This is a genomic window from Streptomyces sp. NPDC051963 (assembly GCF_044593495.1).
Lineage (GTDB): Bacteria > Actinomycetota > Actinomycetes > Streptomycetales > Streptomycetaceae > Streptomyces.
This window is the reverse complement of record NZ_JBIUCC010000004.1, coordinates 113,220-170,890: the sequence shown is the minus strand read 5'-3', so window position 1 is coordinate 170,890 and position 57,671 is coordinate 113,220. Positions and strand designations below refer to the sequence as shown.

Genomic DNA, 57,671 nt, shown 5'->3' with positions numbered 1-57,671 from the left:
CCGTTTCCCCGACCCCGACCGGCTCGCCGGACGCTGGGCGGAGGACTGTCTGCGGCGGTACGGCGCCGGGCCCCGCGTGCTCGACATGGGCTGCGGCACCGGCCGCGACGCCGCCCGTCTGCACGAGGCCGGCCGGACGGTCACGGGCGCCGACCTCTCCGAGGCGATGCTCGCGCACGCCCGTGCCCGGCATCCGGGGCCCACCTATGTACAGGCCGACCTGCACGGCTTCGACGTGGGCGTGTTCGACGCGGTCGTCTGCCTGGACAGCTCGCTGCTGTACTGCCACACCAACGACCAGCTCGACGGCTTCCTGGCCTCCTGCCGCCGGGCCCTCACCCCGGGCGGGCTGCTCGTCGCGGAGATGCGCAACGGCGCCTACTTCCTGGGCCGCACCGACCTCCTCGACACCCCCAGGGTGAACGCCTTCACCTGGCAGGGCACCGGCTACCGGTCCACCACCACCCTGTCCGTCGACCGCACCGCCCAACTCCTGCGCCGTATCCGGGTATGGACGTCGGACGACGGCGCCCCGCCCGTCGAGCAGCGCTCCGCCTGGCGGCTGCTGCTCCCGCTGGAGCTGCGCCACTTCCTGGCCGCCCACGGGTTCGACCTCCTCGACCTGCACGACGGCCCCGGACCGCGCACCGAACCGCCCTGGTGCGAGGGCGAGTTGCCCGGTTCGAGCACCGACGCCGACCGGCTGCACGTCGTAGCGCGTCTGAACCCGCCCACCCACCACACCATCTGAAGGACGATCACATGCTCGACGAACGCTTCCCAGGTCTGCGCCGCCGCGGCTTCCTCGCCGCCACCGGCGCCGCCTCGCTCGGTGCGCTCGCGCTCACCGGCTGCGGGTCCTCCGACGACGGCTCCGGCACAGGTGCGGGTGACGGCAGACCCAAGCAGGGCGGGCGACTGCGCGCCGCGTTCGCGGGAGGGGGCGCCGGCGAGACGCTGGACCCCCATCTGGGCAATCTGTTCGCTGATGCCGCCCGTGCAAAGGCCCTCTTCGACAAGCTCGCCGACTACGGCGCCGACCTGTCCGCGCAGCCCCGGCTCGCCGAGACATGGGAGCCCAACAAGACCCTCGACCGCTGGCAGATCACCCTGCGCAAGGCCACCTTCCACGACGGCAAGCCGGTCACCGCGCATGACGTGCTCTACAGCTACCGCCGTATCGCCGACCCCGAGCAGGCGTTCCGCGCCAGGGCGTCCCTGGAGCCCATCGACCTCGACGCCAGCCGCGCCACGAGCGAGACGGGCATCGAGTTCGTGCTGAAGCGGCCGACGGCCGAACTCCCCAACATCCTGGCCGCGTTCGGCGCGTACATCGTCCCGGACGGTGCCACCGAGTTCGACGAGAAGCCCATCGGCTCCGGCCCCTTCCGCCTCGTCTCCTTCGCACCCGGCCGCTCGGCCGTCTTCCGCCGCCACGACGACTACTGGGAGGGCGCCCCGCACCTCGACGAACTCGAGATCGTCGTCGCCAACGAGGAGTCCGCGCGCGTCAACGCCCTGCTCGGCGGCCAGGTCGAGTACGCCCACGAACTCAACCCCACCACCGGCCGCGCCCACGAGGGCAAGGGGCAGATCGAGATCGTGCGGCTCCGGGGCAGCGCCATGCAGGGCTTCGCGATGAAGACCGACCGGGCGCCCTTCGACGACAAGCGGGTGCGGCAGGCCTTCTTCCTCATCGCCGACCGGCAGGAACTCGTCGACGGGGCCCTGTCCGGCGCGGGCGAGATCGGCAACGACCTGTTCGGGAAGGGCTACGAGTACTACGCCGACGGCCTTCCGCAGCGCGAGCAGGACCTCGACAAGGCCCGTGCCCTGCTGAAGCAGGCCGGCGCCGAGAAGCTGAAGGTCGGCCTCGACACCTCCGCCGTCGCCGCCGGGTTCACCGAGGCCGCCGGCATTTTCCGCGACCAGGCGGCCAAGGCCGGCGTCACGATCGACGTCAGGATGGGCAGCAAGGACACCTACTGGGCCGACATCCTCGACTCCGGCGTCCTGTGCTGCTACCGCTCCGGTGCCATGCCCATCGAGGCCCACATCTCGCAGCGGCTGCTCAGCGACTCCAGCACCAACGCGACCAAGTGGCAGCACAAGGACTTCGACGCCCTCTACCAGCAGGCGCAGTCCACGCGGGACGAGACCGAGCGGGCCGCCGTGTACGAGCGCATGCAGCGCCGGCTGTACTCCGAGGGCGGCTTCCTGATCTGGGGGTTCGGTGACTGGATCCTCGGAACGGCCAAGAGTGTCAAGGGGGTTGAGAAGAACGCGCCTGCCAACTCGCTGGACTGGGCCCGCTTCGACAGGGTCTGGCTGGCGTGAGCGCGAAACGGTTCGGCAGCGCCCCGAAGGGGCGCGGGGCTGTATCGATATGCGGCTCCGCCGCGGGGCGCGACAAGCCACGACGACGCCGCAGTCGACACACGGCAAACCGCGGCACATCCCTGGTCGCCCGGCGCCTCATCCTCGGCGGAGTCCAAATCGTGGCCGTCGTGCTGCTGGTCTTCGCGCTCACCGAGGCGCTGCCGGGTGACGCCGCGGTCGCCCTCGCCGGCGACCAGCCCGACCCGGCACGCATCGCCGCGATCCGTGCGGCGCTGGACCTGGACCGGCCGGCGCACGAGCGGCTGCTCGACTGGGTGTCCGGGCTGCCGCACGGCGACTTCGGCACCTCCCTCACCTCCGGGCGGCCGGTCGGACAGTACATCGCGGACGGCTTCGGGCCCACCCTGCTGCTGGCCGCCCTCACCCTCGCGCTGCTGATCCCGATCGGCTTCGGGCTCGGTGTGCTGGCCGCCCGGCACGCGGGGCGGCTCGTCGACCGGCTGGTCAGCTCGGTGACGCTCGCGGTGTACGCCGTCCCCGAATTCGCCCTCGGGGTACTCCTGGTAACCGTTTTCGCGCTCCAGCTGCGCTGGCTGCCGCCGACCGCCGTCGGCTACGGCACCGACCTGCTCGCGCACCCGGCCGCACTCGTACTGCCCGTCCTCGTCCTGCTCTCCCGACCGGTCTGCTCCATCGCCCGCCTGGTGCGCGCGGGCATGATCGACGCGCTGGCCTCCCCGTACGCGGCCCACGCACGCCGCTACGGCATCCCGGGCGCCCGCATCCGCTATCTGCACGCCCTGCCCAACGCCCTCGCCCCGGCCACGCAGCAACTCGCCCGCACCGTCGACTGGTTGCTGTGCGGCGTCATCGTCGTCGAGGCCCTGTACGTGATCCCCGGACTCGGCACCGTCCTGCTCAACGCCGTCGCCGAACGCGACGTGCCCGTGGTGCAGGGGCTCGCCGTGGTCTTCGGCGTCCTGACCGTCGTACTGAACCTGGGCGCTGACCTGGTGGCCCATCGGCTCACACCCCGGACGGGGGTGGCCGCGTGAAGGCCCGCCGCTGCACACTCGGCATCGCGGTCATCGCCGTACCCCTCGTCCTCGCCCTCCTGGGACCGCTGTTCGCGGACGAACCGGGAACGCGCGCCGCGTCCTTCACGCTCGGCGACGGGCACTGGCTCGGCACGGACTTCGTGGGCCGGGACGTATGGCAGCAGGTGCTGCACGGCGGACGCCCCGTCGTCCTGACCGCGCTGGCCGCCACCGCCCTCGCGTATCTGGTCGCACTGCCGGTCGGGCTCGTCGGCGCGCTCACCCACCGCCGCTGGCTGGAGGAGACACTGATGCGGCCGCTGGACGTGTTCCTCGCGGTGCCGTCGCTGCTGCTGATCCTGCTGGTGGCGTCCGTGTTCACACCGGGCGCGGCCGGGCTCGCGCTGCTGGTCGCGCTGGTCAACGTGCCCGACGCGGCCAGGATCGTGCGGGCCGCCGCCGGGGAGGCCGCCGCGCGTCCCGCGGTGGAGGCGCTGCGGATGCAGGGGGAGACATGGTGGCGTACGGCAGTCGGATACGTCGGCCGGTCGATGCTGCCCACCCTCGCCGCCGACGCGGGCATCCGGCTCACCGGCGTGCTGTACCTGGTCGCCACGGCCGCGTTCCTCGGTGTCGGTGTGGCGCCGGACGCGGCGGACTGGGCGGTCATGGTGGACCGCAACCGCACCGGACTGTTCGTGCAGCCCTGGGCCGTGGTGGTGCCCGCGCTGCTGATCGTCGCGCTGACGACGGGCAGCAACCTGCTCTTCGACGCGGCGCTGGAGAAGCGGGGCAAGGTATGACGGCCGAGTACGAGACCGGCGCCCCCGTCGCCGAAATCCGCGACCTGCGTGTGGAGACCGACGGCCGGGCGATCGTGGCCGGGGTGAACCTGCGGGTCCTGCCCGGACAGGTGACCGCGCTGGTGGGCGCCTCCGGCAGCGGCAAGACCACGACCGGGCTCGCGCTGCTCGGGGAGTACCCGCCCGCGGCCCGCGTCACCGGCGACGTACGCGTATCAGGGACCGTCGGCCACATCCCGCAGCACCCGGCCGCCGTCCTCAACCCGGCCCGCCGCATCTCGGCGCTCCTCACCGACATCGCCCGCACCCAGGTGCGCGACCTCCCCCGCGGGCAGCGCAGGACCGCCGCCCGCGAACGGGTCCTGCGGGCCCTGTCCGACGCCCAACTCCCGGACCCGGAAGCGATGTTGCGGCGCTACCCGCACCAGCTCTCCGGCGGTCAGCAGCAACGCGTCGTCATCGCGCAGGCCCTTCTGCTCGGCGCCCGTGTGATCGTCGCGGACGAACCCACCACCGGGCAGGACGCGTTGACCAAGAGCCGGATCGTCGACGAACTGGCGGCGGTCGCGGCACGCGGCATCGCGGTCGTGCTGCTCAGCCACGACCTGGACGTGGTGCGCGCGCTCGCCGACGAGGTGCTGGTCATGAAGGCGGGCCGGGTCGTGGAGTCGGGCCCGGCCGAACGGCTGTGGCTCGCCCCCCGGCACGAGTGGACCCGCCGACTCCTCGACACCCGGCCGCCGTCCCCGCGGGAGCGTCCCGCCGAGGACACGACGGAGCCCGTCCTCCGGATCCGCGACCTCACCGCCCGCCACGGCGGGAGCGTCGTCGTGCGGGCACCCCGGCTCACCCTGCACCCCGCTGAGTGCCTGGCCGTCGTGGGCCGCTCCGGCAGCGGCAAGACGACCCTCGCCCGCTGTCTCGCCGGGCTCCACCGCGACCACGAAGGCGTCGTCGCCCTCGACGGCACCCCGCTGCCGCGCAGCCTCCGGCATCGCGACCGGGCCGAGCTCAGGGCGGTGCAGTACGTCTTCCAGGACGCACGGGCCGCCTTCGACGAGTACCGGCCGGTCCTGGACCAGGTCGCCCGGACGGCCGTACGCCTGCGCGGCATCGACCGGCAGACGGCCGAGGAGCAGGCCCTGACCACGCTCACCGGACTCGGCCTCGCACCCGACCAGGCCCGGCGTCGCCCGCCGCGGCTGTCCGGCGGCGAACTCCAGCGTGCGGCTCTGGCCCGTGCGCTGCTCGCCCACCCTCGGGTCCTGATCTGCGACGAGATCACCTCCGGCCTGGACACGGTCACGCGACGCGGCATCCTCGACGTCCTGGAACGGCTCCTGCGCGAGCGCGACGATCTGTCCCTGGTCCTCATCACCCACGACCTGGACACCGCACGTCTGGCCCACCGCATCGCGGTCCTGGACGCGGGGGAACTGGTCGAGCAGGGCCCGGCGGAGCGCGTCCTGACCGCGCCGGAGCACCCGTTCACCGTGTCGCTGATGGAGACGACGGCACGGTTGGAGGCGGAAACGGGCGCTTGAGCCCGATTTGCGGCCCCCGTGCGGCGCGGCCAGCATGTGGAGCCATGGGCCATCGATCCGTACAGCGGCGCCGCGTCGCGACCAGCCTCACCGCGCTGGTCGCCGCCGCGGCCTGCGCCGCCACGCTCGCCTCGTGCAGCGACGACAACGACGACGCCGGCAGCGATACGACGGTCAGCGCACGTCCCTCGGCACCCGACACCGCCTCGTTCTCGGGCACCCTCCCCAGCTCGGTCGAATCCCTGGCCGAGTCCGCCCGGGCCGCGGCGTCGGCCGTCGCCTCCTCCGCCTCCGCACGTGCGTCGGAATTCGAGGCCTCGGTCTCGGCGGAGGTCCAGCGCGCCAACCAGGCCGCCGAACGGGAGCTGAAGGACGTACAGGGACGGGGAAACGCGACGGCCGACGTCTCCCTCACCGGAAAGCCGCGGTCCGAGACGGGCGGTCTGCTCGCCGTCGTCGTCAACATCCGCAACAGCACCGACAGCGCCGCGTCCTACGCCGTCCAGGTCGACTTCCGCAACCCCGACGGAAAGGTCGTCGAAACCCGTTTCGTCGGCGCCGAGGACCTCGAGGCAGGAGGGCGGGCACAGCCGCTCGCCATCAGCCGCAAGCCCCCGGAGCCGGTGCTGACCGCGGAGATCGCCAAGGCGCAGCGCTACTGAAGGCGGCCCTGCCCGTCAACTCCGCCGTCGCCGCGAGCGGCTGATGGCCGATCAGGACCCAACAAAGTCCGACAGGATTGTTGCTTCTGGTGTGTTCGGAACCTAGTGATATGGAACAGGATCCGACGCACGCACCCACTGGGTGCAGCGCACTGTCGTTCTGAGGAAGGTCTCGGTCATGCCGCACCCGCACGCGCACCAGCACTCCTCTCCCGCCGAACGGCCGGTCTTCAGCCGCCGCCGTCTCCTCGAGTCCTCGGCCGCCGTCCTCGGTGCCCTCGCCCTGCCCTCGCCGGCGCAGGCCTCGTCGAGACGCGCGGCGCCGACCGCCACCCCGGAGTGGAACGGCAACATCGCCCTCTTCCGCGTGGGCACCGAGCCGCCGCACACCACCCTCATGCCGTACGCGGACGTGAGACAGGCCCTGGCCGCCGACCGCACCCGCTCGCCGTACCGGCAGAGCCTCGACGGCACGTGGAAGTTCGCCTACGCCGACCGCCCCGACGACCGGGACCCCGACTTCTACCGCACGGACGTCGACGACAAGGACTGGGGCACCCTTCCCGTCCCGTCGGTCTGGCAGATGCACGGCCACGACCGCCCGATCTTCGTCAACATCACCTACCCCTGGTGGGGGCCCAACGGCCTCGGCGAGGAGACGCAGCCGCCCGCGTCGCCGACCCGCTTCAACCCCGTCGGCCAGTACCGGCGTACCTTCACGGTCCCCGGGGGCTGGGCGGGGCGGCGGACCTTCCTGCACTTCGAGGGCGTCAAATCCGCCCACTACGTGTGGATCAACGGCGAGCTCGTGGGCTACCACGAGGACTCCTACACGCCCGCCGAGTACGACATCACCGACCGTCTCAAGCCCGGCACCAACCAGATCGCCGTCGAGGTCTACCGCTTCTCCGACGGCGACTGGCTGGAGGACCAGGACATGATCCGGCTGAGCGGCATCTTCCGCTCGGTCTACCTGTACTCCACCCCGGCCGTGCACCTGCGCGACTTCAAGCTGGACACCCCGCTGAGCGACGACCACACGGCCGCCGAGCTGTCGGTGACGGCGAGCGTGCGGGCGTACGGCATCGTGGGGGAGGGGCGGTACACCGTCGAGACGCAGCTGTACGACGACCGCGGCCATGCCGTCTGGTCGCGGCCCCTGAAACAGACCGTCGATGCCGGAGCGCCCGGCGAGGACGTGACCGTACAGGCCCAAAAGGCCGTACCGGCACCGAAGTTGTGGTCTGCGGAGCACCCGAACCTCTACACCGCCGTCCTGCGGCTGCGGGACCCTGCCGGAACGGTGATCGAAACCCTTTCCCACCGCGTCGGCCTCCGCGAGTTCGCGCTCAAGGACGGGCTGATGCGCATCAACGGCAAGCCCGTCTCCCTCCGCGGCACCAACCGGCACGAGATGCACCCCGACGGCGGCACGGCCGTCACCCGGGCGCACCTGGTCGAGGACATCACGATCATCAAGCGACTCAACATGAACACGGTCCGCACCTCGCACTACCCCAACAACCCGCTGTGGTACGAACTCGCCGACGAATACGGCCTGTACCTCGTCGACGAGACCAACCTCGAGACCCACGGCATCCGCGGCGAGTACCCGGGCAACCACGCCGACTGGAGCGAGGCCTGCGTCGCCCGCGCCCAGAACATGGTCCACCGCGACAAGAACCACGCCTCGGTCGTCATCTGGTCGCTCGGCAACGAGGCGGGCACCGGCAGCACGTTCGTCGCCATGCACGACTGGATCAAGTCGTACGACACCACGCGCGTCGTCCAGTACGAGGGCGACGACCGGCCGACGATCAGCGACATCCGGTCCGAGATGTACGACAGCCCCGCACGCGTCGAGCAGCGGGCCAAGGACACCTCCGACACCCGGCCGTACGTCATGATCGAGTACGCCCACTCGATGGGGAACTCGGTCGGCAACTTCAAGCAGTACTGGGACATCGTCCGCCGGTACGACGTCCTCCAGGGCGGCTGGATCTGGGACTTCGTCGACCAGTCCCTGACCTGGCCCACGCCCGAGCGCACGCTGTTCACCGAGTCCGGGCCCGGCGGGATCAGCGGCGAGATCCTCCCCGCTTCCGGCGCCTTCGACCGGGAGAAGGGAGTCACCGGAGGCACCGTCTTCGCCCGCGACACCGGCCTCGACCTCACCGGCTCGCTGACCCTGGAGGCGTGGGTCACCCCGCACTACACCGGTTACCACCAGCCGATCATCGCCAAGGGCGACACGCAGTACTCCCTCAAGCAGTCGGACCGGACGCTGGAGTTCTTCATCTACGGCGGCGGCCAGTGGATCACCGCGAGCTGGGCCCTGCCGGACGACTGGACCGGCACCGAGCACCACCTCGCCGGCGTCTTCGACGCGGACGCGGGCACGCTGACCCTCCACGTCGACGGTGCGGTGCGGGCCACGCGGACCACCACCCGCCGACCGGGCGGCAACACCGCGCCCCTCGCGCTCGCCACCGACATCGACAACCCGACCCGGGAGTTCAGCGGAACCATCCGGCGGGCCCGGGTGTACGCCCGTGCCCTGAGCGCCGCCGAACTGGCCGACGCGGGCCGCGGTCCCGGTGACGACGGCGTGCGGTTCTGGTTCGACGCCGCCACCGTCGAGGTCACCCGGAAGCGGCCCGAGGAGCGGACGTTCTTCCCCTACGGCGGCGACTGGGGCGACAACCCCAACGACGGGAACTCGACCTCGGACGGCCTCCTCACCGCCGACCGCACCCACACCGGCAAGGCGGCCGAGGTCAGGCAGATCTACCAGGCGGTCAACGCCGCATCGAGCGGCGGCCCGGGAGCGGTCACCCTCACCAACGAGTACCTGTTCACCAACGTCCGTGATTTCGACGGCAGTTGGTCACTCCTCGCCGACGGCAAGGCCGTCCAGCGCGGAAAGCTGACCCGCGCGCAGCTGGACGTACCGCCGCTGTCGGAGAAGGAGATCACCGTGCCGGTACGGCTGCCGGCGGACCCGGCGCCGGGCACGGAGTACTTCCTCCAGCTGTCCTTCACCACCAAGGAAGCCACGAAGTGGGCCAAGGCCGGCTTCGAGGTGGCCAAGCAGCAGCTCCCCGTCGACGCGGGCAGCCCGGCGGTGACCGCGGTGCCGCTGGAACGGGTGCCCGCACTGACCCACGAGGACCGCTCCGACTCGGTGAAGGTGACCGGCGACGGCTTCTCCGTCACCGTCGACAAGGGCAGCGGCCTCATCACGTCGTACGAGGCCGCAGGCGCCCGGCTCATCACCTCCGGGCCCGCGCCGAACTTCTGGCGGGCGCCGACCGACAACGACAGGGGCAACGGCCAGCACACCCGCAACCAGACCTGGCGCGACGCGGGCACCGGCCGCAAGGTCACGGACGTCGGCGTGCGTCAACTCCAGGACAGGGCCGTCGAGATCAAGGTCAGCGGCTCCCTGCCGACGACGGTCGAATCGACGTACACCACCACCTACACCGTTTTCGGAAACGGCGAGATCAAGGTCGACAGCAGTCTGCACCCGGGCGCGTCGAGCCTGCCGTACATCCCGGAGGTCGGCACCCTGCTGTTCCTGCCGGGACGGCTGGACCGGCTGCACTACTACGGGCGCGGCCCCGAGGAGAACCACTGGGACCGCAACGACGGCACCGACGTGGGCCTGTACTCCGGGACCGTCGACGGGCAGCGGACCCGTTACATCCGCCCGCAGGAGAACGGCAACAAGACCGACGTCCGCTGGGTCGCCCTGACGGATGGACGCGGTAGCGGACTCCTCGTCAGCGGCGAACCCCTCGTCGAGTTCAACGCCTCGCACCTCACTCCCGAGGACCTCTCGGTCGGGGCGCGCCACGACTACCAGCTCACCCCGCGCGAGGAGGTCGTCCTGCGCGTGAACCACCGGCAGATGGGCCTGGGCGGCGACACCAGCTGGGGCGCGCACACCCACGACGAGTACAAGCTGTTCGCCGACCGGGACTACGCGTACACCTACCGGCTGCGGCCGATCACCGACGTGGCCGGGGCGACGGCGGCCTCACGGCGTCCGACGGCGACCGAGTAGTCCTCACAGCCGGACACGGGCGGCGACCGGCACATGGTCGCTGCCCGTGTCCGGCAGCGTCCAGATGCGGGTGACCACCGCGTCCCGGGCCAGGATCTGGTCGATCCTGGCCAGCGGGAAGGACGCGGGCCAGCTGAAGGCCAGTCCCTCACGTGGCGCGCTCACCTGGGCGCGCACCGGGTCCAGCCCGCGGTCGTCGACCGTGCCGTTGAGGTCGCCGAGCAGGATCACGTCCGGAAGCGGTTCCGCGTCCAGCGCACGGCCGAGCAGGACCGCGCTCTCGTCCCGGCGTGCCGTGCCGAACCCCGGGCCGAGGCGGACGGAGGGGAGATGCGCGACGAACACCGCGACGGCGCCCGACGGGGTCGCGGCGGTGGCCCGCAGACCGCGGTTCCAGTCCGCCCCGAGGTCGGCCGGCCTGATGTCGACGGCCCGTACGTCGGTGAGCGGATACCGGGACCACAGGCCGACCGTGCCCACGACGGCATGGTGCGGATAGTCGAGGGCCGCCGTGAACTCCCTTGCGTGGGACGGCGTCACCTCTTCGAGGGCGATCAGGTCGGCGTCGGCGCTCAGCAGCGTACGGGCGGTTCCGGCCGGGTCCGGGTTCACGTCGCTGACGTTGTGCTGCACCGCCGTGAGGTCGTACGCCCCGTCCGACCGGGGGAGCAGCAGCCCGCCGAAGAGGGCCAGCCAGGCCGCCAGGGGCGGCAATACGGCGGTCAGCGCGACGGGCGAACGCCGCACCAGTGCCACGCCCGCCAGGACCGGGACGGCCAGACCGAGCCAGGGCAGAAAGGTCTCCAGCAGACTGCCCAGCCTGCCGAACCGATTGGGCACGACGGCGTGAAACGTCAGCACACAGGCGATGAGAACGCTTGCGAACCATGCGCCGCGGGGGCGGAACCAGGTGCTCGTCGTGGGTCTGGTGGGGCTCATAGGTTGCGTACGACGCACAGTCCGACGATCTCGGTTCCCGAGCCCTTCTGCAGCCCTTCCCGTGTCCACTCCAGCGGCCGGTGATCCGCCCGGCCCCAGGGCACGCGAGGTCCATGTCGGATTCTCGCCAGCCACGGGCCGGGCGGTGACCCATGCTGGACGTATGCAGAACGCGATGCAGAACGCGATGCACACCGACTGGGAGCGGTGCGTACGCGCCGTCCAGTCCAAGGACGCGCGCTTCGACGGCTGGTTCTTCACGGCCGTGGTCACCACCCGCATCTACTGCCGGCCCAGCTGCCCCGTCGTGCCGCCCAAGCCGGAGAACATGACCTTCTACCCGAGCGCGGCCGCCTGCCAGCAGGCCGGCTTCCGGGCCTGCAAGCGCTGCCGCCCCGACACCAGCCCCGGCTCGCCGGAGTGGAACCAGCGCGCCGACCTCGTCGCCCGCGCGATGCGGCTGATCGCCGACGGCATCGTGGACCGCGAGGGCGTTCCCGGCCTCGCCACCCGCCTCGGCTACAGCACCCGCCAGGTCGAACGCCAGCTCCTCGCCGAACTGGGCGCGGGCCCCCTCGCGCTCGCCCGCGCCCAACGCGCCCAAACGGCAAGGCTGTTGATCGAGACGACCCCGCTGCCGATGGCGGAGATCGCCTTCGCGGCGGGCTTCTCCTCCATCCGCACCTTCAACGACACCGTGCGTGAGGTCTTCGCCCTGTCCCCGAGCGAGCTGCGTACCCGTGTGCCCGCGTCGCGCGGCGCCCAGGGCACGCCGGGCGTGCTGGCCCTCCGCCTGCCCTTCCGTGCCCCCCTCAACCCGGACAACCTCTTCGGCCACCTCGCGGCCACCGCCGTACCCGGGATGGAGGAGTGGCGGGACGGCGCGTACCGCCGGACGCTCAGGCTGCCGTACGGCCACGGCATCGTCTCGCTGACGCCCGAGCCGGACCACATCGCCTGCCGCCTCACCCTCAGCGATCTGCGTGACCTGCCCGTCGCGATCAGCCGCTGCCGACGCATGCTGGACCTGGACGCCGATCCGGTGGCGGTCGACGAGCAACTCCGCACCGATCCGGTCCTCGCGCCCCTCGTCGACAAGGCCCCCGGCCGCCGCGTCCCGCGCACGGTGGACGAGGCCGAGTTCGCGATCCGCGCGGTCCTCGGCCAACAGGTCTCCACAGCGGCGGCCCGCACCCACGCGGCCCGCCTGGTCACCGCGCACGGCGAGCAGATCGACGACGCGGAGGGCGGCCTGACCCATCTGTTCCCGTCACCGGAGGCGCTGGCGGCGCTGGACCCGCAGTCGCTGGCGATGCCGCGCACGCGTCGTACGACCTTCACCACGCTGGTGACCCAACTGGCCGACGGCACACTGCACTTGGGCGTGGAGAGCGACTGGACGGAAACCCGTGCCCGTCTGCTGTCCCTCCCGGGCTTCGGCCCCTGGACGGTCGACGTCATCGCGATGCGCGCCCTCGGCGACCCCGACGCGTTCCTCCCCACGGACCTCGGAATCCGCCGCGCCGCCCAGGAGTTGGGCCTGCCCTCGACTCCCGCGGCCCTCACGGCACGGGCGTCCGGGTGGGCGCCCTGGCGGGCGTACGCGGTCCAGTACCTGTGGGCGACCGACAGCCACCCGATCAACTTCCTCCCTGTATAAGGACCTTGCAGTGAATCGCAAACAGCACACCGTCATCGACAGCCCGTACGGCCCGCTGACCCTCGTAGCCGAAGACGGCACCCTCTGCGGCCTCTACATGACCGACCAGCGCCACCGCCCACCGCAGGAGTCCTTCGGCTTCGGCCCGCACGACGACGCGGTGTTCGCCGAGACGGAAGAACAACTCGACGCGTATTTCGCGGGCGAGCTGAAGGAGTTCACCCTCGAACTCCGGCTGCACGGCACCCCGTTCCAGCGCACCGTCTGGGACCAACTCCGCAAGATCCCCTACGGCGAGACCCGCTCCTACGGCGACCTCGCCGACGCCCTCGGCAACCCCGGCGCCTCCCGCGCCGTAGGCGTCGCCAACGGCAAGAACCCCATCGGCATCATCGTCCCCTGCCACCGAGTCGTCGGCGCCGACGGCAGCCTCACCGGCTACGGCGGCGGCCTGCAACGCAAGCAGCGGTTGCTGGACTTCGAGGGCGGGGCGGCGCTGTTCTAGGCCCGGCTTGCGGTCGGGCGCTCAAGGCGGACACTGAACAGTAGGGGCTGCTCCCGAGTGAACTCCTGGATCCTGTAAACGGGGAGGTCGGTGGAGGGCCGAGCGATGGTGGAGACCCCTGCCTGGAGCATTCCCGACGAAGACGGAGACGTCGCAGGGACAAGAAAGTCCTCATGGCATCAACGCGCCTCCGCCTACGTCGCCGAGCTCCAGGGCGAGCTGCACACGCTCGAAGCGCGCGGCGAACTGTCGGACGAGGGAAGGCTCTTGGTCAAGAAGGCCAAAGTCCAGCTCGGGGCTGCCCGGCAGGCGCTCAACAGCAGGGATACGCCACTGTCCCTGCTCTCCGGCTCCGCAATGGACCGGGCCTGGGCCAATATCCACCGGGCAGAAGTGAGCATCCTGAAGCTGGCCGGTGAAGCGGACCTCGTGTGGTGGGGGACCGAAGTACTTGCACGCGCCAAGCAGCACCTGGGTGACGAAGATCCGCTGAGGAACGAGCTGGAGGCACAGGTCCAGTCGAACGGGCAGCACGTCGGCCCCCAGTTCAGAGAACTCGCCGTACGGGCGTTGCGTGCGGCCAATGACGCACAGGACCTGGAGAGGGCGAGGGCACGAAGCTTCCGCAACATACTGCTGACTTCCGTGCTGCTCACCGGCATGATTGCCGGACTGCTCGTGCTCTGGGGATACGTCGAGCCGGCCGCAATAGCGGAAAAACTCTGCTTCGATTCGCAGGACGACGGCCGTTTCTGCCCGATCGGCAAGGAAGCGGCAGGCGGCGATGTCCTCATCGTGGAGTTCTTCGGATTGTGCGGAGCGGCCTTGGCGGGAGCCGTTTCCTTGCGCCATATGCAGGGCACGGCAACGCCCTACATGGTGCCCATCTGCCTGTTGCTGCTGCGATTGCCGATCGGTGCCTTGGCCGCCGTGTTCGGCCTGCTGGTCATCCAGGGCGGATTCGTGCCGGGACTTTCGGATCTGGACAGCGGTGCACAAGTCCTTGCGTGGGCGCTCATGTTCGGCATTGCGCAGGAAACCGTGACACGCCTCGTCGACCAACAGGGCAAGAAGGTGCTGGGAAACGTCAGGGGACCGTCACGCGGCTTCGAGGACGAGGACGATCCCGAGAACGGATAGGACGGCAACGGAGATCGACCCCGAGGACCTACGCATCGCCTTGACTGTTCAGCAGGTTCAGCAATGCCGGCAGCGAGGTGCCGATCGGCTCCCGGATCACCTCGTCGGCGAGTTCGTCGTACGGCGTCGGCTCCGCGTTGACGATGAGGAGCCGTGCGCCGTGGTCGGCGGCGACGCCGGCGAGCCCGGCGGCGGGCTGCACCTGAAGGCTCGTTCCGACGGCGATGAACACCTGACTGGCCTTGCTGATCGCGAGGGCCTCGCCGAGGACGACGGGGTCCAGCCGTTCGCCGAACATGACGGTCGCCGACTTGAGGATCCCGCCGCACTCCAGACACGGCGGATCCTCCTCCCCGGCCTCGACCCGGGCGAGGGCATCTTCCATGGGGCCGCGGGCATCGCATCCGGTGCACACGACACTCCGCGCGCTGCCGTGCAGTTCCAGCACCTTGCGGGCGGGCATCCCGGCGAGCTGGTGCAGCCCGTCGACGTTCTGTGTGATGACCCGCACCGGCACACCCGACTTCTCCAGCCCGGCAACGGCCCGGTGCGCCGCGTTGGGCTCGGCCTTGAGCGTCCGGTTCTTCCGCCGCATCTGCCACGACCGTCGCCGGATCTCCGGATCACCCATGTAGTACTCGTACGTCACCAGCTTCTCGGCCTCCGGATCCCGCCGCCACAGCCCGTTCGGGCCGCGGTAGTCGGGGATCCCCGAGTCGGTGGAGATACCGGCGCCACTGAGGATCGCTACGAGAGGCCTGTCCATGGGGCGAGGGTAGGTCGCCCGCACTGCTCGGGGCGAGCAGATTTTCAGGGCTGCGGAGATCAACCTTCGACGCCGTGAGGATCGAGATCGCCGTGAGGACCTAGGGGGCTGTGACGGGCCGGAGACGGGGGCGAGTGAGGACGCGGCGGCCGCCGCCTTGGCCGCTGTCTGCGCTTCGGGCGTGGGCAGCCGATACGGCTGGCCGGGTCTTGGACGCATCGAGCGAGTCTTGGAGAAGCCTTGGCTGGCCGGTGACCTGCACGGACGGTTGATTCCAGTTGGCGTTGGCAGGCTGATGTCCAGGACGACGATTACTGGATAAAGTCGTTTTATCACGACTGGTTGCGGGGGTAATCAGAGTTCGGTCGGCGCTGCCGACGTCCTGGGGAGGGCCTGAGCGCATGAGTCGTCGCTCTGCTGGTTTTGTCAGTAATTGGGCCGAGGTGCAGCGTCAGCATCAGCGTCAGATCGAGGCCGAGCAAAGGCACCGTCGGGAAGAGGCTCTGCAGGCGCGGGCACGCCAACAACTTGCAGTTCGGGGGTACAAGGAGTACCGGCAGGCGGAAGCCAGGCTGAGGTCGGAGGGCCTGGACGCGCAGGTCGCGATCTTGCGAGGGCTTTTGACAGCAGGTTGTCAAGTCCCGGCCTTCAGGGCGTCGTCACTGATGCGAGTGGCGGAAGTTTCCCCGTTCGACCCAGGGCAGCTCGCCTGGCCCGTACGCATGCCGGATCCGAGCCAGTACCAGGCCCTGGGCGGCTGGACGGCCAGCCGGCGTGCACAAGCGCAGGCTGAGGCGCGGTCTCGCTTTGAGCGCGACTTGCACGCGGCACAGGCTGCCGAAGCGCAGCGACAGCAACAGTTGGCCACCTTGCAGCAGGACTACGAACAGAGGGCTGAGGCTCAGCGAGCCGAGGTCCGCCAGCACAATGCCGGCATCACCGAGGCGACCGACGGAGTCAGACGGGGCGACCCTGAATCCGTGGTCGAGTACTTTTCGGCTGCCCTCTATTCGTCGACTGCCTGGCCCGAAGGCTTCCCACGGCAGGTGGCGGCGGCCTTCGACTCGGCGGCCCGGCAGTTGGTCCTGGACTGGGAGCTGCCCGGGTACGACGTTGCCCCGGGAGCGAAGTCAGTGAGGTACGTGCCAGCCCAGGACCAGGACAAGGAAACGGCGCGTCCGGTAACTCAGCGCCGGGCGTTGTACCGAGAGGTGTTGGCGCAGAGCGTGCTGCTGGTCCTGCATCAGCTTTTCACTGCGGACGAGTACGGCATCCTCGACTCGGTGGCTCTGAACGGTTTCGTGGACGCCCACGATCCTGCGACAGGCAGGCAAGCCCACATCTTTCTGGCGACCGTCATGGCTCGGCGAGCGGCTTTCACCGGTTTGCATCTGGAACAGGTGGACGCGACCAGTTGCCTGACAGAGGCGTTGAGAGGACAGCTAGCCACTCGGCCCGATCAACTCACTTCCTTACGGCCGAGCCGACAGCTCTCGGACGTCGGAAATCGTGTCATAACTCATGGCAGCGACGAGGAGCCGGACCTGTACGAGATGGACCCCATCGCCTTCGAGTCCCTCGTTGCCGACCTGTTCCGCGCCATGGGGATGCAGGCCGTCACGACGCAGCGCTCGAACGATGGGGGTGTGGATGTCGACGCGCTGGACCCGACGCCCATTCGAGGCGGCAAGATCGTCGTTCAGGTAAAGCGCTACCGCAACACCGTCCCGCCCACCGCAGTGCGCGACCTGTTCGGCACGGTCCAGGACGTCGGCGCCAACAAGGGTGTTCTGGTGACCACGTCGGGCTTCGGCCCCGGCTCGCACACGTTCGCCCGTGGCAAGCCCCTGGAGTTGATCTCAGGTAGCGAACTCGTCGATCTCCTGCACCGCCACGGGCTCCGTGGACGGCTGGGGGAGGGAGGGCGGCCGGCCTCTGCGCAGCCAACGCCGCCCGCTCCCGCGGCTCTGCCCGATGACTACAACACGCTGGGTATGACATGGTTCGGCAATGTCGCGTTGGACGTCTGCGCCCTGGTCTGCCGCGGCAACCGGGTCCTCAGCGAAGACCACTTCGTCTTCTTCAACAACCCGCAGACCCCGGACGGCTCGGTACGCGCAGTGCCGGCTGTGGCGCCGGACAAGGCAGCTATCCGTGTCTCCTTCGACGCGTTGCCCGAGGGCGCTGATCGGTTCGTACTGGTGGCTGCCGTCGACCCGGAGGCGAACCCGGATGCTGATCTCTCTGGGTTCACTGATGCCCGTATCCGCTTGCTGGACCCGGCGATGACCGAACTCGGCTGCCTGGAGGTCTCCGACGGCCGCTCTGGCGAGACGGCGCTGGTGCTCGGCTCCTTCAGGCACAGGCCCAGTGGCGACTGGGACTTCGTGCTGGGTGGGATGGGATACACGGGAGGCCTGGAGCAACTTGTTCAGGACTACGGCATCGAAGTCGATTGACGGCGGCACTCGCGCCATGAGTATTGCCGGGCATGCCGACAGATGGATGCTTGGGCGCAGCTGAATGGTGTAGAGGAGATGTCGCTGCCGCTGGCGGTCATGAAATCTGCGACCAGCAGACGCGCTCATCGACGCGGGCGTGGCATCACGGCGCATCGTGCAGATCCAGGGGATCGGTGGTGAGGTGGAGACCGCCGTCCTGCGGGTGCTCGGTGCTGGGCGTGGACGGCAGGGCCTCGTGCCGCGATTCACCAAGAACGCCCCTGCCGCAAGCTGAGGCTCCTCGGTTGTCCTTTCCGAGGTGGAGCGCTCGACCTTGGCGGTCCTGGCGAAGGCCGAGACATCGGCTACGGAGGAGGCCGGACATGCTCGGTGTCAACAATCCCGCTCCGGCGGTCGGTAAGCGATCGGTGCTTCCTCCGCTGTGATCTCCCCGGCGTCTCCGGAAACGCACATGTGATTTCGGCGCCGCCAGTGGCGTTGACGGACGTACGGCTCACCCCTTCTGCGCGCGGCGCATTGTGGTGGGGAATGTCGGATGCTGTGCAGGTCGCGCTATGGCTGTCGCGGCTAGAATGAATTTTCCGTCTAGTCCCAACGGGGGTGGGATCATGGCGAGTTATCCAAATAGTTCAGGTCCCCAGCTCACATTCATCCGCCCGGCGCACCTGAATGGTCCTCCTCTACGCCTCACTGGCATCCGGTCAGTTCTGGGCCGGGATCCGGGCTGCGACATACGGATCGATGATCCGTATGTGAGCGGCAGACACGCCATGCTGAGCCGCTCGGGACGGGACGTGGTGTTGGAGGATCTCGGTTCCGCCAACGGCACTTTGGTGAACGACCGCCCTCTTCAGGTTCCCTGGACGCTGTGCCACGGTGACGTGCTCACCTTTGGAAATGTGAGCGTCAAGTACGAGTGCCACGACGATGCCCCGCACAGACGCGAGACCGTGCAGGGCACCGCTCTGATGCCGGCAGTGAGTCGTGCTCCTCGATTCGACGTGGGTCAGCAGCACGGCGCGAACATCAACAACGTTGGTGGGCACCAATATGTCGATCAACGGCAGGAGAGCTTCCTGCGTCAGATCGCCGCAGCCCGCACCAGGGCCCGAAGGCTCATTCTGCTCGGCCTGTTGCTTTTCTTGGGCGGCTTTGCTGTCTTCGCGTGGGGAGTCCTGCGGTTCATGGGTCGTATAGGTGATCCCATACCCGAAGATCCCAACCAGTGGCCGCAGCCGGGAGATATGTTCGGCAGCGAGATCAACGGCATACCGGTGTTCCTTCTCGGCTGGGCCGCTGCACTCGCCGGTGTCTTCCTGATGGCAATCGGGCTGGTGATGCACATCATCGCTGCGGCCCGTCACCGCTCCTTCGATGCGGTCTCGCGCCGCTACTGACGCACGGGAAAGGACCTCCAGTGACCTTCAACATCGGCAGCCAACAAGGCAACATCAACAATGTCGCCGGTAACCAGACCATCCATGGGGGCCAGCACGGGGACTTCACTGCTGTGACGGATCCGCAGGCCTTGCTCGGACCATTGCGCGCGGAGCTCGACCGCCTTGGCCTCCCGCTTCATGTGGCCAGTCAGGTGAACGGTGAGGTTGCTTCACTCGGTGCCGAACTTGGCTCTCCGTCTCCAGATCGCCCCACCGTTGCCCAACGGTTGGTTCAGATCGTCAGGTTGGTGACCACCGCAGGCGCTGTGGTGACCGCCGGTGGGGCACTCGCAGGGGTACTGTCCTCGTTTGCGGCCTGGTTGGGCCCGATCGGTGAGCCTGTTCTCCGCGCCATCGCGCAGTAGCGCTCCGCAGCTCTCCCGGCTGATCGTGTCGAGTCTTGTCGAATCTTCAGTTGCCATTCGGCCCTGTCGATTGCTTGCTGTCGTAAGCGAGTCGCCTGTCGGGCCGCCTACTGGCCTGGTTCAGCCCACCCGATGACCGTTCTCCAACTCCGCCGTGCCCGACCCGTCCGCGAGGACCTCCAGGGCGGTCAGGACGCGGCGGCCCAGGGCGCCCGGGAGGTACTCGGGGAGCTCGTCATGCGGTACCAGGCGCCAGGAGAGGAGTTCTTCCTCCTGGAGGCGGATCGACTTGAGGTCGTTCTCGGTGAGGACGTCGCCGTCGTACAGATACGAGACGAGCGGTGGGCGGCCCGCCCCGTGTACCCAGTCCACCGCGAGCAGGCGGCCGAGTTCGATGTCGAGGCCGATCTCCTCGGCCGTCTCGCGGCGGGCGCCCTGGCGTGGGGTCTCGCCGTCGTCGGACTCGATCGTGCCGCCCGGAAGTGCCCAGCCCTCACGGTAGTTGGGCTCGACGAGCAGCACCCGGCCCTCGGTGTCGCGGAAGAGGGCGGCGGCTCCGGCGAGGACGCGGGGCAGGCCCGCGATGTACGTGGCGAAGTCTGGAGTGGTCACCCGGGAAGGGTATCCAGCTGCCGCAGCCGCCCCCTGATCCTCACTCGCTGTCGGCCAGCCGCACCGTCCGCTCCGCCAGTTCGCTGATCCGCACCCCGTCGAAGCCGAACACCGCACTGCGGACGGTGTCCTCCAGCGGGTCCTTCCACTGGTCCGGGATCGCCTCCGCGCCGGTCAGCACGCCGGCCACCGAGCCCGCGGTCGCGCCGTTGGAGTCGGTGTCCAGGCCGCCGCGGACGGTGAGGGTGATGGTGCGGGTGAAGTCGCCGTCGCCGTACAGGAGCCCGGCCGTGAGGACGGCGGCGTTCGGGACGGTGTGGATCCAGCCCAGCCCCGCGGTCTCCTCGGACACGGTCGTCAGCGTGTCCTCCCAGGTCATCCGGGTGTCGTGCAGCGAGACGACCCGGCGTACGGTACGCGCCAGCCGGCAGCTGCCGGGGATCATGGCCAGCGCCTCGTCCACGGCGTGCCGCACCGTGGACGCCGTGAACGCCGCCGAGATCAGCGCGGCCGCCCACATCGCGCCGTACACGCCGTTGCCGGTATGGGACAGCACCGCGTCCCGGCGGGCGAGGGAGGAGGCCCGGCGGGGGACACCGGGGCAGGTCCAGCCGTAGATGTCGGCACGGATGAGGGCGCCGATCCACTCCTGGTACGGGTTGTCGTAGGTGGCGGTCAACGGAGGCTTGAGGCCGTTGGCGAGGTTCCGGTACGCCGCCCGCTCGGCGGTGAAGGTCTGAAGGTACGGCAGCCGCAGCAGCCACAGGTCGCCGACCTGCTCGGTGCTGAAGCCGAAGCCGTGGGTCTCCAGGAGGTCGAGGCCGAGGATCGCGTAGTCGACGTCGTCGTCGCGGCAGCTGCCGTGGATGCGGCCGCGGACGCACTGGCGCCATTCGGGGCGCAGCTCGAAGCCGTCGCTCTCGTCGACGGGCGCGGGCAGATAGTCGGTCAGGGGCAGGGCGGCGGCCTGCCGCAGATAGCGATCGATACGGTCCCGCGTCCACAGGTCGCCCTGCTCGACCGGTTTGCCGAGCATGTTGCCCGCGATCCGGCCCAGCCAGCCCCCGAGGATGCGGTCGCCGAGCTCTTGCTCAGTGCCCACAGGGGTCATAGCACCGGTCTACCCAATTCCGGCGGCGGCCGCGCGGGGTTCGGCCGACTCGCACAGCGGGTTGCCGGTGGCGTCCCAGGCTCCGGTCGGGGCATGACGGCGGGGGCTTCCTCCGGTTAAGGTCACAGCGGCGCGACTGGTCTTGACATGTGCGAGGCCCGTAGAGCAAGGGGAAGCAAAAGTGGCGAACGCTCCAGGCAAGGGGACCCAGCGGGTCCTCATCGCCGCGGACAAGTTCAAGGGGTCGCTGACGGCCGTGCAGGTCGCCGAGCGGGTGACGGCCGGGCTGCGCCGGGTCGCGCCGAACGCCGAGGTCGAGGCGCTGCCGGTCGCCGACGGCGGCGACGGGACGGTCGACGCGGCGGTCGCCGCCGGGTTCGAGCGGCATGAGGTACGGGTCGCGGGCCCCCTCGGAAACGAGGTGACGGCCGCGTTCGCGCTGCGCGGTGACACCGCGGTCGTGGAGATGGCGGAGGCCAGCGGGTTGCAGCGGCTGCCGGCGGGCGTCTTCGCCCCGCTGACGGCATCGACGTACGGCTCCGGCGAACTACTGAGGGCCGCGCTGGACGCGGGCGCCCGCACGATCGTGTTCGGCGTCGGCGGCAGCGCGACCACCGACGGCGGCGCGGGGATGCTGTCCGCGCTGGGCGCGCGCTTCCTGGACGTGGACGGGGAGCCCGTGTCCCCGGGCGGCGGCGGACTGACCGACCTGGCCTCGGCCGACCTCTCGGACCTGGACCCGCGCCTCGCCCAGGTCGAGCTGGTGCTCGCCAGCGACGTCGACAATCCGCTGACCGGCCCGAAGGGCGCACCGGCGGTGTACGGCCCGCAGAAGGGCGCCGCCCCGGACGACGTCGAGGCGCTGGACGAGGCCCTCGCGCACTACGCCGTGACCCTGGAGGCGGCGATCGGCCCGAAGGCGGCCGAGTACGCCGCCTCGCCCGGCGCGGGCGCGGCCGGCGGCATCGGCTACGGCGCACTGCTCGTCGGAGCCCGCTTCCGCCCCGGCATCGAGGTCATGCTCGACGTCCTCGGCTTCGCCCCCGCCCTGGACCGCGCCGACCTGGTGATCACCGGCGAGGGCTCCCTCGACGAGCAGACCCTGCACGGCAAGGCCCCGGCCGGGGTCGCCGCTGCGGCACGCGCCGAGGGCAAGGAAGTCGTCGCCGTGTGCGGCCGCCTCGCCCTCCAGCCGGAGGCCCTCGGCCGAGCCGGTATCCGCCGCGCCTACCCGCTGACCGACGTCGAGCCGGACGTGGCCAAGTGCATCGCCGACGCCGGACCGATCCTGGAACGGGTCGCGGAGAACATCGCCCGGGACTTCTTGAGCTGAGGCCCATACGGCGGATCACGTCGGAGGACCTCGGTGGCGCCCTTTGCGTGCAGGTGAGGTGCCGGCGCCCCGTCCGCGGCATGATCCGCCCGACCGGTCCTACGCCGGTCTGTCCGTGGTCGGCACCGCCGTCGCGCCCGACAGCCGGTACGCGTCCAGTGCCAGGGTCATCTCGATCAGGTCCCGGGGACGGGCCAGCGACCGGGAGGTCAGCTGTTCCAGTCGGCGCAGGCGGTTGAAGACCGTGTTGCGGTGGCAGTACAGCCGGCCGGCGGCGCGGCCCGCGGAACCCTCGCAGGCCAGCCAGACGTCCAGGGTTTCCAGCAGCACCGCGCGGTCGGGCGGCTCCAGGCCGATGAGCGCGCCGAAGACGTCCGAGACCAGCCGGCCCGCGAGTTCCGGCTGGCTCACGACCAGGGCGGTGGGCATGCGCTGGTCGAGGCGTACGACCTCGTGCGCGTCGGGCGGACAGGTGCGCAGCGCCAGCTCGGCGAGCCGTCGTGCGCGGCCAAGCTCGGCCAGACCGGGTACGACGGGACTGATACCGCCAGGCCCCGAGCACCGCCCGCTCAGCAGCCGGGCCACCGTGTCCAGGTCCTGGCCGGGGCCCAGCAGCACCACGCCCACCTCGCGGTCGGCGCGCATCCGCCAGACGAAGCGGTACCCGGCGGCCGGCAGCGGCCGGTGGAAGGCTTCCCGCGCGTCCCGGCGCTCGGTCCGCAGCACCACCACGGCGTACGCGCCGCGCTCCGGCAGATCGAGCCCCGCCGCGGCCCTGGCGGCGAGGCCCGGCGTCTCCTGTCCCGCGGGCTCTTCCAGGAGGGCGTCCAGGAGCGCGTGCAGCTGTTCGTCGGTTCGACGGCGCAGTTCCATCTCGGTCGCCCGGTAGGCGTCCGAGGCCACCGCCGCCTGGGCGTCGATCGCCGCCCACACGAGCGTCGCCGAGCGCATCAGCACGCCGAGCCGCTCCGGCTCCTGACTCCCGGCGCCCTCCAGCAGGGAGTCCCACACCAGATAGCCTGCGCTGCGGTACGCGTGCACCAGCAGCTCCAGCGGCAACCCCTGCTGGGCGCGGCGCTGACCCGCCTCCTCCGCGTACTGCAGATCACGGCGCGGTGCCTCGCGGGGTGCGGAGATGGTCTCGATGCCGATGCGCATCGCGTCCTCCGCCTCCCGCCACTGCTGGTCGTACGGCAGGACCTGGTCGTAGACGGGGGAGTGCTCCGCAAGTCGGCGCAGATGCTCGTCGACCAGTTCCGGCAGCCGCTCCAGGAGCGCCGTGCAGGACTCCGCGAGAACTTTCCAGTCATGACCGGTACGCCTTCTGCGCGCTCCCATGGCCGGAGGATGCCACCGGTGGCCCGGCTTGGGCAGGCCCCTGACACGCAGTCTTGTGCGCGTGCACAACGGGCGGCCGTATCCGCTGGTCACCGGCAGCGATTCGGCCGCGACCCGTGGACGGACGTCCCACCCGGTGCTGGGGTGAGCGCCACACAAGGCGGAGGAAGGGGGCGGTGCCATGGGGGGCTCCGATCTGGTCGTGCAGGACCTGTCGGTGGGGTACGGCCCGGTGCGCGCCCTGCGCCGGGTGTCGCTGGAGGTGCCGGAGGCGGCGGTGGTGACGGTCCTGGGCGGCAACGGCGCCGGCAAGTCGACGCTGCTGCGGGCGGTCAGCCGTACCCTCTCCTTCCACGGCGGGGCGACGACCGGCGGCACCGTGACGCTCGGCGGACGCCGTATCGACGGGATCGGACCCGACCGGGTGGTGGCCGCGGGGGTGTCCCAAGTGCCGGAGGGGCGGCGGGTGTTCGCCCGGATGACCGTCGCGGACAATCTGCGGGCCGGGGCGCTCGGCGCCGCCGGCGGACGGGCGGACCGGGCCGCCGCCCTGCGCCGGGTCCACGAGCTGTTCCCCGTCCTCGCCGAACGGGCCCAGCAGCGGGCCGGACTGCTGTCGGGCGGTGAGCAGCAGATGCTCGCCGTCGCCCGCGCCCTGATGGCCGTACCGAAAGTGCTGCTGCTCGACGAGCCGTCGCTGGGGCTGGCCCCGCTGATGGCCGCGCGGATCGCCGACACCGTGCGCGAGATCAACGAACAGGGCACCTCCGTCCTGCTGGTCGAGCAGAACGCCGCGCTCGCCCTGCGCCTCGCCACCCACGCCCACGTCCTGGAGGTCGGCGAAGTCACGCTCTCCGGCCCGGCCGCCGAACTCGCCGCCTCCGACGAGGTGCGGCGCCGCTACCTGGGTGTGGTCGACGAGGACGCGGCCGCCGACGCGGCGGGCGCCACCCGATCCCACCCGGCGCTGCCCAGATGGGAGGGGTGACATGGACACCAGTGGCATGGACACCCCCGAGCCGAACACCCCCGACACGGACACCACGGACACGAACACCCCCGACACGGACACCCATGACAAGGAGACCCTGCACGTCGACCACCTCACCGTCCGCTTCGCCGGCCTCCTCGCCCTGGACGACGTCACCTTCACCGTGCGCCCCGGCACCGTCCACGCCCTGATCGGCCCCAACGGGGCGGGCAAGTCGACCTGCTTCAACGTCCTGTCCGGGGTCGTCCGGGCCGCTTCCGGCAGCGTCCGCTTCGGCGGCCACGAGCTGACCGGCATGCCCGCGCACCGCATCGCCGCACTCGGCGTCGCCCGTATCTTCCAGAACCTCGCCCTGCCGCCCCACACCACCGTCGAGGACAGCCTGCTGTTGGGCAGACACCGGCTGACCAGGACCGGGTTCGTCGCCGCCGGACTGCGGCTGCCGTCGGCGGCGAGCGAGGAGCGCCGGCACCGTGAACGCGCCCGGGAGATCGCCGCGTTCGTGGGACTCGAGGAGTACCTGGACAGGCCCGCGGGCTCCCTGCCGTACGGGCAGCAGAAGCTCGCGGAGCTGGCCCGCGCGCTGTGCATGGAACCCCGGCTGCTGCTCCTGGACGAACCGGTGGCCGGGATGACGGCCGAGGAGCGGCGCGGCGTCGCGGCCGTCATCGCCGGGGTCCGCGACAGCCTCGGCATCTCCATCGTCCTGGTGGAGCACGACATGGGAGTGGTGATGAGGCTCGCGGACACGGTGACCGTGCTCGACTTCGGGCGGCTGATCGCGGGCGGCACACCGGCCGACGTACAGAACGACCCGGCCGTCGTGCGTGCCTACCTCGGCGAGGAGGCCGCGTCGTGAGCACCTTCGCCGAACTCCTCCTCAACGGCGTCTCGCTCGGCTCCGTCTACGCCCTCATCGCCCTCGGGTTCGTGGTGATCTTCCGGGCCACGGAGGTCGTCAACTTCGCGCACGCCTCGCTGCTGCTGGCAGGCGGCTACATCACCGCGATCCTCCACGACGACATCGGGTTCTGGCCCGCGCTGCTGGCCGGCATCGCGGGCGCCGCGCTGGTCGGAGCGGCCGTCGAGTTCCTGGTGATGCGCCGCTACCGGGGCAGCGACCAGAGCGTGCTGGCCATCGTGACCATCGGCGTCGACATCCTGCTCACCACCGAACTCACCCGGCGCATCGGCACGGACGTCCTGACGCTGGGCGACCCGTGGGGCGACGCCGTCCTCACCGTCGGGTCGATCTCGATCGCCCACACCCGGATCGCCGCTTTCGTCGCCGCCGCCCTGCTCATCACGGCGTTTCTCCTCGCCTTCCGCTACACCACCTGGGGCGTGGCGATGCGCGCGGCGGCCGAGAGCCCGGAGACCGCCGCCCTCATGGGGGTCAGGCTCGGCCGGGTCTCGCTCGGGGCGTGGGCCGTCGCGGGCGGCCTCGCGGCGGTGGCCGCCCTCTTCCTCACCGTCTTCCCGACCCCCGGCCTGGAACGGGCCACCTCCCTCGCCGCCCTCAAGGCCTTCCCGGCGGCGATCCTCGGCGGCCTCGACTCGACGACGGGCGCCCTGGTCGGCGGACTGCTCATCGGCGTGACCGAGTCCCTCGCCACCGGCTACCAGAGCGACCTGACCTTCCTGGGCCGGGGCCTCGGCGACCTGGCGCCCTATCTGGTCATGCTCGCGATCCTGCTCATCCGGCCCGCCGGGCTGTTCGGCACGAAGGAGCTCGCCCGTGTCTGAGGCTCTCGCGGGCGGCACCCGACCGATGTGGTTCACCCGTACTCGTACATATGTCTGGGCAGGTGGCACGCTTCTGCTGCTCGCGCTGCCCTTCTACCTGGACCGCTTCTGGCTCCAGGCGGGTCTCTTCGCCATGGCCGCCGCGATCGGCGCCATCGGCATCAACCTCCTCACCGGCGCCACCGGCCAGCTCTCCATGGGCCACGCCTTCTTCCTGGCCGTCGGCGCCTACGGATACTGCGTGTTCGCCGGTGACGGGAGCGACGGCCTCACCGGGCTCGGCCTGCCGACCTGGCTCGCCGCCGTGCTGGCCACGCTGGTCGCCGGGGCCGCGGGCGGACTGTTCAGCCCCATCGCGGGCCGGCTGCGTGGCGCCTACCTCGGCATCGCGACCCTCGCACTGATCTTCATCGGCCAGCACGTCCTGTTCAACGCCCGCGACCTCACGGGCGGCTTCAACGGCCGTGACGTACCCGCCCTGAACCTCTTCGGCCTCACCTTCGACGACCGTGAACTCCTCGTCGCCAACGTGCCGTTCGGCTCCGCCGAGAAGCTCTGGTACGCCGGACTCGTCGTCCTGCTCGGCTGCGCGCTGTTCGCCCGCGGAGTGCTGCGCGGCCGTCCTGGGCGGGCCATGAACGCGATCCGCGACCACCGCATCGCGGCCGGGGTGATCGGTGTGCCCGTGGCCCGCTACCGGGCCGCCGTCTTCGTCCTGTCCTCGATGTACGCGGGACTCGCCGGGGTGCTGCTCGCGCTCGTCTTCCAGCGGACCGTGCCCGACTACTTCGGGATCACGCTCTCCCTGGAGTACCTCGCCATGATCGTCATCGGCGGACTCGGTTCCGTGTGGGGCGCGGTGCTCGGGGCGGCGTTCGTCTCCCTGCTGCCGCAGCTGCTGACCCGCTACAGCGACGCGCTGCCGCTGGTCTCCGACCCGGGCACGGGCGGGATCGCACCGGGCGAGGCGTCCCGGTACCTGTACGGCGCCGCCGTCGTGGCGGTGGTGCTCTTTCTGCCGGGCGGCCTGGTCAGGGTGGCCGCCCGATATCGCGTCGCACGCAATCCAGGGGAGGAACGATGACCACGACGTATGCGGCCAGGGCCGCCGCGGGCGCGCTCGCCGCGCTGCTCGTGCTGGCCGGCTGCAGCTCCAAGGCCAAGGACGACGGCGACGGCGAGGGCGCGGCGGGCGGTGTGAAGACCGGCGAGGGAGTCTCCGGCAAGACGATCACGCTCGGCGCGCTGACCGACATGACCGGCGTCTACGCGACCCTCGGCAAGAGCGTCACCCAGGCCCAGCAGCTGTATGTGAAGCAGCTCAACGCCAAGGGCGGGGTCTGCGGCTACAAGGTGTCCCTCACCGTCCGCGACCACGGCTACGACCCGCAGAAGGCGGTGTCCGGGTACACGGAGCTGGCGCCGAAGGTGCTGGGCTTCGCCCAGTTCATCGGCTCGCCGTTCGTCGCCGCGGTCAAGCAGCGCGTGGACGGCCAGGACAAGGGCCTGGTGCTGCCGCAGGCATGGGCGCACTCGCTGCTCGGCAGCCCGTACATCCGCGTCATCGGATCGACGTACGACATCGAGACGATCAACGCCATCGACTTCCTGATGCAGGAGAAGGGGATCAAGAAGGGCGACAAGATCGGGCACGTCTACTTCGAGGGGGACTACGGCGAGAGCGCCCTGGTCGGTGCGAAGCACATGGCCGAGGAGTCCGGGCTGACGGTCGTCGAGCAGAAGATCAAGCCGACGGACAACGACATGACCGCACAGGTCGCCGCCCTGAAGAAGGCGGGCGTCAAGGCGATCGTGATCAGTGCGGGACCGCGCCAGGCGGCCTCGCTCGTCGGTGTCGCGGCGGCGGGCGGCTTCGGCGTCCCGGTCATCGGCAACAACTCGGCCTTCGCCCCGCAGCTGCTGGCCACCGAGGCGGGCCCCGCCCTGGAGAAGAACTACTGGGTGGCCTCCCCGTCGCTGCCCGTCGGGGCCGACACCCCGCAGGCGAAGCAGCTCGTGGCGGACTACGAAGCGGCGTATCCGAAGGACGCGCTGGACAACGGCGTGGTGGCCGGCTGGACGGCGGCCTCCGTCTTCGGCGAGGCCCTGAAGAAGGCCTGCGCGAGCAAGGACCTCACGCGTGAGGGCGTCGACAAGGCGCTGCTGACGCTGGACGCCTTCGACGTCGGCTTCGGTATCACGCAGGACTTCACCGACCCGAAGGCCGCGTCGTCCCGGCAGAGCGTGATCCTCCAGCCGGACAAGGCGGTCACGGGCGGCATGAAGGTCGTACGGGAGGCGGAGGCGTCGTCGGTCGCCGAGGCCTACACGCCGGGTGCCTGAACCAGCGCAGAAAGCAGAGGGCCCGAACCATGCGGTTCGGGCCCTCTGCTCTGTCGGGGACTACGGCAGCTGCGCCGCACGTGCCTCACGACGGTTGTCGCGGAAGTTGTTCACCCGGCGGGCCGTGGCGAACAAGGGGATCACCGCACCCGTGACCAGCTGCAGGGCACAGCCCGTCTGGAGGAGGAGCTGGCCGCTGGGGGCGTCGAAGGCCCAGGCGGCCAGGAGGCCCATCGAGACGACGATCCAGGACAGCATCGCCACCGCGAGGCGGCCCCGCGGCTTCGGGTACTCGACCCGGCTGACCATCAGCCACGCGGTGCCGAGGATCGCCAGGAGCGTCGCCACGAAGGGCAGCTCCAGCAGCACGATCGAGACCACCGTCAGCGCGCCGAAGGGGCTCGGCATGCCCTGGAACATGCCGTTCGGCGGCGTCACGCAGGAGAAGCGCGCAAGCCTGAGCACCACCGCCAGCAGGACCACGATCGCCCCGACCGCCGCCACTCTCTGGTGCGCGTCGTCCGCGACCATGCCGTAGACGAGGACGAAGTACGCCGGGGCCAGACCGAAGCTGATCAGGTCCGACAGGTTGTCCAGCTCGGCACCCATGGGGGAGGAGCGGAACTTGCGGGCCACCAGTCCGTCGAACAGGTCGAAGACCGCCGCGCACAGCATCAGGATGACCGCCGTGGCCGCGCTGTGACGGGCCATGCCGGTTTCCTGGCTGCCGGTGAGGTGCGGGATCAGGATGCCGGTGGTGGTGAAGTACACCGCCATGAAGCCGCAGGTGGCGTTGCCGAGGGTGAGGGTGTCGGCTATGGACAGGCGGAGAGAAAGAGGCATCTCCTCCTCTTCGTCCACCACCTCGTCGGCCTCGGGCACCCAGCCCGCCTGTGTCTCCGGATCAACCACGGTCAATGCGAGTCACCCCAGCCACGGTCTTCTGCCCGACCTCGACCGCGACCTCCACGCCCTCGGGCAGGTAGATGTCGACACGCGAGCCGAAGCGGATCAGACCGATCCGGTCACCCTGCTCGACCTTCGTGCCCTGGGGCACGTACGGGACGATGCGGCGGGCGACCGCGCCGGCGATCTGGATCATCTCGATGTCACCGAGTTCGGTATCGAAATGCCAGACTACGCGCTCGTTGTTCTCGCTCTCCTTGTTGAACGCCGGAACGAACCCGCCGGGGATGTGCTCGACCGACGTCACGGTACCGGCGAGCGGAGCGCGGTTGACGTGGACGTTGAGCGGGCTCATGAAGATCGCGACGCGGGTACGTCCGTCCTTCCACGGCATGATGCTCTGCACCACACCGTCGGCGGGCGAGATGACCCGGCCCTGGGTGATCTCGCGCTCGGGGTCGCGGAAGAACCACAGCATGCCTGCCGCGAGCGCGGTGGCGGGTACGGCCACGGCCCTGGCGGCACCGGAGCGGCGCGCGCGGACCAGGCTGAGGGCTGCGGTGGCGACGGTCGGGAGAAGCCACGGCGATGCTCCGCGCGCGAGGCGTACGCCTGCCAGGCTGTCGCGTGGTGCAGAGGTTTGGCTGTGGGGCATGGATGACCTTCGTAGCGGATGATGCCGCGCTGCGTAGAGGGGGACGGCGGCTTTCACGCGATCGTACCGGGCGCGGGCCACAACTGGGCAAGCCAGGAAGCCGAGTCGGCGGCCGAAGAGTGTTGACGGGGTGTGATCTTCTTCGCGAAGAAAACACCCCGAACCAGGACATCTAGCCCTGGAGTCGATACTCTTCGAGCAGTCTGCGCCCGATGATCATTTTCTGGATTTCGGCGGTACCTTCACCGATCAGCAGCATCGGGGCCTCCCGGTAGAGGCGCTCGATCTCGTACTCCTTGGAGAAGCCGTAGCCGCCGTGGATCCGGAAGGAGTCCTCCACGACCTCCTTGCAGTACTCGGAGGCGAGGTACTTCGCCATCCCTGCTTCGAGGTCGTTTCGTTCCCCGGAGTCCTTTTTGCGTGCTGCGTTGACCATCATCGCATGCGCGGCCTCGACCTTGGTGGCCATCTCCGCGAGTTTGAACTGGATCGCCTGGTGCTGGGCGATCGGCTTGCCGAAAGTGTGACGCTGCTGGGCGTACTGGACGCCGAGTTCGAAAGCACGCTGAGCGACCCCGCAGCCACGCGCCGCCACGTTGACGCGGCCGACCTCCACGCCGTCCATCATTTGGTAAAAACCGCGGCCGGTGGCGCCGCCGAGTACCCGATTGGCCGGAATGCGCAGGCCGTCCATGATGAGCTCGGTCGTGTCGACGCCCTTGTAGCCCATCTTGTCGATCTTGCCGGGGATGGTGAGGCCGGGGCGGACCTCTCCGAAGCCGGGCTCCTTCTCTACGAGGAAGGTCGTCATCGACTTGTGGGGCGCGGTCCCCTCCGGGTGTCCTTCGTCACTCTTCACGAGGACGGCGACCAGGGTCGACGTACCGCCGTTCGTCAGCCACATCTTCTGGCCGTTCAGGACGTACTCGTCACCGTCCTTGACCGCCTTCGACGTGATGGCCGACACATCGGAGCCCAGCGCCGGCTCCGACATCGAGAAGGCACCCCGGATGTCACCGGCCGCCATCCTCGGCAGGAAGTGGTCCTTCTGCTCGTCGGTGCCGTGCTGCTTGAGCATGTACGCCACGATGAAGTGCGTGTTGATGATCCCGGACACCGACATCCAGCCGCGTGCGATCTCCTCGACACACAGGGCGTACGTCAGGAGGGACTCGCCCAGGCCGCCGTACTCCTCCGGGATCATCAGGCCGAACAGGCCCAACTCCTTCAGGCCGTCGACGATTCTCTGCGGGTACTCGTCGCGGTGCTCCAGCTCGGTCGCGACCGGGATGATCTCCTTGTCCACGAAGTCGCGGACGGTGGAGAGGATCTCCTGCTGGACGTCGGTCAGGCCGGCGGTCTGGGCGAGTCGCGCCATGGCTACTTCTCCTGCTGCTTCAGTTCGGGACGGCCCGGCTGCTCGCCGCCGCGCTCCTTGATGTACGTCTCGGTCGGCACCATGACCTTGCGGCGGAAGGTGCACACCAGGGTGCCGTCCTGCTTGTAGCCCTTGGTCTCGACGTAGACGATGCCGCGGTCGTTCTTCGACTTGGACGGCCACTTGTCGAGCACGGTCGTCTGGCCGTAGAGCGTGTCGCCGTGGAAGGTCGGCGCCACGTGCTTCAGCGACTCGATCTCCAGGTTGGCGATGGCCTTGCCGGAGATGTCCGGGACCGACATGCCGAGCAGGAGGGAGTAGATGTAGTTGCCCACGACGACGTTCTTGCCGAAGTCCGTCGTCTTCTCCGCATAGTTCGCGTCCATGTGGAGGGGGTGGTGGTTCATGGTGAGGAGACAGAACAGGTGGTCGTCGTACTCCGTGACCGTCTTGCCCGGCCAGTGCTTGTACGTCGCCCCGACCTCGAACTCCTCGTAGGTGCGTCCGAACTGCATGCTCACGCCTCCGGAATCTCGAACTTGCCGGTGCGCTGCATGCCGGCCGCGCGCCCCTTGCCGGAGACGACCAGTGCCATCTTGCGGCTGGCCTCGTCGATCATCTCGTCGCCGAGCATCGCGGAGCCCTTCTTGCCGCCCGCCTCGGAGGTGTAGTAGTCGTACGCGTCCAGGATCAGCTCGGCGTGGTCGTAGTCCTCCTGGGAGGGCGAGAAGATCTCGTTCGACGCCTCGACCTGGCCCGGGTGCAGCACCCACTTGCCGTCGAAGCCGAGGGCGGCGGCGCGCTGGGCGACCTCGCGGTAGCCGTCGATGTTGCGGATCTGGAGGTAGGGGCCGTCGATCGCCTGGAGGTTGTTGGCTCGGGCGGCCATCAGGATCTTCATCAGGATGTAGTGGTAGGCGTCCGCCGGGTAGCCGGGCGGCTGCTCGCCCACGACCAGCGACTTCATATTGATCGACGCCATGAAGTCGGCCGGGCCGAAGATGATCGTCTCGACGCGCTGGGAGGCCGTCGCGATCTCGTTGACGTTGTTGAGGCCCTGGGCGTTCTCGATCTGCGCCTCGATACCGATCTTCCCGACCTCGAAGCCCATGGTCTTCTCGATCTGGGTGAGGAGCAGGTCCAGGGCGACGATCTGCTGGGCGTCCTGCACCTTCGGCAGCATGATGCAGTCCAGGTTCGGTCCCGCACCCTCGACCACCGTCACGACATCGCGGTACGTCCACTCGGTCGTCCAGTCGTTGACCCGCACGACCCTGGTCTTGCCCGTCCAGTCACCCTCGTTGAGGAACTTGACGATGGTGTGCCGGGCCTCGGGCTTGGCGAGCGGCGCGCAGGCGTCCTCGAGGTCGAGGAAGACCTGGTCGGCGGGGAGGCCCTGCGCCTTCTCCAGGAAGCGCGGGTTCGAGCCCGGTACGGCCAGGCAGGAGCGCCTCGGACGCAGACGGTTGACGGGCGTGGTCATGCGGGGACCTCCAGGGGGTCGAGCTTGTTCGCTTTCCGGATCTCCTCGACGATGCGGCCGATGATTCCGGTGATGTCGAAGTCCTTAGGGGTGAAGACGGCGGCCACACCCGCGGCCCTCAGCTGCTCGGCGTCGCCATTGGGGATGATCCCACCGGCGATGACGGGTATATCTGTGGCACCGGCCACACGGAGCCGTTCGAGCACGTCCGGCACCAGTTGGGCATGCGAGCCGGACAGGATCGACAGTCCCACCGCGTGCACGTCCTCGGCGAGGGCCGCGTCCACGATCTGCTCGGGTGTGAGCCGGATGCCCTGGTAGACCACCTCGAAGCCGGCGTCACGCGCGCGTACGGCGATCTGCTCGGCGCCGTTGGAGTGCCCGTCCAGGCCCGGCTTGCCGACCAGGAAGCGCAGTTTGCCGACGCCGAGTTCACGGGCGGTCTCCTCCACCCGGCGGCGGACGAGCGCCATCGCGGTGCCCTCCTCGGCGGTCACCGCGACCGGCGCGGAGGACACGCCCGTCGGCGCCCGGAACTCTCCGAACACCTCGCGCAGCGCCCCGGCCCACTCGCCGGTCGTGACCCCGGCGCGGGCGCACTCCAGGGTGGCCTCCATGAGGTTGGCGGTGCCCTTCGCGGCCTCCTTCAGCCGCTCCAGGGCCTTGCAGGGGCGCGGGTGGTTGAAGGGCGGCTGGTAGCGGGTGTCGCGCCAGTTCTGGATCGAGGCGATGACACGGGCCTCGACGGCCGGGTCGACCGTCTGGATCGCGGCGTCCAGGTCGGCCGTGAGCGGGTTCGGCTCGGTCGACTCGTAGATGTTGACGCCGACGATCTTCTCCTGGCCGGACTCGATACGGGCCCGGCGTTCGGCGTGGGACGCCACGAGCTGCGACTTGAGGTAGCCCGACTCGACGGCGGCCATCGCGCCGCCCATCTCCTGGATCCGGTCGATCTCCGCCAGGGACTCCTCGACGAGCTGGGCGACCTTCGCCTCGATGACGTGCGAGCCCTCGAAGATGTCCTCGTACTCCAGCAGGTCGCTCTCGTGCGCGAGCACCTGCTGGATGCGCAGCGACCACTGCTGGTCCCAGGGCCGGGGGAGCCCCAACGCCTCGTTCCAGGCCGGGAGTTGGACGGCACGCGCGCGTGCGTCCTTGGAGAGGGTCACGGCCAGCATTTCGAGGACGATCCGCTGGACGTTGTTCTCCGGCTGCGCCTCGGTCAGCCCGAGGGAGTTGACCTGGACGCCGTACCGGAAGCGGCGCTGCTTGGCGTTCTCGATGCCGTACCGCTCGCGCGTGATCTCGTCCCAGATCCGCCCGAAGGCCCGCATCTTGCACATCTCCTCGACGAAGCGGACGCCCGCGTTGACGAAGAAGGAGATACGGGCGACGACATCGCCCATCCGCTCCGGCGGCACCTGGCCGCTGTCGCGCACGGCGTCCAGCACCGCGATGGCCGTCGACATCGCGTACGCGATCTCCTGGACCGGTGTGGCGCCCGCCTCCTGTAGGTGGTAGCTACAGATGTTGATCGGGTTCCACTTGGGGATGTGGGAGACCGTGTACGCGATCATGTCCGTCGTCAGCCGGAGCGAGGGCCCCGGCGGGAAGACATGGGTCCCCCGCGACAGGTACTCCTTGACGATGTCGTTCTGGGTCGTCCCCTGGAGCTTGGTGATGTCGTCACCCTGCTCCTCCGCGACGACCTGATAGAGCGCCAGCAGCCACATGGCGGTGGCGTTGATCGTCATCGAGGTGTTCATCTGCTCCAGGGGGATGTCCTGGAACAGCCGGCGCATGTCACCGAGGTGCGAGACGGGGACCCCGACCCGGCCGACCTCGCCGCGGGCGAGGATGTGGTCCGGGTCGTAGCCGGTCTGCGTCGGCAGGTCGAACGCCACCGACAGGCCCGTCTGGCCCTTGGCGAGGTTGCGCCGGTACAGCTCGTTGGACGCCTCGGCCGTGGAGTGACCGGCGTAGGTCCGCATCAACCACGGCCGGTCCTTTTCCTTTTGCGCCTGCGGCTGAGGGCGCTCCGTGCCGGTGTCGACGTTCCTCAGTCCGCGGTCGCTGCGCTCCCTTGTCTTCGTCTCTTTCGACACCGGCGCGCCCTCAGCCGCAGGCGCTGTCTGACGCTCAGTCATGCAACGGCTCCTCAGATGTTCCGGAAGCGGTTGATCGCGTCGACGTGCTGATCCCGCTTCTCGTGATTGCGCACGCCGAGGCCTTCCTCGGGGGCCAGGCACAGGACGCCGACCTTGCCCTGGTGGAGGTTGCGGTGCACGTCGTGGGCGGCCTGTCCGGTCTCCTGAAGGGGGTAGACCTTGGAGAGCGTCGGGTGGATCCTGCCCTTCGCGATGAGCCGGTTGGCCTCCCAGGCTTCGCGGTAGTTGGCGAAGTGGGAGCCGATGATGCGCTTCAGGGACATCCACAGGTAGCGGTTGTCGTACTCGTGCTTGAAGCCGGAGGTGGAGGCGCAGGTGACGATGGTGCCGCCCTTGCGGGTGACGTAGACGGAGGCGCCGAAGGTCTCGCGGCCCGGGTGCTCGAAGACGATGTCGACGTCCTCGCCGCTGGTCAGTTCACGGATCCGCTTGCCGAACCGCTTCCACTCACGCGCGTCCTGGTGGTGCTCGTCCTTCCAGAACTTGTAGTCCTCGGCGGTGCGGTCGATGATCGCCTCGGCGCCCATCGCCCGGCAGATGTCGGCCTTCTGCTCGCTGGAGACGACACAGATCGGGTTGGCGCCGCCGGCCAGCGCGAACTGCGTGGCGTAGCTGCCGAGTCCGCCGCTCGCGCCCCAGATCAGGACGTTGTCGCCCTGCTTCATCCCGGCGCCGTTGCGGGAGACCAGCTGCCGGTACGCGGTCGAGTTCACCAGCCCCGGAGCGGCGGCCTCCTCCCAGCTCAGGTGGTCCGGCTTCGGCATGAGCTGGTTGGACTTGACGAGCGCTATCTCGGCGAGCCCGCCGAAGTTGGTCTCGAAGCCCCAGATCCGCTGCTCCGGGTCGAGCATCGTGTCGTTGTGGCCGTCGCTGGACTCCAGCTCGACGGAGAGACAGTGCGCGACGACCTCGTCGCCCGGCTTCCAGGAGTTGACACCCGGGCCGGTGCGCAGGACGACGCCCGCGAGGTCGGAGCCGATGATGTGGTACGGCAGGTCGTGGCGCTTGGTGAGGTCGCTGAGCCTGCCGTAGCGCTCCAGGAAACCGAAGGTCGACAGCGGCTCGAAGATCGAGGTCCAGACCGAGTTGTAGTTGACCGAGGAGGCCATGACGGCCACCAGGGCCTCGCCCGGGCCGAGCTCCGGCACCGGGACGTCGTCCAGGTGGATCGACTTACGGGGGTCCTTGTCGCGGGTGGTGAGCCCGGCGAACATCTCCGTCTCGTCCTTGTGCACGGTGATCGCACGGTACGACTCGGGGAGCGGCAGTGCGGCGAAGTCGGCCGGAGTCGAGTCCGGCGACTGGATCGCTTCCAGGATGTCCTTGACGGTCACGGTGTTGCCTCCGGCGATACGCACCCTGAGGGAGGGGTGCTGAGGGTTACGTCGGTGCTGCTGAGGGTTTATTGGGTGATTGCCGTCGGTTCGGCGGTGGTGCTTCGGCAGCGCTTTGTGGCGCGGGAGGTTGCCTGTGACGCAGGCGTCCGGGCGCGCAGGCCGGAGAGGCTTGCGGGGACAGCCGACGTACGAATGGTCTCTGCACGCCGGCCGCCCGGACCATTTCAACGTATGGCACTGCGTGTCACCCCGCAAGGCACTGGGTGTCAGAAGTTGCTCTCAGGTGAAATCTTTACGTAACAAATGAGCGATGATCGATCGAACGGCCCGGGAAATCTGCTCAAAAAGGGGCTCTGACATGCCAAAACGGCCACCCCGAGGGGTGGCCGTCGTCACGCTGGCGAAGGGGCTCAGCGCTCCTTGAGGGCCTGCTCGATGGTGCGCATGACCTCGTCCAGCGGGGCGTCGGTGCGGGCGACCGTCACCAGCACCTCGCCCTGGGCGGAGACCGCCGCCGCGGCCGGCTTGGGGGTCGTGGTGCGCCCCGCCCCGATGCCCGTGCCGAAGGTCTTCCGTACGATCGCGAAGGCGTGGTCCAGCTGTGCCTCGACGTCTCCCTGGCCCCCGGCCCGCAGCCAGCGCCGCAGCACGTGGTTGTGGGCGGTGACCACGGCGGACGCGGCGACCTCCGCCAGCAGCGGGTCGTCGTTGGCGTCGTCGTCGTGCGCGTGCTCGTCGAAGTGGCCGAGGAGATAGCGGGTGAACAGCCGCTCGTAGCGGGCCACCGACGCGATCTCCGCCTCGCGCAGCGTCGGCACCTCGCGCGTGAGCTTGTAGCGGGCGACCGAGATCTCCGGCCGGGCCGCGTACATCCGCATGACTTCCTTGATCCCGCGGCACACCGTGTCGAGCGGATGCTCGTGCGCCGGGGCGGCATTGAGTACCGCCTCGGCCCGGATCAACGTGTCGTCGTGGTCGGGGAAGATCGCCTCTTCCTTGGAGCGGAAGTGCCGGAAGAACGTACGTCGGGCGACCCCGGCCTGTGCCGCGATCTCGTCGACGGTGGTCGCCTCGTACCCCTTGGTCGCGAACAGCTCCATCGCCGCGGCCGCCAGTTCACGGCGCATCTTGAGCCGCTGGGCCGCCGCGCGGCTGCCCGCGGCACTCTCCGGCGCGTCGGGCGTGGCTGGTGTACGTGAGGACTTGGCGGGCTGGGACATGACCCGAACGTACTGCATGTGCGCAGCTTGTTGCGCATGCACGGGCCTTCCCCCGCCCTCCACGGGCGGGGGAACCGCAGCGGGATCGAGCAGCCCGCCCCAGTCCTCGGCGTCCCTGAACCAGTCGCCGGGACGATCAACGCCGGGCATATTCGCGGAAGCCGCGGCCCGTCTTGCGGCCGAGGCAGCCCGCGGCCACCAGGTGCTCCAGGAGGGGCGCCGGAGCGAGCCCCGGGTCGCGGAACTCGCGGTGCAGGACCTTCTCGATGGCCAGCGAGACATCCAGGCCGACGACGTCCAGCAGCTCGAAGGGGCCCATCGGGTAGCCGCCGCCCAGCTTCATCGCCGCGTCGATGTCGTCAAGAGATGCATAGTGTTCCTGCACCATCTTGATCGCGTTGTTGAGGTACGGGAAAAGCAAGGCGTTGACGATGAATCCGGCCCGGTCGCCACAGTCGACGGCATGCTTCTTGATCTTGACGCAGACCTCGTGAACCGTGGAGTGGACGTCCTCGGCCGTCAACACCGTACGGACCACCTCGACCAGCTTCATCGCCGGTGCCGGGTTGAAGAAGTGCATGCCGATCACGTCCTGCGGGCGTGAGGTCGCGCGGGCGCAGGCGACGACCGGCAGTGAGGAGGTCGTCGTCGCGAGGACCGCGCCCGGCTTGCAGACCTTGTCCAGCGTCGCGAACAACTGCTGCTTGACCTCCAGGTCCTCGGCGACCGCCTCGACGGCCAGGTCGACGTCGGCGAAGGAGTCGTAGGAGCCCGCCGGGGTGATCCGGTCCAGGGTCTGCGCGGCCGCCTCCGCGGTCATCCGGCCCTTGTCGACAGACCGTGAAAGCGACTTGCCGATACGGGCCTTGGCGGTCTGTGCCTTCTCCTCGCTGCGGGCGGCGAGGACGACCTCGTACCCGGCCTTGGCGAAGACCTCGGCGATTCCGGACGCCATGGTGCCGGAGCCCGCGACGCCGACGGAGCGGACGGCTCGTCCGGGGGTGTCCGGACCGCCGGCCGGCGGGGAGAGCGTGTCCGGCACGACGGTCGCGCTGCCCGGAGCCTCGTAGGTGTAGAAGCCGCGGCCCGACTTGCGGCCGGTCAGGCCCGCCTCGCTGAGCTGCTTGAGGATCGGGGCGGGGGCGTGCAGCCGGTCGTGGGAGGCGGTGTACATGGCCTCCATGACCGTGCGGGCGGTGTCGATGCCGATCAGGTCGAGCAGTGCGAGCGGGCCCATCGGCAGTCCGCAGCCGAGCCTCATCGCGGCGTCGATGTCCTCGCGGGAGGCGTACTTGGCCTCGTACATCGCGGCGGCCTGGTTGAGGTAGCCGAACAGCAGCCCGTCCGCGACGAATCCGGGACGGTCGCCGACCGCGACGGGCTCCTTGCCGAGGTCCAGGGCCAGGTTCGTGACCGCGGCGACGGCGGTGGGCGCGGTCAGCACGGAGGAGACGACCTCGACCAGGCGCATGGCCGGGGCCGGGTTGAAGAAGTGCAGGCCCAGCACGCGCTCCGGGTGGGCCGAATCGGCGGCCAGCCGGGTGACGGAGAGGGCGTTGGTGCCGGTCGCCAGGATCGTCCCGGGCCGGACGATCCCGTCCAGCTCGCGGAAGACCTGCTGCTTGATCTCGTACGACTCCGGGGCCACCTCGATGACCAGGTCCGCGTCGGCCGCGGCCCGCAGGTCGGTGGAGGTGCGGACGCGGGCCAGAGTGTCGCTGCGCTCCTGCTCGGTCAGCCGGCCGCGCTCCAGGGCGCGGGCGGTCGAGGACTCCAGGGCGGCGACGCAGCGGGCCGTCGCGGCCTCGCTGATGTCGATGCCGACGACCTCGCGGCCGGCCTTGGCGAGGACCTCGGCGATGCCGGTGCCCATCGTGCCGAGGCCGACGACGGCAATGGTCTTGAGCGGGGACAGAGGGGTGTCGGACAGGGGAGTGGCCATCGCGGGACTCCAGGAATGAGGGTGACGACTGGGAGTGCGACCGGGTGCGCCGAGAGGCGCACGCCGGTTGCCGGGTGAGGAGTGCGGGTGTTGCCGGGCTGCGAGCGCACACGCCCGGTGCCGTCACCGCGGGCGTGCACACGCCCGGAGAACGGCGGATCGACCGGCCCTGTCCCGGAGCCGAGTCGTACTGAGGTACACGATGTACCGAACCGACCAGCACTCACGACGGCTGCGTCACCAGGCCGTCGTCAGCAAATCCACGAGTGGGTAACTCGCTCGTCTGAGCTTAACTGGTGGGTAACGAGCGCGCCAGCCCCCGAGTTTGTGATGTAGGTCCCGGCCCGGTGGCGGCCCGTCTACTCTCGGCCCCATGGACGAAGAGTTGCGATCAGTCACGGAGCGCTTACGGCGGGAGTCGGGGGCGCCGGCGGCGTACGAGCATGTCGTGACGACCGAGGACCTCGACGAACTGGCGGATGTGCTCACCGCGCCCGGGCAGCCGCTGTGGGCCAGGGAGTTGGCGGCCTTCCGGCTGGGGCTGGCCGGTGACCGCCGGGCTTTCGAAGCTCTCGTCCTCCTCCTCAACCACCGTGACCCGCAGCGCTGTGCCTCCGCCGCGCACGCCCTCGCCCGCCTCGGTGATCCCCGCACGGCCCGGGCCGCGGCAGCCCTCGCCACCAACGAACTGCGCGTCGCCTACGCCCTGCACCCCGTCCGGCTCCTCACCGAACTGCGCGCCCCCGAGTCCGTACCCGCCCTCGTCACCACCCTGGAGCGACGGCTCCGCCCGCACGACCCGTACCGCAAGGTCGCCCTCGCCTGCGTGGAGGGCCTGGGCACCCTCGGTGACACCCGGGCGAGACCCGTCCTGAAGGAGGCCCTCGCGCATCCGCCACTCGCTCAGGCGGCGATGCGGGCGCTGGAGCGGCTGCCCGAATAGGGCCGAGCCGTCGGCCACCTCGAAGGGCTCCTCGGCAGGTCGGTCACGCGGGCAGCACCGCGAACGCCTCGATCTCCATCAGGAATTCGGGTCGGACGAGGGAGGCGACCTGTACGGCGGAGGCGGCGGGGAGGCGGTCGTCGGGTATGTGGGTGGCGCGGGCCTCGCGGATCGCGGGCATGTGGGTCATGTCCGTGACGAAATAGGTGAGTTTGATGACATCGCCGAAGCCGGCACCGGCGGCTGCCAGACAGCGGCGGAGGTTCTCGAAGACCTGGTGGGCCTGGGCGGCCGGGTCGCCCTCGCCGATCAGCTTGCCGTCCTCGTCCAGGGAGAGCTGGCCGGAGATCGCGACGAAGCGGCCGGTGCCCATGACGACGTGCGAGTACTGCGCGGCGGCGGCGACCCCGTCGGGGGCGGGGATCCTGGTCAGATCGGTCATGTGTCCATGGTGGACCATGGGTCTGACAACGCCCGCCCCCGACGGTGCGCTCAGCCGCGGAAGCCGACCAGGCCGTGCAGTGTCGAGCCGCGTGCGGACGACGACGCCGACGCCGTCGAGCTCAGCGGTTCCGGATCGGGCAGCGCGGCGCACACCGCGTCGACCCCGCCGGCGCCGCGCGGCACCGTGCCGTCGGTCAGATACGCCGCAAGGTACTTGTCCAGACAGGCGTTTCCGCTCAGCGAGATGCCGTGGTTCCCGCCGCCCTGCTCGACCACCAGGCTGGAGCCGCGCAGCAGACGGTGGACCGTGGCGCCGCCCTCGTACGGGGTGGCGGCGTCGTCGGTCGCCTGGAACAGCAGCACCGGCGGCAGCTTGCCGTTGGCGATGTTCACCGGGTCCAGCGAGTCCGTCGGCCAGAACGCGCACGGCGCGTTGTACCAGGCGTTGTTCCAGGTCATGAACGGCGCCTTCTGGTAGACCGCCCAGTTGTCCTTGCGCCACTGGTTCCAGTCGCTCGGCCAGTCCGCGTCACGGCACTGCACCGACGTGTAGATGCTGTAGCCGTTGTCTCCCGCGGGGTCGATCGCGGCGAAGTTCTCGTACGCCTCGACCAACGGGTCGGCGTTCTTGTCGTTCACATAGGCCGCGAACGCCTCGGCGAGATAGGGCCAGTAGCCGTTGAAGTAGCCGCCCGGAAGGAAGGTGTCCTCCAGTTCGGAGGCGCCCACCTTGCCGCCGGCCGGCTTCTTGGCCAACGCGGCCCGCATCGCGTACGACTTGGCCTCGATCCCGGCCGGGTCGGTGCCGAGCTCGTACGTCGAGTCGTACTTGGCGACCCACGCCATGAACGCCTGGTGGCGGTCGTTGAAGGCGTGGTCCTGGGCGATGTTGTCCTCGTACCAGACGCCCGTGGGGTCGACGATCGAGTCCAGGACCAGGCGCCGCACCCGCTCCGGGAAGAGCTTGCCGTAGACCGCGCCCAGGTAAGTGCCGTAGGAGTAGCCGAAGTAGTTGATCCGCTTGGCGCCGAGGGCGCTGCGGATGGAGTCCATGTCCTGGACGGCGCTGATCGTGTTGATGTACGGCAGCAGATCCGCGTACTTCTCACCGCAGGCCTTGGCGAAGGACTTGGCGCGGACGAGGTTGGCCTTCTCGATCGCCGCGGTGCTGGGCACGGAGTCCGGGCGCACCGGGTTGAAGTAGCCCGGCTTGCAGTCGAGGGCGGGCTTGCTCGCGCCCACGCCGCGCGGGTCGAAGCCGATGACGTCGTACTGCGCCGCGACCGCCGCGGGGAGCGCCGAGGCGACGAACCCGGCGAGCGTCAGACCGCTGCCGCCGGGGCCGCCGGGGTTGACCAGCAGCGGGCCCTGGTACTTCTTCGCGGTGTGCGGGACGCGGGACAGGGCGAGGGTGATCTGTCGCCCGTGCGGTTTCGCATGGTTGAGCGGCACCTTGAGGGACGCGCACTGGAGCGTCGGATAGTCGGTGGTGCCGCACTTCTTCCAGGTGAGTTTCGCGGCGTGAGCGGTGTCCGCGGTCCGCGGGGCGCTCGCGTCGGCAGGGACGGCCGTGACGGTCCCGGCCACGACGACGGCAGCGCCGCACAGCACGGCTGCGCGTTTTCTCATGGAGTCCTCCCAGGACGGAGGGGTTTCGGACCGCGAGGGCCACGGTCCACGCCGCATCGTCCCGGAAAGCACCCTCGGAAGAACGCGTTCTGGCAAGACTTGACCCAATCGGGGCGTGGGATGCGCTAGAACGCTCTCAAATCAGCGAAAGTTGGGTCGGTTCGGACAGATTCGGCCGCGCCGGCTCAGGGTCCACCGACTCCGGCTCCCGGATCCGCCGCGGCATGCCCCCGCTCGCGGGACCGATGCCGTACTCCTGGGCCAGTTCATGGACCTGACGGGTGAGCCGGCGTTGGTACCACTTCGGCGCGTAGGCGCCGGCCGCGTACAACCGCTCGTAGCGGCGCACCAGGTGGGGGTGGTGATGGCCGAGCCAGGCCATGAACCACTCGCGCGCTCCGGGGCGCAGATGCAGCACCAGCGGAGTGACCGAGGTGGCTCCGGAGGCCGCGATCGCCCGTACGGTGGCCCGGAGTTGGGCCGGGTGGTCGCTCAGGAACGGCAGCACGGGAGCCATCAGGACCCCGCACCCGATGCCGTGCTCGCTCAGTGTCCGTACGACGTCCAGCCGGCGCTCCGGCGCGGGCGTGCCCGGCTCGACGGTGCGCCACAGCTCGGGGTCGGTGAAGCCGACCGAGACGGAGATGCCGACGTCCGTCACCTGCGACGCCTGCTTCAGCACCTCGAGGTCGCGCAGGATCAGCGTGCCCTTGGTCAGGATCGAGAACGGGTTCGCGTGGTCGCGCAGGGCGGCGAGGATGCCCGGCATCAGGCCGTACCGCCCCTCGGCCCGCTGGTAGCAGTCGACGTTCGTGCCCATCGCGATGTGCTCGCCCTGCCAGCGGCGTGAGCCGAGCTGGCGGCGCAGCAGCTCCGGGGCGTTCACCTTGACCACGATCTGGGAGTCGAAGTCGATCCCCGTGTCGAGGTCGAGATAGCTGTGCGTCTTGCGGGCGAAGCAGTAGATGCACGCGTGCGTGCATCCCCGGTAGGGGTTGACCGTCCAGTCGAAGGACATGCGGGAGACCCCCGGCACCCGGTTGATGATCGAGCGGGCCCGCACCTCGTGGAAGGTGATCCCGCGGAACTCGGGCGTGTCGAAGGTGCGGGTGACCACAGAGTCCGCGCCGAACAGCGCGGCGTCGGTCTGGCTGCCGCCGGACTTCACTGTGAGGTTCTCCCAGCGCATGACGCCTCCTCGGTAGCACTGCCCCCCGATTGAAACACGTGTTCGAATTAGCGTGCAAGGGCGGTTTCTGATCGCTTCGGACGCCCGGGGGCACCCCGATTTGGGCGGCCGGGGAGCGGGGTGGTTGGCTTGCTCCCGCCCCCGAAGAACCAGGTCCTGGAGGAAGTCAATGGCGCAGGTCGAGGCCACTACTGAGCGGGTCGTCGTGGCGGACGCGGAGAAGGTGTTCGACGCCCTCGCCGACTACAGCGGCACGCGCGCGAAGCTCCTGCCCGAGCACTTCAGCGAGTACGAGGTGCGTGAGGGCGGCGACGGCGAGGGCACCCTCGTGCACTGGAAGCTCCAGGCCACCAGCAAGCGCGTGCGCGACTGCCTCCTGGAGGTCAGCGAGCCCACCGACGGTGAGCTCGTCGAGAAGGACCGCAACTCCACGATGGTCACCACCTGGCGGGTCACCCCGGCCGGTGAGGGCAACTCCCGGGTCGTCGTGACCACCACCTGGAAGGGCGCCGGCGGTATCGGCGGCTTCTTCGAGAAGACGTTCGCGCCCAAGGGTCTCGGCCGGATCTACGACGCGGTGCTCGCCAAGCTCGCCACCGAGGTCGAGAAGTAGTCCCGGGTCGAGAGCCCACTCAAGAAGCCGGTCTGCAAAGGCCGTTGGTGCCTCACCGGTTCGAGTGGATCTCCTGATCGACCGGCATGATGCCGTAACTCGTCGCGCTTGCTCCTAGTTGTCGCCTTTACGCGGGAATTGTGTGGCAGCGCGACGAGGGGAGCGGTACGTGGGCGGGACGACTCTGGTGCAGCACGAACCGGCTGCGGCGCCCCCGCGGACCCCCGCACCTCCACTGGCCCAGCCCCTCGAACTCGGCCCGCGCCGCGTCCGGTTGGTCTTCTTCGGGCTGATGCTGGCCCTGCTCCTGGCCGCCCTGGAGCAGATGATCGTCGCCACCGCGCTCCCGAAGATCGTCGGCGAGCTGCACGGCCTGGACAAGATGTCCTGGGCGATCACCGCCTACCTGCTCACCTCCACCGTCGTCCTGCCGATCTACGGCAAGCTCGGTGACCTCCTCGGCCGCAAGAGCGTCTTCCAGTTCGCGATCGTCGTCTTCGTCGTCGGCTCCGCGCTCGCGGGCCGGGCCGGGACCATGGACCAGCTGATCGCCTACCGCGCGGTCCAGGGCGTCGGCGCGGGCGGACTCATGATCGGCGTGCAGGCGATCATCGCCGACATCGTGCCGCCCCGGCAGCGCGGCCGGTACATGGGCCTGATCGGCGCCGCGTTCGGCCTCGCCTCGGTCGCGGGCCCGCTGCTCGGCGGCTACTTCACCGACCACCTCTCCTGGCGCTGGTGCTTCTACATCAACGTGCCCTTCGGGCTGGTCACCATGGCCGTCGTCGCCGTTGTGCTGAAACTGCCGAAGCCCCAGGTCAAGCCCCGGTTCGACGTCCTAGGCTCCCTGCTGCTCGCGGCGGCCTCCACCTGCCTTGTGCTGCTGACCAGTTGGGGCGGCACCGAGTACGCCTGGGACTCGAGGGTCATCATCGGCCTCGGCGCGGGCGCGGCGGCCGCCGCGCTGCTCTTCCTGGTCGCCGAGCACTTCGCGGCCGAACCCCTCATCCCGCTGCGGCTGTTCAGGGACTCCGTCTTCAACGTCACCGGTCTGGTGGGCCTCGTGGTCGGTGTCGCGCTGTTCGGCGCGGCCAGCTATCTGCCGACCTTCCTCCAGATGGTCGACGGGGCGAGCGCCACCGAGTCCGGACTGCTGATGCTGCCCATGATGGGCGGCATCGTCATCGCCTCGATCGTCTCCGGACAGCTCATCAGCCACACCGGCCGCTACAAGATCCACCCGATCCTCGGCGGCGCCCTCTCCGTCGTCGGGATGTGGCTGCTCTCAGGGCTCGACATCGACACGCCCCGACTGCACTACAGCATCTGGATGGCCGTCCTCGGCGCCGGCATCGGCATGGTGATGCCCGTCCTGATCCTCGCCGTGCAGAACTCCGTGCGCCCCGCCGACCTCGGCACCGCGACCAGCGCCAACAACTACTTCCGGCAGATCGGCGGCAGCGTCGGCGCGGCCGTCTTCGGCACGCTCTTCGCAGACCGGCTCACCGACGCCCTGGCCGAACGCGTCCCCGCGGGCGCCGGACTGCCCGACGCCGAGTCGATCACCCCGCAGCTCGTCCACGCGCTGCCACCGGAGCTGCGCGACGCGTACATCGGTGCCTACGCCGAGGCCATGCCGCGGATCTTCCTCTACCTGGTGCCGGTGCTCGTCCTGGGCCTGCTCATCGCCTTCTTCCTCAAGGAGACCCCCCTGTTGAACACCGCAGCGTCCCACAACGCCCCCGCCACCGACACGGAGCCCCCGTACGTGAACGCCACCGTCCCGCAGGCCCGATCGCCGTACGCCGCCGGAATCCCCGTCTGCGGCACGGTGCAGCACCCCGACGGGACCGTCGTCCCGCGCGCGGCACTCACGCTCATCGATGTCTCCGGCCAGCAGATCGGACGGGGCGCGAGCGGCGAGGACGGGCGGTACGCGCTGTCCACGCCCGGCTCGGGGTCGTACGTCCTGATCGCCGCGGCGGGCGGCCACCAGCCGCAGGCCGTCTCCGTGACCGTCGGCGAACGGCCCGTCGACCTGGACGTCGTCCTCGGCGGCGCCGGACGGCTCGCCGGGGGCGTGCTCACCGCCGACGGCACGCCCGTACGGGACGCCACCGTCACGCTGACCAACGTGCACGGCGAGGTGGTGGCCAGCACCCGCAGCGGACGCGAGGGCGGCTATGTCATCGGCGAGCTGGTCGCCGGGGAGTACACCCTCGCGGCCAGTGCGCCCGCGTTCCGGCCCACCGCGCTGCCCGTCACCGTCCAGGCCTCCCGGGAGACCCGCCAGGACATCGAACTCGCCGGCGGCGCCGTGCTGCGCGGCACCGTGCGCGCGAGCGGCGGGCGGCCCGTCGAGGACGCGCGCGTGACGCTGCTCGACGCGGCGGGCAACGTCGTGGACACGCTGACGACCGGATCCGACGGAACGTTCCGGTTCGTGGATCTGTCGAGCGGTGAGTACACGGTCATCGCCGCCGGATATCCGCCCGTCGCCACCGTGCTCCAAGTGGCGGGCGGCGGACGGACGGAGCGGGACCTCCAGCTGGGGCACGAGGACTGAGTCCCCGGCACCCGGCGCGGATCTGCGCGCCGGAGCGCACCCGTGGCACCAATTCCCCTATTGCCGCACATCGTCAGCGGTGACCGCCGTACGGTGGTGACGGCGGCACAGATCTTGCGGAGCCGTGGGAGAGAGGGCCTGGGGCATGGACCGTGGCACCGAGAGGGACGCACCTCCGAGCCGCGGGGTCATGGACGCCGAGGCGGAGTCCGCCGCGGCCGGACGTATCCCCTTGGCCGTGGTCGTGGTCGACCGCGACGGCCTGGTCTCGCACTGGAGCAGGGGCGCACGACGCCTGTTCGGCGCCGCCAAGGAGGACGCGATCGGCCGTCCCGTCCTCGACCTGCTCCCCGTCTCCGGCGCCCTGCCCGAGGAGGAGACCGTCACCCCGTACGGGGCCTACGTGGCGGCCTACGACGGACTCGGACCCGATCTCGAGTCCTCCCTCGACGGGCAGTTGTCCTACCCGGCCGCGGGCCGCGCCCGCCTCTCGCCGACCGAGGACGACCGGGCCGACGTGCTGTGGTGGGCGTACCCCCTGGTGGGCCCGGGGCGGGAGAAGCTGCTGGTGCTGGCGGCGGACGCGGCCGGTCTGCGCCACGACGACGAGGACGCGGTCCCCGAGCGGATCGCCCCCGGCTTCGCCCTGCACACCGACTTCCCCGGCGCCGAGGAACTCGCCCGCCGGCTCCCCGAGATCCTGCCCAGCATGAGCGTCGGCGAGGGCGCCCGGATCGTCGCGCAGATCCTTGAACTGGGCTATCCCGTCCTGGAGTTCAGCCAGAACGACCGGGTGCCCGTCACCCCCGACTGGGGTGTGCCCCGGCGGGCCGAGCGCAAGGCGCGCCGCGAGCGGGCGGCACGCGCGCGGGCCGAAGGTCTGCCCGTCCCGCAGGAGATCGCCGACGAGGGCGAGGACCTCGAGTACACCGCCGTACGCGAACGCCTGGAGTTCCTCAACGAGGTCAGCGGCCGCATCGGCACCTCGCTCGACCTGGCGAAGACCATCATCGAGGTCAGCCGGGCCGTCGTGCCCCGCTTCACCGATGTCGCCGGCACCTATCTGCGCGAACAGGTCGTCGCCGGCGAGGGGTTCCCGGACGGTGTGCCGGACACGACGACCATGTGGCACCGGGTCGCCCTGGAGCACACCGACGAACCCGGCCGCTGGGACGACGTCGTGCCGGTCGGCGAGGCCATGCCGTTCCCGGCGCACACGCCGTTCTTCCAGTGCATGACCAGTGGTGAGCCCGTCCTCGTGCCGCGCATCAGCGAGCAGATGGGGCACGCCATCGCCTCGCAGTTCGAGAAGCGGGACATCAGGCCGCTCATCACCGGCCGCTCCATGCTGGTCGTACCGCTGAAGGCGCGCAACGTGGTCCTCGGCTTCATGATCCTGCTGCGCCACCCCGAGCGCGTCGAGTTCAACGACATGGACCGGGTCACCGGCGCCGAACTCGCTGCCCGCGCGGGCCTCGTGCTCGACAACGCGCGCATGTACACCTACCAGGAGAGCGTCGCCGAGACCCTCCAGGACAGCATGCTGCCGCACATCCCGCCGCGCATGGCGGGCTGCGACATCGCCACCCGCTATCTGCCGGGCACGCTCCTCGGCCGGGTCGGCGGCGACTGGTTCGACTCCGTGAAACTGCCCGGCGCGCGCACCGCCCTCGTCGTCGGCGACGTGATGGGCCACGGCCTCAACTCGGCCGCGATGATGGGCCAGTTGCGTACGGCCGTACAGACCATGGCCGCCCTCGACCTGCCGCCCGCCCAGCTGCTGCGCAACCTCGACGACCTCGCCCAGCGCCTCGGCGACACCTACCTCGCGACCTGTCTGTACGCCGTCTACGACCCGATCGCGAGCGAGCTGCACCTCGCCAACGCGGGCCACATTCCACCGGTGCTGGTGCGCGCCGAGAACGGGCGCAGCGAACTGCTCGACCTGCCGACCGGCGCGCCCATCGGCGTCGGCGGAGTGCCCTTCGAGGCGGTACGCGTACGCGTGGAGCCCGGCGACCGGCTGGTGATGTGCACCGACGGACTGGTCGAGGTGCGCGGCGAGGACATCGGCGTCGGCCTCGCCACGCTGTGCGAGTCGGCCGCCCACCCGGCCGCGTCCATGGACGACGCCTGCGACACCATCATCCGGGCCCTCAACACCCGCGGCGGCCGCAAGGACGACGTGGCTCTGCTGATGTCCCGCCTCAACGGCATCGAGCCGGAGGACGTCGCCGAATGGCGGCTCTCCCTCGGCCCGCACGAGGTCGGCCGGGCGCGGGCCGCGGTGCGCGAACAGCTCCACGACTGGGGCCTCGCGGGACTCGCCGACGTGGCCGAGCTGATGGTCAGTGAGCTGGTCACCAATGCCGTACGGCACTCCCACAGCCGTCCGATCGAGCTGCGTCTCGTCCGCGGTGACACCCTGCTGTGCGAGGTGGACGACGACGACCACGAACTGCCGACCCTGCTGAACACGGGCCCCGGTGACGACTCCGGACGCGGTCTGCGCGTGATCAGCACGCTCGCCCGGGAGTGGGGCACCAGCCGGACGAAGGCCGGCAAGACCGTCTGGTTCGAACTGACACTGCCACGCCGTTGACGTCGTCGGGACCCGAGGGGCGCACGGGGCGTGCAAGGGCGTACGACGGTCGAATGCGGCGTGAAGGTATGCGCGACGCGCTTGATGCCGTGACCAGGGCGCGATAGACCGTACTCGCCCGTCACTTGCGACGGGCGGGCCGTCGCACCCTGGGGAGTTGGGCATGAGCGTGACGAGTCGTTACCGGGAGGCCTGGGAGGGTTTCTGGCAGGAGGCTCCCGAGGAGCAGGGGGCCGTCTTCTGGGACGCGGAACCCACGCTGACCGTGGGCGTCCATCTGGCGAACTTCGAGCCCCGGCTGCCCGACCCCAACCTTCCGATGGTGGACCTCGGCTGCGGCAACGGCAGCCAGACCCGCTTCCTCGCCGACCGCTTTCCGCATGTCATCGGCGCCGACCTGGCCGAGGCGGCCCTCGACCACGCCCGGCGCGCCGATCCCGCCGGACAGGCGACGTACCGGCTGCTCGACGCCTGCGAGAAGACCGAGGCGGAGGCGCTGCACGCCGAGCTCGGCGACGCCAACGTCTATCTGCGCGGCGTACTCCACCAGGCCGAACCCGACGACCGGCAGTCGCTGGTCGACGGTCTCGCCACGCTCGTCGGGGAGCGCGGCCGGGCCTTCCTCGTCGAACTCTCCGAAGCCGCCCGGCCCGTCCTCATGGGCCTCGCCCAGAGCCCCACGGGCCCGCCGCCCAAGCTGGCCCCGGTCTTCCGGCACGGCATCGCCCCCGGCGAGGTCGCCGACGACGCGGTGCCCGTGTATCTGCACGCGGCCGGACTCACGGTCCTGGCCAGTGGTGAACTTCCGCTGATCACCACGGAGTTCGCACCCGACGGCACCCGGATCGAACTGCCGTCGAAGTGGCTGGTGGCGGGGCGTACGGCCTGACGGTGCCTGCGTCGGGGCGGGTTCAGCCGCGTACGGCCAGGTGGTAGGCGGACGCCCACAGCACCACCGCGCAGCCCACGCCCACGACGGCGCGCACGCTCTCGCCGGACAGGCCGGCCGCGAGGAGGGCGAGGCCGACGACGCCGACGACGGTCATCAGGCCGGCCGTCCAGCGGTACTGCCACTGGTCGTAGAGGCGGGACAGCGGGAAGAAGTGCAGGCCCACCACGAGCGCGATGCCGACGGGGATGAACGCCGGGTGGCCCGTGGCGTTGGACACGGCGATCACGGCGAAGACGGCCACCAGCTCGACGCCGTTGACGATGCCCACCCCGCGCGCCCAGTTCCGCGGCAGGCTCACCGTCCGGGGGGAGGGCGCGGCGTTCCGGCGATACCCGGCACAGAGGGCGGCGGCCGTGAGCAGGGCGGCCGCCACCTCTATGGCCACCGGCACGGCGTCCGTGGCCGATCCGGTTCCGGAGGCGCCTGCGAAGGCCCACACGAGCGCGAACACGGAGAGCACGAGGGTTCCCCTGCGGCGCAGACTGCGGGTCAGCGCGAGGCACTCGGCGTCGTCGGAGTCAGCCTGTGTGGTGAAGGGCGTGGACGTCATTGGTGGAGAGTACAACTGTCCACGAGGGGCTCGCCCGTGTTCCGGGTGGCTTGATCCTGGCCGCCCGCGAGCGCGGCGCGTAGCGTGGGGCGGCATGAAGATCCTCATCAGCGCCGACATGGAGGGCGCCACGGGCGTCACCTGGCCGGCCGATGTGCTGCCGGGGACCCCGCAGTGGGAGCGCTGCCGGTCGATGTTCACCTCGGACGTCAACGCCGCCGTGCTCGGCTTCTTCGACGGTGGCGCGGATGAAGTGCTCATCAACGAAGCCCACTGGACGATGCGCAATCTGCTGCTGGAGCAGCTCGACGAGCGCGCGCAGATGCTCACCGGCCGGCACAAGTCCCTCTCCATGGTGGAGGGCGTGCAGCACGGCGACGTGGACGGCATCGCGTTCGTCGGCTATCACGCGGGCGCCGGCATGGAAGGCGTCCTCGCCCACACCTACCTCGCCAACTCCATCACCGGCGTGTGGCTGAACGACGTACGGGCGAGCGAGGGGCTGCTCAACGCGCGGGTCGTCGCCGAGTACGGAGTGCCGGTCGTCCTCGTCACCGGCGACGACGTGGCCTGCGAGGACGCGCTCGGGTATGCCCCCGGGGCGCTGAAGGTCGCCGTCAAGGACCATGTGTCGCGGTACGCGGCCGTGTGCCGTACCCCGGGCAGGACGGCGGGCGACATCCGGGAGGCGGCCAAGGAGGCGGCCGCCCTGGCGGTGCGTCACGAGCCCGGCGGAGGCGGCCCCTTCACCGTCGCCCTGGAGTTCGACGCCGAGCATCTGACGCAGGCCGCGACCGTCGTGCCGGGCGTGGACCGGATCGGGGAGCGGAAAGTGGCGTACACCAGCGACACCATGTACGAGGGGATCCGTACCTTCAAGGCGGTCACCACGATCGTCTCGGCCGCGGTGGAGGAGCAGTATGGCTGACCGGCAGTCGCTGGACGAGGTCGTCCGGTTCACCTCCGACCTCATCCGCATCGACACCACCAACCGCGGAGGCGGCGACTGCCGGGAGCGGCCCGCCGCCGAGTACGCCGCGGAGCAGCTGGCCGGGGCTGGCCTGGAGCCGACGCTCCTGGAGCGGACCGAGGGCCGGACGAACGTCGTCGCCCGTATCGAGGGCACGGACCCTTCAGCGGACGCGCTGCTCGTGCACGGGCACCTGGACGTCGTACCCGCCGAAGCCGCCGACTGGAGCGTGCACCCGTTTTCCGGGGAGATCCGCGACGGCGTCGTCTGGGGGCGCGGCGCGGTCGACATGAAGAACATGGACGCGATGATCCTCGCGGTCGTGCGCGCCTGGGCGCGTGAGGGCGTGCGGCCCCGCCGCGACCTCGTCATCGCCTTCACCGCCGACGAGGAGGCGAGCGCGGAGGACGGCTCCGGGTTCCTCGTCGAGGAACACCCCGGGCTCTTCGAGGGCTGCACGGAAGGCATCAGCGAGTCGGGGGCGTTCACCTTCCACGACGGCAGTGGGCGCGAGATCTACCCCCTCGCCGCGGGTGAGCGCGGCACCGGCTGGCTGAAGCTCACCGCACGCGGACGGGCCGGACACGGCTCCAAGGTGAACCGGGCGAACGCGGTGACCCGTCTCGCCGCCGCCGTCGCCCGGATCGGCGACCACGCATGGCCGCTCCGGCTGACCCCGACCGTCGGCGCGGCCCTCACCGAACTCGCCGCGCTGTACGGCATCGAGGCCGACCTCGACGACGTGGACGGGCTGCTGGCGAAGCTCGGCCCCGCGGCCCAGCTGGTCGAGGCGACTGTGCGCAACAGCGCCAACCCGACGATGCTGGACGCCGGTTACAAGGTCAACGTGATCCCGGGGGAGGCCGTCGCGTATGTCGACGGGCGCTATCTCCCCGGCACCGAGGACGAGTTCCGCGCGACGCTCGACCGGCTCACCGGACCGGACGTGGACTGGGAGTTCCACCATCGAGAGGTGGCCCTCCAGGCGCCCGTGGACTCGCCGACGTACGCCGGGATGCGCGCCGCCGTCGAGGAGTTCGCGCCGGAGGGGCATGTGGTGCCGTACTGCATGTCCGGCGGCACGGACGCCAAGCAGTTCTCGCGGCTCGGTGTCACGGGCTACGGTTTCTCCCCGCTGAAGCTCCCGGAGGGCTTCGACCACCAGGCACTCTTCCACGGCGTCGACGAGCGGGTCCCCGTCGAGGCGCTGCACTTCGGCGTCCGCGTCCTCGACCGCTTCCTGCGTACGGCCTAGCGGCATGGAGCTCACCTACGGCTCGTGGCCGTCACCGATCGACGCCGCCCTCGCCGCCGCGCACGACGGGCATCCCGAGTACGTCGGTTTCGTCGGCGACGAGGCCTGGTGGACCGAGCCGCGGCCCACCGAGGGCGGCCGGCGCACCCTCGTGCGGCGACGGGCGCAGGGCACCGAGGAGTCGATGCTGCCGCCGCCGTGGAACGTGCGCAGTCGCGTCATCGAGTACGGCGGACAGCCCTGGGCCGGTGCCCCCGGACCGCTCGTCGTGTTCGTGAACTTCGCCGACCAGCGGCTGTACCGGTACGAGCCGGGTACCGAGCCGCGCCCGCTGACCCCTGCCGGACCGCGCTGGGCCGAGCCGCAGTTGCGCCCGGACGCCGGTGAAGTGTGGTGCGTGATGGAGGAGTTCACCGGCGAAGGGCCCACCGATGTACGCCGGGTGCTCGCCGCGGTGCCGCTGGACGGCTCGGCGGCCGAGGACCGGGACGCCGTCCGCGAACTCAGCGACGGCCGGCACCGGTTCGTGTCCGGCCCGCGCGTCTCGCCCGACGGACGGCGGGCGGCCTGGCTCGCCTGGGACCATCCGCGGATGCCGTGGGACGGCACGGAACTGGTCGTCGCCGAGGTGGACGGCGTCTTCCGCGCGGCTCGCACGGTCGCCGGCGGTCCCGAGGAGTCCATCGCCCAGGTGGAGTGGGCCCCCGACGGCGCCCTGCTGTACGCGAGCGACCGCTCCGGCTGGTGGAACCTCTACCGCGACGGGGTGCCGCTCTGCCCGCGCGAGGAGGAGTTCGGCGGGCCCCTGTGGAAGCTGGGCCATCGCTGGTTCGCCCCGCTGGAGAGCGGACTGATCGCCGTCGTGCACGGCCGCGGCGCCACCGCGCTCGGCGTACTCGACCCGGAGACCGGCGAGGTCGTCGACGCCGCGGGCCCCTGGACCGAGTTCGCGCCCACGCTCTGCGCGCACGGCGAGCGCATCGTCGCCGTCGGAGCGAGCCCGCGCACCGGGCACGAAGTGGTGGAGCTCGACACGCGCACGGGTCGGGCCAGGGTGATCGGCGCCCCGCACCAGGACTCGGTCGACCCCGCGTACTACCCCGAGCCGCAGATCCGCACGTTCACCGGCCCGGCCGGACGTGAGATCCACGCGCACATCTACCCGCCCCACCACCCGGCGTGCGTCGCGCCCGGCGACGAGCTGCCGCCGTATGTCGTCTGGGCGCACGGCGGGCCCACCAGCAGGGCGCCGCTGGTGCTCGATCTGACGATCGCCTACTTCACCTCGCGCGGCATCGGGGTCGCCGAGGTCAACTACGGCGGCTCGACCGGGTACGGACGGGAGTACCGGGAGCGGCTGCGTGAGCAGTGGGGTGTGGTCGACGTCGAGGACTGCGCGGCCGTCGCACTGGCCTTGGCCGACGAGGGCACCGCGGACCGGGACCGGCTCGCCGTGCGCGGCGGCAGCGCGGGCGGCTGGACCAGCGCCGCGTCCCTCGCCATGACCGACGTCTACGCCTGCGGCACGATCGTCTACCCGATCCTGGACCTGACCGGCTGGGGATCGGGGGAGACCCACGACTTCGAATCGCAGTACCTGGAGAGCCTGGTGGGGCCGCTCGCCGAGGTGCCCGCGCGGTACGCGGAGCGGTCGCCCGCCGAGCACGCCGACCGGATCACCGCACCCTTCCTGCTGTTGCAGGGCCTGGACGACGTGATCTGCCCGCCCGCGCAGTGCGAACGCCTGCTGGCCCGGATGGAGGGCCGACGGGTGCCGCACGCGTATCTCACCTTCGAGGGGGAGGGGCACGGCTTCCGGCGGGCCGACACCATGATCCGCGCCCTGGAGGCCGAACTCTCCCTGTACGCACAGGTCTTCGGCTTGCAAGCGCCCGGCATTCCCACCCTGGAGCTCACCAAGTGAAGCAGCTGGTACGTCCGACCCGGCTGGCCCCCGGCGCCCGCGTGGCCGTCGTCGCGCCCAGCGGACCCGTGGCGGAGGAGCGACTCCAGGCCGGACTCGACGTCCTGCGCGGCTGGGACCTCGAACCCGTCGTCGCACCCCATGTCCTCGACCGCCACGGTGAGTTCGACTACCTGGCGGGCACGGACGCGCACCGGGCCGCCGATCTCCAGAGCGCCTGGTGCGATCCGTCCGTGGACGCCGTGCTGTGCGCCCGCGGCGGCTACGGCGTGCAGCGCATGGTCGATCGGCTGGACTGGGACGCGATGCGCGCGGCCGGACCGAAGGTGTTCGTCGGCTTCAGCGACATCACCGTGCTGCACGAGGCGTTCGCCACGCGGCTGGGGCTGGTCACGCTGTACGGACCCGCGGCCGCGGGCGTCGACTTCATCAAGAACACCCGCGCCCAGGAGCACTTGAAGGCTACCCTCTTCGCTCCCGAGACGGTGAGCGCCATCGTGTCCCGCGGCAGCACCCTGGTCCCCGGGCGGGCCCGCGGCGTCACCTACGGAGGATGTCTGAGCCTGCTCGTGTCCGATCTCGGCACACCGCACGCCCGGACCGATGCCCGAGGCGGGCTGCTGATGATCGAGGACGTCGGCGAGCAGGCGTACCGGATCGACCGGATGCTCACCCAACTCCTGCGCGCGCAGCGGCTCGACGGCGTCACCGGGATCGCGCTCGGATCGTGGAAGGGATGCGGTCCTTACGACGCACTGCGCGCCGTCTTCGCCGACCGGCTCGGCGGACTCGGCATCCCCGTAGTTGAGGAGTTCGGGTTCGGCCACTGCGAAGGGGCGTCGACCATCCCCTTCGGCCTGGCCGCCGAACTCGACGCCGACAGCGGCACGTTGACGTTTGAAGAAAGTGCGCTGCGCTGAGCTGCCGTTACTGAATTCCTGTCAAGAATCACCCGTCACGGCGATTGACCACGTCTGACACGTGTCACACCATGATTACCGGCCAGTACTTACTGGTCGGTATCCCGGGTTGTCCTCAGCGTGGAGGTCTCTGTGTCCCGACGTGTGCCCAGATCCCGCGTCCCGCTCGCCCTCGCTCTCGGCGCCGCCCTCACCGCACCCCTCGCACTCACCTCACCCGCGGCCGCGGCCGGCCAGTACACGGTCACCGCGCTGAAGTTCACCGTCCAGGCGGGTGACCGCACCTGCACCGTGGACGCCGACCTGTACCGGCCCGCCGGCGTGGACGCCGCCCACCCCGCGCCCGCCGTGGTCGCCACGAACGGCTTCGGCGGCAGCAAGGACGACGGCTCGACCAACGCCGTCGGCAAGGCCTTCGCCGAGCGCGGCTACGTCTCCCTCGTCTACTCCGGGCTCGGCTTCGGCCGCAGCGGCTGTCTGATATCGCTGGACGACCCGGCCGTCGACGGCGTGGCAGCCTCGCAGCTCGTCGACTTCCTGGCCGGGAAACGCTCCGCCGACGACGGCACGAACGCCGACTTCGTGACCCTGGACGGCCCCGGCGATCCCCGGGTCGGCATGATCGGCGGATCGTACGGCGGCGCCATCCAACTGGCGACGGCCGCCGTGGACCACCGGGTCGACGCGCTCGTCCCGATGATCACCTGGAACAACCTCGCCTACTCCCTCGACCCGAACAACACGGTCGGCAGCGGCAGCGTCCCCGGCGTCTTCAAATGGCAGTGGACCAACGGCTTCTACCTCATAGGCGAGGGCCAGA

General features: G+C 70.2%; 48 protein-coding genes (2 of these 48 cut by a window edge). 30 read left to right on the top strand and 18 right to left on the bottom strand.

Annotated elements, in window-relative coordinates:
• From ACIHFB_RS17530 to ACIHFB_RS17500, 7 genes are all read left to right on the top strand, one after another.
• A protein-coding gene (locus ACIHFB_RS17530; protein ID WP_365273885.1) for a class I SAM-dependent methyltransferase crosses the window boundary here: on the top strand, window positions 1-751 show its 3' portion. 47 nt of this gene lie to the left of the window's left edge; the window shows 751 of its 798 coding nt (coding positions 48-798); its start codon lies beyond the left edge, outside the window; it ends in the stop codon at window positions 749-751.
• 11 nt (window positions 752-762) lie between these two features.
• Window positions 763-2,337, top strand: a complete 1,575-nt coding sequence (locus ACIHFB_RS17525) for an ABC transporter substrate-binding protein (protein WP_400127257.1) — start codon at window positions 763-765, stop codon at window positions 2,335-2,337.
• A gap of 122 nt (window positions 2,338-2,459) precedes the next feature.
• Window positions 2,460-3,395, top strand: a complete 936-nt coding sequence (locus ACIHFB_RS17520) for an ABC transporter permease (protein ID WP_400127554.1) — start codon at window positions 2,460-2,462, stop codon at window positions 3,393-3,395.
• Entirely contained in the window at window positions 3,392-4,180 is a 789-nt protein-coding gene (locus tag ACIHFB_RS17515) for an ABC transporter permease (RefSeq protein ID WP_400127256.1), read from the top strand. Before ACIHFB_RS17520 ends, ACIHFB_RS17515 begins: the two co-directional genes overlap by 4 nt.
• On the top strand, window positions 4,177-5,724 hold the full coding sequence (locus ACIHFB_RS17510; RefSeq protein ID WP_400127255.1) for an ABC transporter ATP-binding protein: 1,548 nt from the start codon (window positions 4,177-4,179) through the stop codon (window positions 5,722-5,724). The genes ACIHFB_RS17515 and ACIHFB_RS17510 overlap by 4 nt, the downstream gene beginning before the upstream one ends.
• A gap of 44 nt (window positions 5,725-5,768) precedes the next feature.
• Window positions 5,769-6,386, top strand: a complete 618-nt coding sequence (locus tag ACIHFB_RS17505; RefSeq protein WP_400127254.1) for a hypothetical protein — start codon at window positions 5,769-5,771, stop codon at window positions 6,384-6,386.
• A gap of 178 nt (window positions 6,387-6,564) precedes the next feature.
• Window positions 6,565-10,455, top strand: coding sequence for a glycoside hydrolase family 2 TIM barrel-domain containing protein (locus ACIHFB_RS17500; RefSeq protein WP_400127253.1), 3,891 nt, complete (start codon window positions 6,565-6,567; stop codon window positions 10,453-10,455).
• A 3-nt stretch (window positions 10,456-10,458) separates the two neighbouring features.
• On the opposite strand, the gene ACIHFB_RS17495 is transcribed toward ACIHFB_RS17500, so the two are convergent.
• Window positions 10,459-11,394, bottom strand: coding sequence for an endonuclease/exonuclease/phosphatase family protein (locus ACIHFB_RS17495; RefSeq protein WP_365273865.1), 936 nt, complete (start codon window positions 11,392-11,394; stop codon window positions 10,459-10,461).
• 187 nt (window positions 11,395-11,581) lie between these two features.
• Here ACIHFB_RS17495 and ACIHFB_RS17490 point away from each other — a divergent pair, with 187 nt between their 5' ends.
• The 3 genes from ACIHFB_RS17490 to ACIHFB_RS17480 all read left to right on the top strand — a co-directional run bounded on the left by ACIHFB_RS17490 (window position 11,582) and on the right by ACIHFB_RS17480 (window position 14,699).
• Window positions 11,582-13,054, top strand: a complete 1,473-nt coding sequence (locus ACIHFB_RS17490; protein ID WP_400127553.1) for an AlkA N-terminal domain-containing protein — start codon at window positions 11,582-11,584, stop codon at window positions 13,052-13,054.
• A 10-nt stretch (window positions 13,055-13,064) separates the two neighbouring features.
• Window positions 13,065-13,559 (top strand): methylated-DNA--[protein]-cysteine S-methyltransferase, encoded by a 495-nt coding sequence (locus tag ACIHFB_RS17485; protein ID WP_365273862.1) that lies wholly within the window; start codon window positions 13,065-13,067, stop codon window positions 13,557-13,559.
• 105 nt (window positions 13,560-13,664) lie between these two features.
• On the top strand, window positions 13,665-14,699 hold the full coding sequence (locus tag ACIHFB_RS17480) for a hypothetical protein (RefSeq protein WP_365273859.1): 1,035 nt from the start codon (window positions 13,665-13,667) through the stop codon (window positions 14,697-14,699).
• Window positions 14,700-14,727: 28 nt separating this feature from the next.
• Here the strand turns inward: ACIHFB_RS17480 and ACIHFB_RS17475 are convergent, their stop codons facing one another.
• Window positions 14,728-15,465: a Sir2 family NAD-dependent protein deacetylase gene (locus tag ACIHFB_RS17475; protein WP_365273856.1), complete on the bottom strand. Its 738-nt coding sequence runs from the start codon at window positions 15,463-15,465 to the stop codon at window positions 14,728-14,730.
• Between the two features lie 401 nt (window positions 15,466-15,866).
• Here ACIHFB_RS17475 and ACIHFB_RS17470 point away from each other — a divergent pair, with 401 nt between their 5' ends.
• The 4 genes from ACIHFB_RS17470 to ACIHFB_RS17455 all read left to right on the top strand — a co-directional run bounded on the left by ACIHFB_RS17470 (window position 15,867) and on the right by ACIHFB_RS17455 (window position 19,731).
• On the top strand, window positions 15,867-17,924 hold the full coding sequence (locus ACIHFB_RS17470) for a restriction endonuclease (protein WP_400127252.1): 2,058 nt from the start codon (window positions 15,867-15,869) through the stop codon (window positions 17,922-17,924).
• A gap of 139 nt (window positions 17,925-18,063) precedes the next feature.
• Entirely contained in the window at window positions 18,064-18,201 is a 138-nt protein-coding gene (locus ACIHFB_RS17465) for a hypothetical protein (protein WP_400127251.1), read from the top strand.
• A gap of 280 nt (window positions 18,202-18,481) precedes the next feature.
• Window positions 18,482-19,324, top strand: coding sequence for an FHA domain-containing protein (locus ACIHFB_RS17460; RefSeq protein WP_400127250.1), 843 nt, complete (start codon window positions 18,482-18,484; stop codon window positions 19,322-19,324).
• 20 nt (window positions 19,325-19,344) lie between these two features.
• Window positions 19,345-19,731 carry a hypothetical protein gene (locus tag ACIHFB_RS17455; RefSeq protein ID WP_400127249.1) on the top strand — a complete coding sequence of 129 codons (387 nt, stop codon included), beginning with the start codon at window positions 19,345-19,347 and terminating at the stop codon, window positions 19,729-19,731.
• A 120-nt stretch (window positions 19,732-19,851) separates the two neighbouring features.
• On the opposite strand, the gene ACIHFB_RS17450 is transcribed toward ACIHFB_RS17455, so the two are convergent.
• Together ACIHFB_RS17450 and ACIHFB_RS17445 are read right to left on the bottom strand one after the other, a co-directional pair.
• Window positions 19,852-20,343, bottom strand: a complete 492-nt coding sequence (locus ACIHFB_RS17450) for an NUDIX hydrolase (RefSeq protein WP_365273850.1) — start codon at window positions 20,341-20,343, stop codon at window positions 19,852-19,854.
• A gap of 40 nt (window positions 20,344-20,383) precedes the next feature.
• Window positions 20,384-21,454, bottom strand: coding sequence for an ADP-ribosylglycohydrolase family protein (locus tag ACIHFB_RS17445; protein ID WP_365273847.1), 1,071 nt, complete (start codon window positions 21,452-21,454; stop codon window positions 20,384-20,386).
• 181 nt (window positions 21,455-21,635) lie between these two features.
• On the opposite strand from ACIHFB_RS17445, the gene ACIHFB_RS17440 reads away from it, so the two are divergent.
• Window positions 21,636-22,787, top strand: coding sequence for a glycerate kinase (locus tag ACIHFB_RS17440; protein WP_365273844.1), 1,152 nt, complete (start codon window positions 21,636-21,638; stop codon window positions 22,785-22,787).
• 99 nt (window positions 22,788-22,886) lie between these two features.
• Here the strand turns inward: ACIHFB_RS17440 and ACIHFB_RS17435 are convergent, their stop codons facing one another.
• A complete protein-coding gene (locus tag ACIHFB_RS17435) occupies window positions 22,887-24,125 on the bottom strand; it encodes a PucR family transcriptional regulator (RefSeq protein WP_400127248.1) in 1,239 nt (412 codons plus the stop codon).
• A 181-nt stretch (window positions 24,126-24,306) separates the two neighbouring features.
• Here ACIHFB_RS17435 and ACIHFB_RS17430 point away from each other — a divergent pair, with 181 nt between their 5' ends.
• The 5 genes from ACIHFB_RS17430 to ACIHFB_RS17410 are packed head-to-tail and all read left to right on the top strand — an operon-like array spanning window position 24,307 to window position 29,205.
• Window positions 24,307-25,113 (top strand): ABC transporter ATP-binding protein, encoded by an 807-nt coding sequence (locus ACIHFB_RS17430; protein ID WP_365273838.1) that lies wholly within the window; start codon window positions 24,307-24,309, stop codon window positions 25,111-25,113.
• Window position 25,114: 1 nt separating this feature from the next.
• Window positions 25,115-25,975, top strand: coding sequence for an ABC transporter ATP-binding protein (locus ACIHFB_RS17425; RefSeq protein ID WP_400127247.1), 861 nt, complete (start codon window positions 25,115-25,117; stop codon window positions 25,973-25,975).
• Entirely contained in the window at window positions 25,972-26,862 is an 891-nt protein-coding gene (locus ACIHFB_RS17420; protein ID WP_365273832.1) for a branched-chain amino acid ABC transporter permease, read from the top strand. Before ACIHFB_RS17425 ends, ACIHFB_RS17420 begins: the two co-directional genes overlap by 4 nt.
• Complete coding sequence (locus ACIHFB_RS17415; RefSeq protein ID WP_400127246.1) at window positions 26,855-27,946, top strand: branched-chain amino acid ABC transporter permease; 1,092 nt, start codon at window positions 26,855-26,857, stop codon at window positions 27,944-27,946. Before ACIHFB_RS17420 ends, ACIHFB_RS17415 begins: the two co-directional genes overlap by 8 nt.
• Window positions 27,943-29,205, top strand: a complete 1,263-nt coding sequence (locus ACIHFB_RS17410) for an ABC transporter substrate-binding protein (protein WP_400127245.1) — start codon at window positions 27,943-27,945, stop codon at window positions 29,203-29,205. The genes ACIHFB_RS17415 and ACIHFB_RS17410 overlap by 4 nt, the downstream gene beginning before the upstream one ends.
• 60 nt (window positions 29,206-29,265) lie before the next feature.
• Here the strand turns inward: ACIHFB_RS17410 and pssA are convergent, their stop codons facing one another.
• From pssA to ACIHFB_RS17365, 9 genes are all read right to left on the bottom strand, one after another.
• Window positions 29,266-30,123 carry a CDP-diacylglycerol--serine O-phosphatidyltransferase gene (pssA, locus tag ACIHFB_RS17405; protein ID WP_365273828.1) on the bottom strand — a complete coding sequence of 286 codons (858 nt, stop codon included), beginning with the start codon at window positions 30,121-30,123 and terminating at the stop codon, window positions 29,266-29,268.
• Entirely contained in the window at window positions 30,110-30,766 is a 657-nt protein-coding gene (locus ACIHFB_RS17400) for a phosphatidylserine decarboxylase (RefSeq protein WP_400127244.1), read from the bottom strand. Before ACIHFB_RS17400 ends, pssA begins: the two co-directional genes overlap by 14 nt.
• Before the next feature lie 172 nt (window positions 30,767-30,938).
• Window positions 30,939-32,144, bottom strand: coding sequence for an acyl-CoA dehydrogenase family protein (locus ACIHFB_RS17395; protein WP_365273825.1), 1,206 nt, complete (start codon window positions 32,142-32,144; stop codon window positions 30,939-30,941).
• Between the two features lie 2 nt (window positions 32,145-32,146).
• Window positions 32,147-32,659 carry a MaoC family dehydratase gene (locus ACIHFB_RS17390; protein ID WP_365273822.1) on the bottom strand — a complete coding sequence of 171 codons (513 nt, stop codon included), beginning with the start codon at window positions 32,657-32,659 and terminating at the stop codon, window positions 32,147-32,149.
• Window positions 32,660-32,661: 2 nt separating this feature from the next.
• Window positions 32,662-33,627 (bottom strand): CoA ester lyase, encoded by a 966-nt coding sequence (locus ACIHFB_RS17385; protein ID WP_365273819.1) that lies wholly within the window; start codon window positions 33,625-33,627, stop codon window positions 32,662-32,664.
• The gene (locus ACIHFB_RS17380) at window positions 33,624-35,774 is read right to left on the bottom strand and encodes a protein meaA (protein ID WP_400127242.1); all 2,151 of its coding nucleotides are present in this window, start codon (window positions 35,772-35,774) and stop codon (window positions 33,624-33,626) included. The genes ACIHFB_RS17385 and ACIHFB_RS17380 overlap by 4 nt, the downstream gene beginning before the upstream one ends.
• Window positions 35,775-35,785: 11 nt before the next feature.
• The gene (gene ccrA / locus ACIHFB_RS17375) at window positions 35,786-37,129 is read right to left on the bottom strand and encodes a crotonyl-CoA carboxylase/reductase (RefSeq protein WP_400127241.1); all 1,344 of its coding nucleotides are present in this window, start codon (window positions 37,127-37,129) and stop codon (window positions 35,786-35,788) included.
• Window positions 37,130-37,542: 413 nt separating this feature from the next.
• Entirely contained in the window at window positions 37,543-38,352 is an 810-nt protein-coding gene (locus ACIHFB_RS17370) for a TetR family transcriptional regulator (protein ID WP_365273810.1), read from the bottom strand.
• 136 nt (window positions 38,353-38,488) lie between these two features.
• Window positions 38,489-40,294 carry a 3-hydroxyacyl-CoA dehydrogenase family protein gene (locus ACIHFB_RS17365; RefSeq protein WP_400127240.1) on the bottom strand — a complete coding sequence of 602 codons (1,806 nt, stop codon included), beginning with the start codon at window positions 40,292-40,294 and terminating at the stop codon, window positions 38,489-38,491.
• Between the two features lie 373 nt (window positions 40,295-40,667).
• Here ACIHFB_RS17365 and ACIHFB_RS17360 point away from each other — a divergent pair, with 373 nt between their 5' ends.
• Window positions 40,668-41,237 carry an adenylosuccinate lyase gene (locus ACIHFB_RS17360; protein WP_365273804.1) on the top strand — a complete coding sequence of 190 codons (570 nt, stop codon included), beginning with the start codon at window positions 40,668-40,670 and terminating at the stop codon, window positions 41,235-41,237.
• 43 nt (window positions 41,238-41,280) lie between these two features.
• Here the strand turns inward: ACIHFB_RS17360 and ACIHFB_RS17355 are convergent, their stop codons facing one another.
• The 3 genes from ACIHFB_RS17355 to ACIHFB_RS17345 form a co-directional block, all read right to left on the bottom strand.
• Entirely contained in the window at window positions 41,281-41,679 is a 399-nt protein-coding gene (locus tag ACIHFB_RS17355) for a RidA family protein (protein WP_365273801.1), read from the bottom strand.
• A 50-nt stretch (window positions 41,680-41,729) separates the two neighbouring features.
• Window positions 41,730-43,310: an alpha/beta hydrolase gene (locus ACIHFB_RS17350; RefSeq protein WP_400127238.1), complete on the bottom strand. Its 1,581-nt coding sequence runs from the start codon at window positions 43,308-43,310 to the stop codon at window positions 41,730-41,732.
• A 136-nt stretch (window positions 43,311-43,446) separates the two neighbouring features.
• The gene (locus tag ACIHFB_RS17345) at window positions 43,447-44,499 is read right to left on the bottom strand and encodes an Rv2578c family radical SAM protein (RefSeq protein ID WP_400127236.1); all 1,053 of its coding nucleotides are present in this window, start codon (window positions 44,497-44,499) and stop codon (window positions 43,447-43,449) included.
• Window positions 44,500-44,668: 169 nt separating this feature from the next.
• Here ACIHFB_RS17345 and ACIHFB_RS17340 point away from each other — a divergent pair, with 169 nt between their 5' ends.
• From ACIHFB_RS17340 to ACIHFB_RS17325, 4 genes are all read left to right on the top strand, one after another.
• Window positions 44,669-45,112: an SRPBCC family protein gene (locus ACIHFB_RS17340; RefSeq protein ID WP_365273792.1), complete on the top strand. Its 444-nt coding sequence runs from the start codon at window positions 44,669-44,671 to the stop codon at window positions 45,110-45,112.
• A gap of 169 nt (window positions 45,113-45,281) precedes the next feature.
• Window positions 45,282-47,678, top strand: a complete 2,397-nt coding sequence (locus ACIHFB_RS17335; RefSeq protein ID WP_400127234.1) for an MFS transporter — start codon at window positions 45,282-45,284, stop codon at window positions 47,676-47,678.
• Window positions 47,679-47,823: 145 nt separating this feature from the next.
• Window positions 47,824-50,280: a SpoIIE family protein phosphatase gene (locus ACIHFB_RS17330; RefSeq protein WP_400127233.1), complete on the top strand. Its 2,457-nt coding sequence runs from the start codon at window positions 47,824-47,826 to the stop codon at window positions 50,278-50,280.
• 163 nt (window positions 50,281-50,443) lie between these two features.
• Window positions 50,444-51,169: a class I SAM-dependent methyltransferase gene (locus tag ACIHFB_RS17325; protein WP_400127232.1), complete on the top strand. Its 726-nt coding sequence runs from the start codon at window positions 50,444-50,446 to the stop codon at window positions 51,167-51,169.
• Between the two features lie 22 nt (window positions 51,170-51,191).
• Here ACIHFB_RS17325 and ACIHFB_RS17320 read toward each other — a convergent pair whose 3' ends face one another.
• Window positions 51,192-51,782 carry a DUF7010 family protein gene (locus ACIHFB_RS17320; protein ID WP_400127231.1) on the bottom strand — a complete coding sequence of 197 codons (591 nt, stop codon included), beginning with the start codon at window positions 51,780-51,782 and terminating at the stop codon, window positions 51,192-51,194.
• Window positions 51,783-51,876: 94 nt separating this feature from the next.
• Here ACIHFB_RS17320 and ACIHFB_RS17315 point away from each other — a divergent pair, with 94 nt between their 5' ends.
• From ACIHFB_RS17315 to ACIHFB_RS17295, 5 genes are all read left to right on the top strand, one after another.
• The gene (locus ACIHFB_RS17315; RefSeq protein ID WP_400127229.1) at window positions 51,877-52,710 is read left to right on the top strand and encodes a M55 family metallopeptidase; all 834 of its coding nucleotides are present in this window, start codon (window positions 51,877-51,879) and stop codon (window positions 52,708-52,710) included.
• On the top strand, window positions 52,703-54,007 hold the full coding sequence (locus ACIHFB_RS17310; protein WP_400127228.1) for a M20/M25/M40 family metallo-hydrolase: 1,305 nt from the start codon (window positions 52,703-52,705) through the stop codon (window positions 54,005-54,007). Before ACIHFB_RS17315 ends, ACIHFB_RS17310 begins: the two co-directional genes overlap by 8 nt.
• A gap of 4 nt (window positions 54,008-54,011) precedes the next feature.
• The gene (locus tag ACIHFB_RS17305) at window positions 54,012-55,931 is read left to right on the top strand and encodes a prolyl oligopeptidase family serine peptidase (protein ID WP_400127227.1); all 1,920 of its coding nucleotides are present in this window, start codon (window positions 54,012-54,014) and stop codon (window positions 55,929-55,931) included.
• A complete protein-coding gene (locus tag ACIHFB_RS17300; protein WP_365273768.1) occupies window positions 55,928-56,851 on the top strand; it encodes an LD-carboxypeptidase in 924 nt (307 codons plus the stop codon). Before ACIHFB_RS17305 ends, ACIHFB_RS17300 begins: the two co-directional genes overlap by 4 nt.
• Before the next feature lie 132 nt (window positions 56,852-56,983).
• Window positions 56,984-57,671, top strand: the beginning of a protein-coding gene (locus tag ACIHFB_RS17295; RefSeq protein WP_365273765.1) for a CocE/NonD family hydrolase. Its footprint extends 1,091 nt past the window's final position; the window shows 688 of its 1,779 coding nt (coding positions 1-688); its start codon is at window positions 56,984-56,986; its stop codon lies off the right edge, out of view.

Coding starts and splice junctions, on each gene's coding strand:
- ACIHFB_RS17525 (WP_400127257.1), top strand. CDS start 763: ATGCTCGACGAACGCTTCCCAGGTCTGCGCCGCCGCGGCTTCCTCGCC.
- ACIHFB_RS17510 (WP_400127255.1), top strand. CDS start 4,177: ATGACGGCCGAGTACGAGACCGGCGCCCCCGTCGCCGAAATCCGCGAC.
- ACIHFB_RS17505 (WP_400127254.1), top strand. CDS start 5,769: ATGGGCCATCGATCCGTACAGCGGCGCCGCGTCGCGACCAGCCTCACC.
- ACIHFB_RS17500 (WP_400127253.1), top strand. CDS start 6,565: ATGCCGCACCCGCACGCGCACCAGCACTCCTCTCCCGCCGAACGGCCG.
- ACIHFB_RS17495 (WP_365273865.1), bottom strand. CDS start 11,394: ATGAGCCCCACCAGACCCACGACGAGCACCTGGTTCCGCCCCCGCGGC.
- ACIHFB_RS17490 (WP_400127553.1), top strand. CDS start 11,582: ATGCACACCGACTGGGAGCGGTGCGTACGCGCCGTCCAGTCCAAGGAC.
- ACIHFB_RS17480 (WP_365273859.1), top strand. CDS start 13,665: ATGGTGGAGACCCCTGCCTGGAGCATTCCCGACGAAGACGGAGACGTC.
- ACIHFB_RS17475 (WP_365273856.1), bottom strand. CDS start 15,465: ATGGACAGGCCTCTCGTAGCGATCCTCAGTGGCGCCGGTATCTCCACC.
- ACIHFB_RS17470 (WP_400127252.1), top strand. CDS start 15,867: ATGAGTCGTCGCTCTGCTGGTTTTGTCAGTAATTGGGCCGAGGTGCAG.
- ACIHFB_RS17460 (WP_400127250.1), top strand. CDS start 18,482: ATGGCTGTCGCGGCTAGAATGAATTTTCCGTCTAGTCCCAACGGGGGT.
- ACIHFB_RS17445 (WP_365273847.1), bottom strand. CDS start 21,454: ATGACCCCTGTGGGCACTGAGCAAGAGCTCGGCGACCGCATCCTCGGG.
- ACIHFB_RS17435 (WP_400127248.1), bottom strand. CDS start 24,125: ATGGGAGCGCGCAGAAGGCGTACCGGTCATGACTGGAAAGTTCTCGCG.
- ACIHFB_RS17430 (WP_365273838.1), top strand. CDS start 24,307: ATGGGGGGCTCCGATCTGGTCGTGCAGGACCTGTCGGTGGGGTACGGC.
- ACIHFB_RS17425 (WP_400127247.1), top strand. CDS start 25,115: ATGGACACCAGTGGCATGGACACCCCCGAGCCGAACACCCCCGACACG.
- ACIHFB_RS17410 (WP_400127245.1), top strand. CDS start 27,943: ATGACCACGACGTATGCGGCCAGGGCCGCCGCGGGCGCGCTCGCCGCG.
- ACIHFB_RS17400 (WP_400127244.1), bottom strand. CDS start 30,766: ATGCCCCACAGCCAAACCTCTGCACCACGCGACAGCCTGGCAGGCGTA.
- ACIHFB_RS17395 (WP_365273825.1), bottom strand. CDS start 32,144: ATGGCGCGACTCGCCCAGACCGCCGGCCTGACCGACGTCCAGCAGGAG.
- ACIHFB_RS17390 (WP_365273822.1), bottom strand. CDS start 32,659: ATGCAGTTCGGACGCACCTACGAGGAGTTCGAGGTCGGGGCGACGTAC.
- ACIHFB_RS17385 (WP_365273819.1), bottom strand. CDS start 33,627: ATGACCACGCCCGTCAACCGTCTGCGTCCGAGGCGCTCCTGCCTGGCC.
- ACIHFB_RS17380 (WP_400127242.1), bottom strand. CDS start 35,774: ATGACTGAGCGTCAGACAGCGCCTGCGGCTGAGGGCGCGCCGGTGTCG.
- ACIHFB_RS17370 (WP_365273810.1), bottom strand. CDS start 38,352: ATGTCCCAGCCCGCCAAGTCCTCACGTACACCAGCCACGCCCGACGCG.
- ACIHFB_RS17365 (WP_400127240.1), bottom strand. CDS start 40,294: ATGGCCACTCCCCTGTCCGACACCCCTCTGTCCCCGCTCAAGACCATT.
- ACIHFB_RS17360 (WP_365273804.1), top strand. CDS start 40,668: ATGGACGAAGAGTTGCGATCAGTCACGGAGCGCTTACGGCGGGAGTCG.
- ACIHFB_RS17355 (WP_365273801.1), bottom strand. CDS start 41,679: ATGACCGATCTGACCAGGATCCCCGCCCCCGACGGGGTCGCCGCCGCC.
- ACIHFB_RS17350 (WP_400127238.1), bottom strand. CDS start 43,310: ATGAGAAAACGCGCAGCCGTGCTGTGCGGCGCTGCCGTCGTCGTGGCC.
- ACIHFB_RS17345 (WP_400127236.1), bottom strand. CDS start 44,499: ATGCGCTGGGAGAACCTCACAGTGAAGTCCGGCGGCAGCCAGACCGAC.
- ACIHFB_RS17340 (WP_365273792.1), top strand. CDS start 44,669: ATGGCGCAGGTCGAGGCCACTACTGAGCGGGTCGTCGTGGCGGACGCG.
- ACIHFB_RS17330 (WP_400127233.1), top strand. CDS start 47,824: ATGGACCGTGGCACCGAGAGGGACGCACCTCCGAGCCGCGGGGTCATG.
- ACIHFB_RS17325 (WP_400127232.1), top strand. CDS start 50,444: ATGAGCGTGACGAGTCGTTACCGGGAGGCCTGGGAGGGTTTCTGGCAG.
- ACIHFB_RS17320 (WP_400127231.1), bottom strand. CDS start 51,782: ATGACGTCCACGCCCTTCACCACACAGGCTGACTCCGACGACGCCGAG.
- ACIHFB_RS17315 (WP_400127229.1), top strand. CDS start 51,877: ATGAAGATCCTCATCAGCGCCGACATGGAGGGCGCCACGGGCGTCACC.
- ACIHFB_RS17310 (WP_400127228.1), top strand. CDS start 52,703: ATGGCTGACCGGCAGTCGCTGGACGAGGTCGTCCGGTTCACCTCCGAC.
- ACIHFB_RS17305 (WP_400127227.1), top strand. CDS start 54,012: ATGGAGCTCACCTACGGCTCGTGGCCGTCACCGATCGACGCCGCCCTC.